Raw genomic sequence first — 57,671 nt, forward strand, 5'->3', positions numbered from 1 at the left:
CCCTTAAAGACGATAAGGTTGATAGGGCAGAGGTGGAAGTGCCGTAAGGCATGGAGCTGACTGTTACTAATCGGTCGAGGGTTTGACCTAAGGCATAAGTTGAATTTGGATTTAAAAAAGAAAAATTTGTGTGTTCAGTTTTGAAGGTATGTGTTGATTTTCTGAAAAGTCTGCTTCGGCAGGCTTTTTTTGTTGTGGGCTTTAGCCCGAACCGAACCACCCGTTTCGCAGGTGGCGGCGATTTTATCAGGAAGCAGCTGCATCGGCAGACTTTTTTGTTTATCAGGATGGAGTTGCTACAGCAGACTGTCCCAGTATTCCAAGAGGCCCGAGTTCATCGATAAAGGCACCGTGAAAAAAACCGCCGTAAGATCGATAAAGACACCACGAAAAAGCACCGCCGTAAGCCGGATTCATCCGGTGTACAGCAGCGCTTAACTTATTCAATATTCACTTCACAAATTTTTTTTGAATTTTTCCTTTAGGTCACTGATTGCCCGGAGTTCATCCTGATCAGTGACTTCTTCTATTTTTTCTTCTTCACGGACAAGCATCAGAACAAAGCTCACGGCGAGCAGTGCACAGGAGATCCAGATGATCTGTCTTCCTGTCGGTGCAGTCCCGGCTCCGACACGGGCGGCAAGAAAGCCTCCGACACCAGCTCCCAGAACAAAGACAAGGATAACCAGAAAATACTGCCTGCATCTTCTGAGATGTTTTCTATCCTTTGTACGAAGATAGGCACTCAGTGCGTCCATCCCGCTTCGAAGATTTCCAATGCACATTGTACTCGCGTATGCGTAACCGTTAACCTTTCGAAATGCCTGAACCTGCATTGCACAGGCCATCGAAGTCAGGGCATTGGCAAAGACGTTGACGATATCATTGATCGGCAGAAAACCAACCACCAGGAGCATCAGGATCTGCAGAAGAACGATAACCTGTCTCCAGTGAATCATCCCATCTGATCGGATTCTTGCGCGGATCTGCTCGGCAAGGAGAACGCCGAGCGCAAATGCAGTCAGCGGGATCAGATAGTGCAGAGCTCCGGTCACGTCTCCGGTGAAAAAATGCTGTGCCATCAGAACCAGATTTCCGGTCTGCGCATTCGCGAAAACCCTGCCGCGCACGAAATAGGAGTAAGCGTCCTGAAGTCCTCCCGATGCAGTGAGCACGATCATTACCGCATTTGATTCAGACATCTGAATGTGCTTTCTTTTCTTGTGATAAGTTACAGGCTGTTCCAAATCAAATCCTTTCTTTTCTTAGCGTACGAAATGATTATTGAGCGATCAATAAACGCCTGATCTGATGCAGCTGAATACGAAAAAGCCGCATACAGATATGTATTATAGTTCATCAAAAGAAAAAAACAACCTTGAAAAACAAATGGATGTATAACTAAAGAGCTGAACTTAAATGACTGAAATGAAAAGACAAAAGACACGAGATCAAAAGGCCAAAGATCAAATGACTGAAATCAAAAGATCTGAAATGAAAAGACTGAAATCAGATGTCCGAACATCGAAGACAGAACATCAAAGACAGAAAAAAAAGCAGAAAAAAGAAAGTAATAAAAAGAGGATGTTGATTTTCTCGTCATCAACATCCTCTTTTAATGAACTGCCCTTATCGTCTCTACTTTCTTTATCATTATGATTAACCTCCTTTTCTTTTATTTATCGGATGGTTACTTAGGTCTTGATCAGATGTGCAATGGACTTCTCCTCCGTTTCGTTTCTTTCTTTTTCTTGTTAACTATATAATACAGACGTAACGTCTGTTTGTCAAGTATTAATCTGAAAATAAAATGAAATATAGAATGTATATAGATTAATTGAACGCTCACACATGAATATACAAAAAAAGAGCCGCTGCCTGTTGATATCAGACAGAGGCTCCTTAAATGGGGGAGATGATCAAGATGAGGTAATCATCCTGAACCAAGGTTAAAAAACTTTGCCTTGATTTGGTGTGATTATAACAACAGCCGGGCTTCATTGCAAGCAATTTTATTGAAATAATTCCGAAAACTTTTACGAAAACAGTCTGATATCTAAATATATGCGTTTGAATTAGCTTGAAATCGCGATGGACCCGATCAGACATGCCACCTGAAATATCGATGAGAACAGGTGTCGATATACCATTGAAATAATTTCAGAGGACATCGCAGGAGAATATGGTTTATGCTGCGCGGTTTTTGAACAAGGCTGTTTTCAGTATTAATGATTAAAATATCTGTCGAATCTTCAGATTTTTATTTATCTTTCCGAATGAAGTGTGCTAAAATTATAAATATGTGAAATGTGTAAGGGCTACTTGAGCTATGTCTTTAAATGAGAGGAAGTTCAAATGAACATTGACAAAACAAATGAAATCATCAATTTCTATATTGACAAGTTTGACAAATCAGCCGGTAAAGAACATGACGAACTCTTCAAGTGGCGCTCTGCGTGGAAGTGCAGAAAATACTGGGATCTGGAGAACGCGGATTTTGCCGGGATGTTCCAGTCCTGTTTCAAGGACAGTGGCAGCCTCATCTCCAGCAGCTTCTGGTGGCCGAACAACGGCATCATGATGCTCTGTGATGAACGCAGCAATCATCAGGAGGCAGTCCGTGAGGCCTTCCGGATCCTCACGGAGGAAACGGAAGAGGATGACAAAGCACGAGGAGAACACACCTTTACATTTATACACAAGATCAACAGTCTCCTGGAAAGCCGGTCAAACGGTAAAGGTTATCTTCAGAATTCACGTTCCGCGCTTTCTTACCTCGGACTGATCTTCCCGCAGAAGGACTTCATCTACAAACCGACGACAGCATCGAATTTTGCCGATTCTGTCGAATTTTCCGAGAACTTCAGCAGTGGAAAGGCTTTTCGTCTGGATGCCTACTACCGGATGTGCCGTGAACTTGCCGAAGTGATCCGCACTCGCCCGGAGCTTCTCGAAATCGTTCAGAAAGAACTGATCAGTCAGGCTGAGGAATACAACATGCCGGGGCTTGAAAGCATTGATCCTGAATGTCACATCCTTGCATTTGATATCATGTACACAGCCGACACCTATGATTACTACATGGATCACCCCTTCGTTCATCGGACCAAGGCGTCCCGCACAAAGCAGGAGAAAGAAGAGAAGAAGCAGGAAATCGAAAATGAGATCTCCTACATTGAGGATCATATCCGGATGCTGCAGGAGCAAATCGGAGATGCAGGCAGCGCGGATATTATTGGATCATCTGTCTCTCACAGAAAGTTCGGGGAAGGAAAGATAACCAGTCAGAACGACGACAAGGTGACCGTTGCGTTCCCGGGAGGAAGCAAGATTATGAGTCTTGCCTTTCTGACTTCGAATCACATGCTGGATGATACCGGAATCATGGAAAGCTACAACAACCGGCTGCATCTGAAAAATGAGCTGGACACCTACCGGGCTAATCTTGCCATCAAGAATTCCGAGCTTGCTTACTTTATTCAGAAGAATAAGACCCGGAAGCAGCTGCAGGAGGAGGAAGAGGAGAGGGAGCGGCTCTCTCTCGCAAAGAAAAAGGCGAAGGCACAGCAGTAAGTCTGGAAAGCAGACTATCCAACAAAGAATCAGAAACAGATGTTCACACAAAGTAAAAGAACGAGATAAAACACGCTGCGCGAGTTTTATCTCGCTATCGCGACGCTCGCCGCACACGAATACTTCGCATTCGTCTGCGGCTCACTGTTCGCGTAAATAAGAAAAAACGGGTGTTCAGTCATCCGTTTTTTCTGTATAATAGGAAGAAGACATCAGAAAGGTAACCGGAAACCGTGCAGAACAGAGCAAAACGAGGAATTGAAAATACCGCATTCTCAGAACAAAAGACCGAAGAATACGGATATTCAGCGAATGCGCTCCGGTTCATAGCACGAATCACTCTTTTCTTTTTTCTCTCCGCACTTATCGGAACCTCATTTCTATGTATGTTTCATAAATCCTATGCGATCGGAACCTACAGCGGGCAGGTCAGATGGAAGGAAACAGAAACCGATGATCTCTGGAAATTCTATCAGAGCTCGCTTTCGCTGGTCAATCCTGACGACCCGGAATCCGATCCGAACGTCATGACGTACACGGGAAGTACCTTCGACGACAATTATTACAATCTGATCAACAGCACGAACAGCTGGGCTCAGTTCCGCTCCTTCAGCAGATCCCTGTATCAGAACGATTCCTATGTGATTCCCGGCCTCAGACAGACGAACGTCTCCGGAATGGCAACGCCCTATATGGTGCCGCAGGGAATCTGCATGGCCGGAAACTATATTCTGATTTCCGCATACAGTTCTTCAGATAAGGTATGGACAAGCTCCGTAATCTATGTGCTTGACCGTGACACCGGAAAATACCTCACGACCCTTGCGCTGAGCACCCGCTGTCACGTCGGCGCGCTCGCCTACAGTACCAGAACAAACCGTGTCTATATCGCGGACTCCAGTCTCAAGGATGAGCGGGTCCCCAGGACGAACAAATCGGATCAGCCGGAAAACCCGACCGGCGCCTACCGCATATGGCAGATCTCCATGCGTGATCTTCGGAAGTATGTCAATCAGAACAGAGATTCTGTCTATGTACCTCTGGTCAAGTATTTGTCCTGCGATACCATTCCGTCTTTCATCTTCATATATAAGAACACACTATTTGTCGGGAGTTTCAATGCCAACAGCTTCTATCCGAGAAGCTACGCGACAGCCTACAGCCTGAAGACTGGGAAGGTCGTGACATACAAACTCTATCTCAGCAATTTTACCCAGGGAGCGCAGATTGTGAAACATAAAGGCCGTCTGTATGTGATCACGTCATCCTCCTACGGACGCAACAATACTTCCTATCTCAGGATCTACCGGATTCATTATAACAAGTATCTTGGCTGGTTCCGCAATCCGGTCCTTGTCCGAAGCCTGCGTATCCCGAATATGAGCGAGGATCTCGACTCCGGCGGAGATCATCTGCTGATCAATTTTGAATCCGGGGCGACGAAATACCAGGCGCAGAACGTCACACAGAATCAGATCGACCGTGTTCTGAATGCCTCGATTGGCAGTCTGATTGACGGTTATCAGATGCAGGTTCCTTACGCGAACGAGACGCAGATGATGGACAACGCACTTCCCGGCGACAAGAGCACGAAGAAGGACAGCCCAGCCGCTGCGGATGCAGCCGGCGATCATATTGTCGAGAGGGCATTACTCCCTTCAGAGAGGAAAAATTCCGCGTTAAGCAGAAATCCTTCTGGGATCGGGAAAGAAAATGAAATGGAAGATAACGAGAAAAGAGAAAAACGAATAAGAAGAAAGTCGAAGCAATAAAAAGAAAGTCGAAGCGATAAAAAGAAAGTAGAAAATATAAGAAAAAGTCGAAGATGTATAAAGAAAGAGAACAATGAGTGCTCGGAGACAAAGATGATAAAAATGAACGAAAAGCACCCCGTCAAAAAAATCTCAATTCAGGAAAGAAGCAAAATTACATGATCAGGAATCGAACAAAGTATCTCTCAATCATTTTCAGTCTGGCCGTATCCGCCGCCATGCTGGCGGCATGCGGTAATCGCGCTGCCGTGGGCGGGAAAATCTCATCGGGATCCTTAGAGACGCAGGAGGCCGCATCAACTGTTACGCAGTCTGAATCCGCAGCATCATCCGCTGCGCAGTCTGGATCCGGTTCATCATCCGCCATAGAAGATGTCGTCACGGACAGCGGCGCAGTGAGCAGTATGTCCGTTGCCAGTTCCTCTGTGGAACAGGCCGCGGAAGAAAATGGATCTGACAACCAGACAGACCTGGCGGACGGTGATTATACGCCGGACACATTCAGCTGGAGCGGCGGCTCAGGACGTGTAGAGATCAGCTGCACCGGCATCACGGTGAAAAATGGCCGAAGCTACGCGGACATCAAGTTCAGCAGCACCCATTACATCTATGTCCGGGCAGAAGGACTGAAGATCAATGGCAGCAGCGGAAGCGGTGAATTCCGCATACCGGTTTCGCTGAATCAGAACAATACCGTGATTGGCTGCACGACCGCAATGTCCACACCGCATGAGATCACTTATACCATGTATTTCGGAGTGAAGGACGCCGGAAGCGCTGATTCCGGCAGTGAGAGCAGCGGACTATCTGCACAGTACAATTCCCTGGATGATACGGCACCGCAGATTCCGGGACTTGAATATCAGTCCGAGATTTCGCCGCAGCATGCCTCCCTGTTCCGTATTTTCCGGTATAATCAAGGCGTCGATCTTGTGGAAGTCATTCTGCGGGATTCGTCCTCCGGGTCGAACCTGTATGAGAATCCGGTTGTCAAGTATCTTATAGCTCCCGAGGATGCGGAGCTTATGGCAGGAATCGAGAAGGAAGCGGTAGTCATCCGTAAACCTGTGACAAACGTTTTTCTCGCGTCAGAAGGCGCAGAAAAGCTGCTGCAGAAGGAAAACCTGACATCCGCATTTGACAAAACAGACGCAGGCTCGTATGATGACTGGGATCTCAAGGCGCTTCTGAAAGGCGGCACAGACCTGATCATCGAGGACGGAAAGATCCTCTCCGAAGACCAGAAGGAAGCGTTTGACAAGAATGTCAACAGCTCTCTGCAGATGAATGTCCCGATGTTCATCGACAGATCGGAAGACGAGGGCAGCGAAGAAGCAGCCGACGAATGGGGACAGATCTATTCGCTGATTTTCTCATAAATGGAAGTTTACCGATTATGGTAAAAATCGAATTGTCCGGTTGTAGAACCGGAACGAATAGTATTATAATGGAAGCTTAAAGGAGATTATACAAAATGCACTATAAGAAAATTATACTGGCTCTGACAGCCGCGGGCATGATCGCATCTCAGACAGTGCCTGCCTATGCTGAAGAAAATTCAAACGTCACCTCAGTATCGTCTGCTTCCGGAGTGGTTTCTGCATCCTCAGGTGCAGATTCTGCTTCCGCGTCCACTTCCGGATCGGTTTCCTCCTCACAGGACAGCAGCGCAGCCATTTCCTCATCTTCCGCGGGAAACACCTCATCCGGCTCCGTTGAAACACCGGAAAACGCTGCGTCCGGGGATAACGCGACTTCTTCTTCGTCTGCCGGATCCGGCGCAACCGCTTCGGGTAGTTCAGCTGCAGGTACCTCCGGGGAAAATGCTTCCGGTACCAATCCGTCCGGCGGCACGGACAGCACAAAGGAGGCTGCATCTGGAAACGCGGACGCCGCAGGTAAAGATCAGAGTGACGCTTCCGACAAGAAGTCTACGGAAGTCAGTGATGCCACGAGATCTCAGGCTGAGCAGGAGGCGGAGCGGGCCGCACAGAATGAACAGTCCATACAGCCGGTCGTTCCCGCAGGAGTTGCGGGTACGGTAGATCAGACTGCTGCCGAGAAGGAGACTTTCGCATATCTGACAGAGGTTATCGGACTCAACAATGCCGCAGCGTCCGGACTTCTCGCGAATTTTTACCAGGAGACCATGTTCCAGTATAAGGCAGTTGGCGGAAACGGCATTGCTTACGGACTCGCCCAGTGGACCGGCGGGAATTTTACAAGCCTTGCGAACTGGTGCGGCGCCAACGGAAGAGATTACACAACCATTGACGGCCAGATGCATTATCTCAAATATGATCTGGAAACCAATTATCCCGCTGTTTATGCGTACCTGAAGGGACTTCCGAACACAGCTGAGGGCGCGGGCGCTGCCGCCGCGTTTTTCTGTACATACTATGAGCGTCCGGCATACACGGAGACACGTGCCGCGGAGCGGACCGCATATGCGCTGCAGGTCTTCTGGCCGAGATACCAGAGCTACATTCTGGAGCAGAACAAGGATGTCAAGGCATACATGGACTGGCTCGCAGCCTATACAGCAGATCAATCTCACGGATACAGCACCGTAAACCGCCGCAACAATCCAGACGTGGATGCGTATTCCCTGATTTTCTATGCGCTGTATGACAACGGTTATCTCCTGGCAGAGAATGAGCGGAATCCTTTTGATCAGAGCAGCATCGTCTCCGAGCTGACGGAACATGGCTTTGCGGAGGCATCCGACGCAGAGACAGATCCGGAAAAGCTGGAAGCGGGCGACATCATCCTGTATACCGATAATTCCGGGGCTGCGGTTTACCGGACCGCTGATCTCGTATGGCAGGCGAAGGAGACGGACGCGGACAAGGCTTCGGGCAATAAAGCAGGAGACCAGACAGATGAGGTGGGAAGCGGCGAGCTGGATACCTCAAAACAGCGTAAGGTATATCGGCTGAAGACAAAGGACGCCAGCCTTCCGGCGCTTGCGCAGAAGATGGTGGATCAACTTTCCAATAAGCAGTACATGTACAGCGACAACATCCGTCAGCTCAAGAAGACGGATGAAGACAGCTACACCTTCCTGTTCCAGACGCTTAAGGGCATCGGAGAGCTGAAGGATGTGGATACCGCCTTCACAAAGGACACCATGGATCATGTTCTGTGTACGCACAGCTATCAGAACATTGAGGCTCAGATCGCAGCCAAGAAGGCGTCACTGTCCGTTGGAGATATCGTCTGGAATCCGGAATCCGGAGCAGCTGTATATCTGGGAAGCGACCGCTATATCTTCATGGACAATGAAGTGGATCAGAAGATGGCAGACATCACCGGTATCAGCAGCTGCAGATACCTTGAGACAAAGAAAATGACAGGTGCTGCATGGACCGCTGTTTATCACAAAATGTAATGGAGCGGAGTACTTTGCGTCTCTGCGGGAAAAAGCGCAGGAAGATCATCCATAATTTTATGACCGCGGTTCTGTTCATCGGAATGATTGCAGGTGGTCCCCTTCCAGTAAGCGCAGCAGGAAATACATCCGTGAATGCATCTGGGACTGCATCAGGGACTGCATCCCAGCTTGCATCTGGGACTACATCAGGGACTGAATCTCAGAGTACATCCGGAGCTGCATCTCAGGCTTCATCGGGAAATAATTCTGGAACTGCACTTGGGACTACACTGGTCGGACAGTGCACTGCCTCCCGCACCAGTCCGGCTGCTGCGGACGCATCACAGGCGAATGCAGCCGGGTCTGAAAATGAGGCGGGAACAGCGCACGGCGGCAGCGTAAACGGTGAGAAGGAAGCTGACACAAATGCTTCCCGTCTTCCGCTCGATCTTTCCGGAGTGACCCGTTCGGTTTCTTCAGATTCTTCGTCTTCATCCGTTTCCTCGGATTCCTCGAACGCATCCGGTTCTGCTCATTCCCGGGATTCATCCGATTCCGTCTCAACCGGTTCCGCTCATTCCCAGGATTCGTCCGCTTCGGTTTCATCCAATTCCTCCGCATCCGCGGACCCGGATACCACCGGCGAGGAGCTGTATTATTTTCAGGACGTTTACGGACATACGTATTCCATGTACCGCAATCTCACTTGTGTACAATCCCCATATCAGATGTCCGGCTTTTCCTGTCAGGATCAGCGGATGACCTATTCGGATGATACTTACACCTCACGTCTTGGCATCGATATCTCACAGTATCAGGGCGGCATCGACTGGGCGCAGGTAAAGGCAGCCGGATTCGATTTTGTCTTTATCAGAGTTGGAACCAGAGGATATGAGAGCGGATCAATTTACGAAGATGAATGCTGGGCAGAAAACCTGAAGGAAGCAAAAGAAGCCGGTCTGGACGCCGGTGTGTATTTTTTCTCGGGAGCGGTCAGCGAACAGGAAGCCGAAGAAGAGGCGGACTATATCATAGAAAAATTGAACGGTGAGCCGCTGGAACTCGGAATTGTCCTTGATGTCGAGACAATCGGAAGTGAAACCTCCCGGCATGACGATCTGTCTACCGAACAGTATACGGCAGATACCTCTGCGTTCTGTGAGAGAGTAAAGGCAGCGGGTTACAACCCGATCGTGTATTCCAATATCTTCTGGGAGGCAACGCACTACGATATGACGAAGATCGGCAATTATGATGTCTGGTACGCCGACTACATGACAACACCGCAGACACCGTATATGTACCGCTTCTGGCAGTATACCGACTCCGGTACGGTTCCCGGAATCAACGGGGCAGTGGATCTGGATGTCGAACTGATTCCGAAAAGTGATCTGGTAGAGCGTCACGGAGTCTTTCTTCTGGATGCTCTGCAGCAGGCCGTACTGGAGAATTCTTCCGGCGGAACGGAAATTGGGAAGGGTAATGAGAGCAGCTGCGCAGGCAACCGCGGAGTTGACCTGATCCAGAAGCAGAGCCAATAATGATCATATATCAAAAGCAGAACCGGTAACGATCATATGCAGAAGCACAGCCGTAAATGATCATATACTACAAGAATTAGAACCGGTAACGATCATATTCCAGTAGCAGAACCGGTAACAATCAGATAAAAGAAAGAGCAGAGAAAACGACCGCGGCACCGGAAATATACATCCGGTACCACGGTCGTTCTTTGTGCGCCCGGCAGCGCATATTTATAACCAGTGAAAGAGTTCACGTTCGGGCGCAGATAAAAGATTATTGTCATAGATCAGACAATCGGATAGTAGGCGACGATCGTGTAATCCGCCGGCACGTGCAGGCTCTCGGCGCCGTCGGGCGTTCCGATGACCCATTTGTTCCTTCCGGTATTCCGATGTGCGTAGATCGTATCAAAATTGTACATGGTCGCGCCAATGTCAAGGGCGGTGTCTGCAGCGGTTGTGATTTCCTCCTGCTTTACGCAGAGAACAACACAGCTTCCATGCACGATATAGCGGTACGGCTGCCGGTTCAGAAAGCTCGGAGCGAGACTCGCCGCATAAAGAGCCTCATCCAGAAGAGGATCTACCGCATTCTCACTCCAGTCCATCGGCGTTCCCCATGAACCGGAATATACCATATCATCCTGTGCGATCTTTGGCGCGACGTGCTCCGCACGCTTGTTGTACTTAAGATTCGAAGGGGTCTCAATATCCAGACGCGGCTTCGCGGAAACAGCCTTTCCATATCCGGCAGCAAGAATCACGGCAGGGTTCATTTCGGTTTCTGCCAGAAGCGCCCGCTTTGTGGCTTTGATATCATGTACGGTAAGCCAGCAATGATCAATCTCCATATCGGTGAGCTTCAGGCAGAGCTGCTCGCCGATATATCCTGCATTCAGGAGATCATTGTCCTTCTCTTCGGAAAATACGACGAGGTAGACCGGAGCGCCGAATGCAAGCCCGCGATATCCAGCCACACCCTCCAGACGGTTCTTCATATCACTGTCATTGTAAATCTTCAGTTCTGTCCGGATATCCGGAACCAGTTTTTTGGTCTCTGTGAAGAAATTCCGGATCTCATTCAGGTCCTCATCCGGAATGCTTCTTTTCTTAAACTCACGCACGGACTGCCGGTCTTCAATTAATTGTTTGTCATCCATTAGTGCCTCCATATCCTTATCCTGGTGATACGCAGTCTTATACCGAAATGCGCTGCTGTTTACAGTGTACGCTGCCATTTGAAGAACGCGTACCTATTTACGCGAACAGTGAGCCGCAGCCGAATGCGAAGTATTCGTGTGCGGCGAGCGTCGCGATAGCGAGATAAAACTCGCGCAGCGTGTTTTATCTCGTTGCAGCACGCGCTATGGTTTGATGTGTGCGTGCCAATATGCAGCATATGCCTCCGGTTACAGAATGGTATTTTCCGTATAGACTTCGTATCGACGATTCAACGTATGTTTTTATTATAAATTGGCAGATTCGTGAATGCAAGAGCAGAAAATAGTTTGCGAATCGTATGAATGAAGCATAATTGACGGCAATTGTCAGATATAACAAATTGAAGTTATACTACAAAAACAAAATCATACGAAAGCAATACAATACTATAACGATGCAATTCTAAAACCATACAATACTAAGACCATACAAAACTAAGCCTGTACAATAAGAAAAAAATACAATGTCAAAGCATATAATACAAAGACAGAATCATACGGAAGCCAAACATCATGGCTGATTCCGAAACGACGCGTCTTTTACGGCAAAGGAATCCTTCCCGGTCTGCTTGACCGTGTAGAGCATGTGGTCCGCCGTCCGGAACAGCGCAGAGTAGTCGATGTAGGTTCCGTCATTGATGGCACAGCCGATGCTGGCAGTTACATGATCTCCGTTCTGTGCGTCAATCACAATGGTGTGCAGATTATTTTCCACATCCGCGAGCTTGCTCTCCACAAACTTCCGGTCAACCATCCGGATCGCATACACCAGAAATTCATCGCCGCCCATACGGGTCACAATGTCTTCCTTCCGGAAGGAAGACGAAAGGCAGGAGGCAACAGCCTTCAGGATTTCATCGCCCCTCTGATGACCATACGTATCGTTGATGTGCTTGAAATTGTCGATATCAAAGATGATAAACGCGCCCGGCACGCCGTTTGTGATACAGTTCGTGATCAGCGTGTCACCGCCGCGCCGGTTCAGGATTCCGGTAAGGCCGTCATGCGAAGCGTACGTCTCTGTAATGCCGTTTGTCTGAAGCGAAACTGTTCTCGAGTAGATCATGATGCCGCTCCAGGTCAGCGAAATAACGTCATCCATCAGGACATAGATCAGAATCGGGCCATATGCCTCGGAGGAGAGTATCAGGCGCGCAGGAATCAGGTATACTGCGGATACGAAGAGAATCATCAGATATACCCGCCAGATCTTATCAAAGATCAGCATCGGGAGGATGATCAGCAGAATCAAGAAGATGATCGGCATATCACCCGGATTTAATGCGGTATGAAGGAATGCAGTAAATAACAGAATCAGTATTTCAAAGATATATAGTATGATCGTCGGCAGATGCGTCTGACGAATGGCACTGTTTCCGGCAGCTGATTCACCCTCAATTGCTGGTTTCCTGGGAAACGCATTCCCGGTTTCACGGATAAACGCGTAATAGATCAGTGCCATAAATCCAATGCCCATCAGCATATAGATACAGTATCCGAATTCGATAAAACGAAAGAACACAATCTGACAGATCAGATCCATCAGAAACAGAAGCATCAGAAATACAAGCAGGAATCTCGTCGATACACAGTTTTTATAATTGAGAATTGCCGTGTAATCCTCCAGTACAGGAGAAAACAGGGTCTTACGGACTTTGCAGGTCCACTTCTTGCAGTTCAGAGAAATATGTTCTTGCACAGGGATAGATTTCTTCAATGGAATTCTCCGTTCGTCATATTATTTGCAAAATGCCATTTCAAGAGTAGTGAAACGGATTTGATTACTGATGATTTAATTATATCAACATTTTCAACAGCTTCAATGGTATTTAACAAAATGATTCTGTGCAAATTACATATACGTGGAATACGATGGTGCAGATTTTTATATGTGAGAAGTAAAAAAATGACGCGGCGCTGCTGCCTGCGTTTTCGAAGAACTGTTCAGCCATGATCCAGTTCAAGGCAGGTTGACATAAACAGTAACATATTTGTAAAGATTTATTTACTTTCTTCCCTGTGGATACAGTTAAAATAATCAGACGGGAGTAATAACGAAAGGGCCGGATGTTCGCATCCGGCTGTATAAGGGGAGAGAAGTAAATAATGACACAGAAAATTCTGGCTGCTGATGACAACAGTCTGTTGATCAACCGTCTGAAAAGTTCGCTGGAACAGGACGGCTACGAGGTGACCGTAGCCGCAAGCGGCGCTGAGGCGCTGGAACTCGCACAGAAAAACTGGTACGATCTTGTAATTACCGATGCGGTTCTGAAGGGCATGGCCGACTTCGAGCTGTGTGAACGCATTCGTGAATTTTCCGATGTACCCGTGATCATACTTTCCGAGCGCAATAAACCCATGGATAAGATCATGGGCTTCGATTACGGCGCGGATGATTATGTATCGAAGCCGTACAATACAAGAGAACTAAAGATTCGCATCCGCAAGGTGCTGAAGCGTTACCGGAAGGATTACGGGAACCGTCCCGAGTCCGACCGCATCATCGTGGCTGGCAGACTGACTTTGGATAAGGACAGCCGGACGGCGATGGTAGACCACAGGAAGATCGACCTTACCGTAAAGGAATATCAGCTTTTGAAGGAGCTCGCCTCCCGGCCCGGTAAGATCTTCACGCGAAATACCCTGATCTTCAAGATATGGGGAACAGAATTCAGTGGTGACGAGAAAACGCTGGACGTTCATATCCGCAGGCTCAGGAACAAGATCGAAACCGATCCCTCGCATCCGCAGATGATTCGCACCAAGTGGGGAGTCGGGTATTACTTCAGTACGAAATGACTTGAAAACCACATGTATCATAGCCAGTGTCTCCTAGAAAGACACTGGCTATTTGACGTTTAGAAAATAAAACGAAACATTTCTTCATATTTATGTAAAACAAGCTTTAAAAATAAACTGTTTTATTGTAAAATACAGAGCGGCAGTAAATGCCAGAGGAAACTGTTCCGGAGAGGGGAAAAGGATCAAATGAAAAAGAAAATACTTCGAATTATTTCAGCAGGGATTCTCAGTATGTCTCTGTGCTTTGCAAATGTTTCTGCTGTATCTGCTGATGAAGCGGCGCCTCAGACTATCACAGGGGAAGCGCAGATTCAGCAGGTGGAGTCTTCAACGTCAGAAGATACGCAGAAGACAGACAGCGAAAATATTTCAGAAGATAGTGAACAGGGGATGGAGAAGCCATCCGAAACAGAGAGTGTTTCTTCCACATCATCCGTTTCAGAAGATGAGGATACAGAGAATTCTGAACCGCAGTCCAAAGCAGAGGACACCGAAACGGTGACAGAAGCTGTACAGGTCAGCTCGGACGTAGAAAACCTTGTCAGCGCCGCCGCACACATCACAGACTGCTCCTCTGATCAGGTGGCTGAGATTAGTCAAAAGATTGAGAATGTACAGAACACCATGGATTCTCTGTCCGAAGAAGAACAGGATATTCTATCAGACAGCAGGGAGGCTCTGGATAATGCCGCAATTGCAGTAGAGTCTTTTCAGAATCCGGTATCGGATCAGCATTTTCTGGCGGGAGACGGCGAGCATATGAACAGTTTCCGTTATATAAACGGTCAGTCTGTCACAGAAGCGTTAGAGGATGTTTCACAGGAAGGGGCAGCTATTGAAGCCTATGCAAACGGCGAATCGGATACGGTTGTGCAGGGATTAAAAGATGGAACCATTTCCGTTAACACGGCAGACAAGACCGATCTTCAGACGGAAGCTGACGCAGCGGATTCACAAGCAATTCTTCTCGGAACCAAAGATACAAAGGAGGGGATCGATGTCAGTCAGTTTCAGGGAAAGATTGACTGGGCTGCAGTAAAGAAAGCCGGTGTAAAATTTGCTATTATCCGCTGCGGATATGGAGATAATGATTCCAGCCAGGATGATACAAAATGGGAGTTTAATGTGGCGGAATGCGAAAAATACGGGATTCCGTACGGGGTATACCTGTATTCCTATGCAATTGATACCCAGGGAGCGAAACGCGAGGCCGCTCATGTGCTCCGTCTGATTAAGGGGCATTCCCTTGCGCTGCCTGTTTATCTGGATATGGAAGATAACACTCAATATGAAGCAGGAAAATCTATGATAGTTTCCATAGCCAATACTTTCTGCTCGACTATCCGGGAGGCAGGGTATGATGCGGGCGTATACTCGAGTACCAGCTGGTGGAACAGCGTTCTTTCGCCAATTGCATATGACACTACGATTTATCAATGGGTAGCCGAGTGGGAAAGCAGCAGCGTTCATGCATCCGCCAGATATCAGCTGTGGCAGTATGATTCTACAGGCAAGGTAAGCGGAATAACACAAAATGTGGTAGATAAGGACCGCTGGTATGGAGACTTTCCGGCAGCAATCGGGGAGAGTCCTTCAAGAACATCAGATGGAACAGGCATATCGTATCAGGCCCATGTGCAGAAAATCGGCTGGGAATCCAAGACCCGGTGCAATGGGGAAACTTCCGGAACCGTCGGGCAGTCACTTCGTCTGGAGGCCATCCGGATCGGTATTTCGGGGAACAGTAATGTCGGCGTGGCTTATCAGACTTATGTGGAGAACATCGGCTGGCAGAATCAGGTCAGCAGTTGGGAAACGGCAGGGACAACAGGACAGGGCCTGCGGATGGAGGCAATTAAAATTTGTCTTACCGGTGCGGATGCCGCCAGGTATGATGTATACTATCGAGTCCAGGCCGAGAACATCGGCTGGATGGGATGGGCGAAAAACGGGAATGCGGCTGGTACACAGGGGTATGGCTGCCGGATGGAAGCTATCCAGATTATCCTTGTAGATAAAGGAGCGGAAGCACCTTCCAGTGACGGCGCAGCGGTTTCGGCTGCTTTTCGTGAAAGGACAAACAATGTCTCATACAGCGTCCACGTGCAGCATTTCGGCTGGCAGGAAGATATGACAGATGGAGATACCGCGGGAACAACGGGACGTTCCCTTCGTCTTGAGGCCATTCAGATCAGTTCTCCTCTGGCGGATATCCAGTACCGGACGCATATCCAGCAAATCGGCTGGCAGAACGGCTGGACCGATGAAGGAAATGTCAGCGGTACAACAGGAAAAAGCCTGCGTATGGAAGCTATTCAGATTCGATTGACAGGAGCATCCGCCTCGCAATATGATATTTATTACAGAGTTCACCTCCAGCATATCGGGTGGACAGACTGGGCATCTAACGGAGCACCCTGCGGAAGTACCGGATATTCCTACCGGATGGAAGCTATTCAGATTGTACTGGTAAATAAAGGAGGCTCTGCGCCGGGCAGTACTTCAAGAGCTTTCTATTCCAGATAAGAGAGAAGGGTTCTGACTGTCGAGATGTTGAAAAATGGAACAAGAAGATCAGACTAACAGCGGAGAATAAGGGTTAAAGAGAATGACTGACAAGAAGAAATATGACCTGATTTATACAGTTCTGTTTACTCTGCTGTTTCTGGCATGCTTCGGTATATACATGATTCTTCATCGCAAAAGCTTTCTGCGGATCCCCGACGGCCTGAATCAGTACTATATGAGTTTTCTCTATCTCGGACGGTGGGCCCGTTCGATTCTGCGCGGCCTGATCGAAAACGGAAGCCTGAAGATTCCGCTCTGGGATCCTTCGATCGGATACGGGGCAGATATTCCCACGACCTTCGCGTTCTGCTTCTGGGACCCGTTCTGCTGGATCTCCGTGTTCTTTCCCTCGCGGTACGCGGAATACGGCTATGAGATCATGATCGTTCTGAAGCTGTATACCGCAGGCACGGCATTCAGCCGGTATGCGTTTCACCGCTTCCGGGAGGGAGGAGTCTCTTCGGCGGCAGTTCTCGGCGGAGCACTTGTCTATGTTTTTTCCGCCGTATCCTATGCCGCATTCGGACAATCCACGCTGATCAATCCGCTGATTCTGTTTCCGCTTCTGATGATCGGAGCGGATCACCTCTACGAAAGAAGAAAATCCAGGCTCTATGTGATCATCCTTGCGTTCAGCTTTGCGCAGCGTTTCTCCACCGCATGCATCATGCTGTTTCTGATTCTCCTGTCCTATACGCTCCGGCTGACCGGAGAAATAATCGGATTGCGAAACCGGAAGAAGAAGAAGGATATCGAGCAGAACCGGATCATCTCAAGACTCGATCCGGTCAAGAAGGGCTCGGACACCCGCGCGCAGCACTACGCTATGTACGTGGCCCGGAGATCGGCAGCCAGAGACAGCGCCGACAGGCCGGCCCAGACATCAGTCAGTTCGGAATTCCGGATCATCATGCCGGAGAAGGGTAAAGGACGCTTCATCGCCGGGCTATATCTCCGCTTCATCCTGGAGACACTTCTCGCACTTGCCCTTTCCGCGATCAGCCTGATTCCATATATGCGGAACAGCTTCAGCGAAGGCCTTTCTACGATCAATCTGCAGGGAGGACTCCTGACCTCAACGGCGGCGCGCGACTTCTTCCGGAACTGCTTCCTCGGCTTCACCGTGAGTGCCGGGCTTCCGGACCACAGCAGCTGCTTCGGATTCGGCATCTTCACGATGATCTGTGTGTTCGTGCTTTTTACCTGCCGGAAGAAGTATCTGCTCATCAAAGCCGAGTTTCTTCTGATGACCATTTTTCTCTGCGTGCCGTTCATCGGACACTCCACCGGAGATTTTCAATACACGACCGCGAGATGGATCTGGGCATACACGCTGGTGACTGCCCTGATCACGACGGCAGCGGTTCCGGAAATTCCGCGGATAAACCGGCGGCAATGCATCGGACTCGCCAGCATGTCCGCCGTTTACATCGCTATTGGCTTTCTGCTGTTCACACAGGATTATCTCTCCATGCTGTGGGTCTCCGTGATTCTCGTGGGCATGACCGCTGTATGCGTCAATCACAGCCTTAGGGTACAGCGGGAACAGAAGAAGAAATCCGCGCCGCAGTCTCAGCTTACGGAATATTCTCCGACAGACCGCCTCAAGACAGCGGCCGCGGTTGCGAAGGCCGCCAGAAGTGCGGCCATGAACAGACAGCCGGCCTATCATCCCTCAGGGCAGCGGACAACCGCTGTTCTTTCGATTGTCATGGTCTGCCTGTCCTCCATTATCATGAGCAACATGTCGATCCGGCGGGAAAACATCTTCGCAAACCAGGTGACAAACGGTGAGGCGTACAGCCGGGTGACGCAGGAGAGCGGTCTCTCCGTGCTCGACAGCCTCGATTTCTCGGACGGCACCAGATTCAACACCGACGGGACGAGCCGCCTGGGGAATACCCAGTGGCTCTACGGGGTGAGCGGCACTGATTTCTCCGGAACCGTCTATAACCAGAACATCGACGATTTCCACGACAGCATCGCTCTCGCCAGCAGTCCGTCGGCCTTCTCCTACTCCGGACTCAATCAGAGAAGCGAGCTTCTGGCACTGTTCGGCGTAAACCACTACCTCGCCAGCTCCGGCACACGAAAGCTCCCGGTCGGATTTACCGATACGCCGGAGAAAAACGGCGCCAGCACGCGGGACGCAAAATCAAATACGCCGGAGAAAACCGGCGCCGGATTCAATTCCTACGCGCCAGCGGAGAAGAACTTCCTGTTCTACGTATTCCAGAACGGCATCACTGAGAAGGCTTATCTGTCTCTCCCGCCTCTGGAGCGTCAGCAGGCACTGATGCAGGCAATCGTGACTGACCCGTCCGTCTCGCAGAACACCGTCTCCACCGACCAGCTGACGCTGGACACAGGCGTCATGAATTACAGCATCGAGACCGGGGACAGCGTGGAACTGACAAAGGTATTGCAGAAGAGCACCGGACAGGCCAGCTATATGTTTTCGGTAAACAGACCGGACGCCTATGTCGACCTGATTCTGGACAATCCCGTATCTGCGGAAGACGACAGCAGAGAGATTTACCTCTATCTCAAAAACCTGAATTTCGTGAACGGCGGCATGGAGAGCTACCGGATTACCGTGCAGGAGATGTACCATCAGGATCCTGTCGAGGGCGGGGGCGCGGAGCTGAACGGCTACACAACCTACAACTCCAAATACACCGGCAAGAAAGACGATCTCCTGAACATCGGAAGACTCACGGGAGCCTTCAGCAAAATCCGGATCTGCTTCCATACGGCCGGCACCTATACAATCGACGACATGGATCTCCTGCAGCGAAGCGACGAAAGCATCGGCCGGAACATTCATGCCCTCAATGATTCCGTGACAAACACCAGAACAGGGGTGAACTCCTGTTCCTGCTATGTATCCATGAAAGAGGACGGCTACCTGTTCGCGTCTGTTCCGTATTCGACGGGATGGACGATCTATGACAACGGGAAGGAGATCAGCGCACAGAAGGCGGATCTTGCGTTCATGGCTGTCAGCCTGAACTCGGGGAGCCATCACATCACCATGCATTATCTGACCCCGGGACTTTTGCCGGGCCTGTACATCACGATTATTTCCTTATTAATTCTGGCTGTGGTGTTCCGAAAGAAGAGAACGTCAATTTGATATTATTGGCCCTTTGTGAAGACAAGAAGGAATGTCATGGAAAACTCGGCTAATTCGATACTCACTGACATTCTATAAATATGGGAAAAGAGGAAAATGATGAAATCTACACAGCGAAAAGAATATTTGGATCTCCTTCGCGGGATCGCAATGATCAGTATTGTACTCGGTCATCTGGGTGTCAGTTCGATCATCCATGTTGTATTCACCTATCATCTACCTGTGTTTTTTCTGATTACAGGATATTTTACCAGGGAAGGACAACCGCTTTCTGCGCTGGTACGGAAACGTGCCCGAACCTTGCTGGTGCCTTACGCGATCTGCTGCATGATCATCATCGTTCTTCGTGTTCTCTGGTATGGGATCAGGGGCGGCAGCGGCGCATCCTCAGAGGCGGTCCAATGGATCCTCGCGTCGCTGTACGCATCGGGAACCGTAGGACTGATTCCCACTGGGATTATAAGTATCGGAGCCATCTGGTTTCTCTGGGCGACCTTCTGGGCTTGCATCTTTTTGAATCTTATTCTCCGGATGCCGGATAAATTCCGAATCGCCGCGGTGCTGGGGATTTTTCTCGCCGGCTATTATTCCGCGAGAAAGTTCCTGCTGCCTCTTGACATTCAGCCTGCCGCCTGTGCGCTTCTGTATCTGTACGTCGGATACCTCGTACGCAGATATGAGGCATCCCTTCTTCAAATGGGCATGGAGTGGAGGATATCCGTGCTTGCGCTTGCAGCTGTGGTGTGGATCAGCTTCATCCTTCATTTCCAGGGATTCTGGATCGTCGGGTGCAATTTCGGAAATGGAGCAGAGGATATTGTTGCAAGCCTTTGCGCATGCCTTGTACTAACCGTGATCTGCTTCTGGCTGGACCGGATCTCTGACCGTGCACAGAAGGACGCGCCCACTCCGGATCGGGTTCATGAGAGGAGTGCTTTTCCTGGTCAGCTAATAAAATGGATTGCCTTTCTCGGGCGGTACAGCATTGTGATACTGTTCATGCACATCATCGAGCTGGATGTCTTCCCATACAATGGAATTCTGAAAAGGCTTAACGGACATGGAATGCCGGTTTCCCTGAATCTTGCTGTCATGATCCTGCTTAAGTTCCTGATCATCATTTCGGGAAGCATAATACTGGTTCGAACGAAGGCGGGAAGACGGATCTTCGGGTTCCGGGATCCGGAAGAGAAAGCCTGAAGAGATTGGATTTTAAGCATTCATATTATGGATGTACTATGATTTCCATTTTTTCAGCAAAGTATTCGATCCTTGCCTCTTTTATGCGTGATCCGGATCGCAATCGATCTGGCAATCTTTATTCTGTACCGGCTATATCGAAAACATATTACATCCAGACATAATTTGGGAGCAAAATTACAGATGCGAAAAAATACACAAGACAATGCGGCGCAGATCCTTGTCTGCATCCTTCTGTGCGCGATCATTCTGACCGCCTTCGGCCTTACCCTGTATCATACCCGCCACGCGGGAAACAGGTGGACCGTGACCTCCTACGCGCCGGCAAACGGAAACCAGGGGACCTTCTACACCATTACCGATCAGAACAACCATCTCGTCATCGTAGACGGCGGCTATGACTCCGACGCACAGCAGGTGCTGAACATCCTGAAACAGCATAACTATCATGCGGACGCGTGGATCATCACCCACGCTCATCCGGATCACGCGGGAGCCTTCAACGCTATCCTGGCCACCTATCCGGACACAAACGTCACGATCGGCCAGATCTACACGACAAAGATCAACCAGAAGCGGTACGAAGAAACCGCACACGATTACGACGTCATTGACACCTGGTACACCTTCAACCGACTAACGCAGAAGATGAACAACGTCACCTATCTGAAGGCGGGAGATGAACTGGACCTCATCGGTCTGCACATGAAGGTGCTGCACGCCTGGGACAAGGCGACCGAACAGCAGAAGGCCAACCTGCTGAACGACGGCTCCCTGATGTTCCGGCTGTCCGGCAGAAAAGCCTCCATGCTGTTCTGCGCCGACGTGCAGAAGGAGATGGAGGATGCAATCATTTCCTCCTATTCCGGCGATCTGAAATCCGATTACGTCGAATGCGGACACCACGGAAACTGGGGACTGGACACCAGATTCTACGACCTCGTCGACCCGAAGGCAGCATTCATGGACTGCCCCGATCAGATCCTCAATGACACGACCGGCACCTACGACGCCCCACAGCTCAAATCCTGGTTTGAGGGAAAGGGCGTGACCGTCTACTCCTTCCACACCGCGCCGAATCATGTCGTGCTTGAGTAACAGAGACGCGTGAGGGCAGAACATTGACCCGCAACGGCAGGTAAGATCTTATACATTATGGATAAAAACAACCAGACAATAATTGGTATATTTGTAATAAATTTTCGGTTGCATGATAAAAGAATATAGGAGTAAAATTAAAGCATTGTGATATTTTGGCTTTTCATGGGCATTCTTATCTGTTCTGTCCGGATGAGTCATGATTAGGGGGAAAATATTCTTATGTTACCAAAAAAGAAATGGCTTCCAATTGCATGCAGCGTTCTGGCAGTACAGATCATTCTGGAAGCATTTGCGGCCTACCGGCTGCTATGGCTGAATATGCTGCCGGATAAATACGTAACTGCAGCTGTCGCTGTACTTGCAGTGATGGTTCTATTGACATGTCTGCTTTTATTTGCCGGCATGGGACATGGCCCTCACAGAGCCAGAAGAGTGAGAAGGGTCATTGCCTGTGTGCTGGCAGCACTGATGTCAATTGGCTCTGTAGCTGCATCGCTAATGCTGTACAAGGTTGATGAGACCGTTCAGACCGTCACGACGACCAAAACGACACTTCAGGCGATGGTCGGTGTATACGTTCTTAAGGATGATACAGCGCAGAGCATTCAGGAGGCAAAGAACTACAGCTTCGGCGTTATGTCCGATTATGATCAGGACAATACGGCACAGGCAGTACAAACAATTGAATCCGAGCTCGGATCAAAGATCGAAACGGTTTCCCGTCCTTCCATGACCGAAAACGCACAGGCACTGTACGATAAATCCGTAAACGCAATTATTATGAACGAGGCATATGTCAGTGCTATTACAGATACTGATGAATTCACCGATTTTTCGGATAAAACAAAGGTCCTTTGTGAGATTCCAATCGAGAAGACAGAGACCATTGACGCGAATGATACCGGATTAACTGCGGTCTCCTCCGGTTCTGATGAAACAACCGGACTCGATCAGAAAGCTGCCAATTCGGACATCACATCCCAGCCGTTTGTCTTCTACATTAGTGGATCAGACACCCGGAGTCAGATGCTTGACACCAGCAGAAGCGATGTAAACATTCTGATGGTGGTAAACCCCAAGACCCGCCAGATACTGCTTGTGAATACACCACGTGACTACTATATTCCGAACCCGGCAGGAGGCGGCCAGCTGGACAAGCTGACACACCTCGGGATTTACGGCATCAATGTGTCTATGAAGGGACTCTCTGACCTGTATCAGGAAAATGTGGACTACTACGGACAGATCAATTTTACAGGATTTGAGACGCTGATCGACGCCATCGGCGGTATAACTGTGGATTCACCGCAGGCATTTGAGTCACGGGGATATTCCTTTAAGGAGGGCCCCAATACCATGGATGGCAAGCAGGCTCTTGTCTTTGCGAGAGAAAGATATTCGTTCAACGCAGGAGATAACGAGCGCGGCAGAAACCAGATGCGTGTCATTACCGCAGTGATTCAGAAGCTTTCCGGAGAAGGCGCAAAGCTTCTCCTTAACTACAATGAAGTACTGGACAGCCTGCAGGGCATGTTTGTCACAAATCTGAGTTCAGACGATATTTCCGCACTCGTAAAGATGCAGCTTGATGACAGCAGCTCCTGGAACGTGAAGTCCTATGCTGTAATGGGAACAGGCGGATCGGAATATACCTATTCCATGCCCAATATGAAAGCATATGTCATGTACGAGAACAAGGATATGGTCAAAAAAGCCGCAGATCTGATTGACAAGGTTGAAAGCGGTGAGACACTGACCGATTCAGATGTACAGGGATAAAGAAAATTACTGTATAAGCTCTTCGAAAACGCAGATTAATGGAGGATATTTAGATGGACGACAATAGCAGACACGCGGAATCCACCGGCATGGCGCCGATTAACAGAGGAAATCCGGATGATGACGTGATACAGATCAATCTTTCGGATGTGCTCCGCACAATTGGAGTCAACTTCGGACAGATCCTTTTGGTAGCATTATTATTTGCTATTGTCACTCTTGCAGTAACGATATTTGTGATCAAGCCTACATATCGATCCTACTTCACCGCATTTGTCAATAACCGTACAACAGCGAGTGAAGATACTCAGACCCTCCAGAGCGGAGATGTCAGTGCCGCACAGAGCCTTACCTACACCTACGCATCAATAATGAAGAGCCGTCCGGTCGTTGAAGACGCACTCAAGAAGGCAAACCTGAGTTCCAAATATGAATATAAGGACGTCTCAGGTGAGATCAGTACTGAGATTGAGGAGAATACGCAGCTTGTAACCGTTTATGTAACGATGGGTTCAGCAGAAGAGGCATATCAGCTTTCCAAGGCCATCGCTGAAATCGCTCCGGATTATATTGCCAGCATCGTGGAGGGATCCTCGATGAAGGTCGTGACAAAGCCTGTCATGGCAACTCAACCGTATAGTCCCAGCGTGAAGAAAAATACAGCGGTTGGATTTGCCCTCGGCATGGTTCTGATGATGATCATCGTTGTGATCCGCGGTCTGATGGATACCCGCATCAAGGATGCGCAGGAGCTGGAAGCCCGCTTCAGTATTCCGATCATTGGAACCATTCCGAATTATGAACAGGCAGAGCACGGGCATTCCGGCAAAGAACGATATTATTACAAGGCACAGAGCCGGAAAGGAGAACGCAGGTAATGGGAGTATTCGATAACAGAAGATCGTCCGGACGTTCCAATTCCATTGAAAAATCAGAGACAAAGCTGATTTTATCTGACAAATCCCCCTGGCCGATACAGGAGGCGTATAAGGCTCTACGTACCAATATTATATTCTCTCTTCCGGGAAATGGGTGCAAGGTCATAGCGGTGAGCAGCGCGCAGCAGCATGATGGTAAGTCAATCATATGCATTAATACAGCAATCGCGTTCTCCCAGATCAACAAAAAAGTTCTGCTGATTGAATCAGATCTTCGCCTTCCGACAGTTGGAACAAAGCTTGGAATCCGTTCTGTACCGGGGCTTTCCGATACCCTGATCGGGGCCTGTCAGGTAGCGGAGGCACTTCGCAGAAACGTGAGAAAAGGTCTGGATATCCTTCCTGCCGGGAATATTCCGCCGGATCCAACATGGCTTCTGCAGTCCAATCAGATGGGCGTATTAATACAGCAGTTCCGTAAGCTTTACGACTATATTCTGATTGACCTTCCGCCGGTCACGACGGTAGCAGATGCATCGATTATGTCACGCTATACCGATGGTTTTCTTCTTGCGGTAAGGCATCAGACAACCGAGATGCCTGCCCTGGAGGATACACTTGCGCAGCTGCAGCTTGCCGATGCGAAGGTTCTTGGTTTTGTATACAATGATGTGACCACTGAGGGAGGCCACTACAGAAGTTATTACAAGGGGTATTATAAGAATTAACATGCTGTTTCGACACGAGAAACCGTCTTTTTATGATCTTCATCTGCATATTCTGCCGGGAATGGATGACGGCGCTCAGGACCTGAAGATGTCTGTCAGCATGCTCAGGGAGGAAATTCGACAGGGCTGTGTCGGTCTGATTGCAACACCTCATTACTATCCGACAGAATCTATTCCGGCCTTTCTGAAGAGAAGACAGCAGGCATTCGATGATCTGCGCGGCTATCTCCAGAAAGAGATACCTGACTGGACGGATCGCATCGGACTTGGCGCAGAAGCCGCCTACCATAATGGTCTTGTCTGTGATCCGGATATTGAGAAGCTATGCTTCGGACATTCCCGCTATCTGCTTCTGGAAATGCCATTTGAGAAATGGACTTCCGGTACGCTGCGGGATGTACGAACCCTCATAGCGAATGGAATACGTCCGATCATCGCACATCTGGAGCGTTTTCCGGAATATGCCGGCGAGGGTGCAATCGAAGAACTTCTTGAGATGGATGTTCTGATCCAGATGAATTCCGGAGCGTTGCTGCATCGAAGCTCTCATCGCCGTGCTCTGACGATGGTAAAAAATGGAATCACACAGGTTATGGGAACGGATTCCCATAACATGGATACCCGATGTCCGAACATGGAAGAGGGATTGAAGGCTCTTCGAAAAGCACATCTGGGTCATCAGGCAGATGAAATCGTAGATAATAATGCGGCTATTTATCAGGCCGCTATGTGGGACTAAATCATATCGAGAACGATCACGTTTCCGATTCAGGAGAGGGAAAGGCAGAAAATCGATGAATAACAATGGATCGAACAGGTTTCTGGTCATTTTTTGCTGTGTGATTCTGGCTGTTTTACTCGGAGTACTTCTGGCTTTCAGCCACATCCGTCAGAACAGAATGACAAAGGAACTTGAGACAAAGGCAAATCAGGCAATCATGCAGGACGGGAACAATACCTATGAGACAAGCGTAGCATCCGATTCTGCTTCGTCAGACAGTTCAACATCAGAAGCTGTTTCCGCAGCTTCTGATGCGTCATCTGATGTTTCCGCCACTGTAACTTCTGTATCTGCAGCTTCCTCTGACGATAAACAGAATAAAACTGTAACCTATACTGCGATCAGCTTTCGCGGAGACAGCTATATGGAAGACGATGCGGATAAAGCCAATGGCTATCCTGCAAAGGTACAGGCTCTTCTTCAGGCGGCAGGATCCGGCATGACTGTGGAGGATGATACCTGGGATATGGCCGGTACTCTTTCTCAGATGTCTCTCGCCGGTATTGACAGTCAGACAGTCCAGAACTATATTAATAAGCATAAACAAAATGGTCTCACAAATAATTATGAAACCATTGTGCGCGCTGATCTCAGTCAGTATATGAAGACACGGGACGATCAGTCTTATCTTCCTGTTCTGACAATGGGATATCACGGCGGCTGGGGAAATGATCTCAACGAGCTGATCGAGCAGGAAAAGGCGGTTCTTGCCACCTATCAGAATGGAAGTAAGGATTATCTGATCCTCGGTTCCTATCCTGCAAGTGTAACGGATCACGCAGCCTACGATCAGGCGATGACGCAGGCATTTGGTGATCACTACATTAGCCTCAACAGCAAGGTAAGTGCAGCACTGATGACAAATGATGGAAGACAACAGATCGCTCAGGCAGTATTTGATAAATTAAATGAGCTCCATTATATATCGTAACAGGAAAGATATGTTGAGGCTTACGCACTACTGGAACTGAGGCGTTTCGAGTTTCGATTTTATGCTATTGGGTGTAGGAGAAGAGGATGTACACAAAAAAGCGGCAATTAGAATTTCAAGTTGTATTCATATCCTATCTTTTAATTACCCTATGCAGCGGTCTTGTCGCATTCCTGATTCTGAAGGCATCCGGTAAATTGACGGCTGATTTCTTCCATGGCAGCTTTCTGATAAATGTTGCTCTTCCTCTCGCAGTATCTATTCTTATGGCACTTTATGTGATCCTCCGGAAATTGAATTACCATTTTCAACGACTGAGTTTTTTTCAGTGCGTCATACGGGCTTTTCGTGAAACTGCACTCCTTGCAAGCTTCTGGGCCATTCTGCTGATCTTTGCCAAGAACGGAGTATCTGCCTCGAGATATTTTTATGCAACGACATTACTAATATTCTTTATTCTTGTGACGATCGAATGGAAATATATCTCATCAGTTGTCATCAACAACTTCTATAAAACATCATCCGCAACATATGTCGGAGTTATCTCCAACAGTAAAAGAGCCGATCGGGTGATACGCACATTAAAGAGAGACTGGGCTAGAAAACTTGTTGGTATCTGCCTCGTAGATGTAGAGGATAGATATTTACCGGAAAATGTCTGCAATGTACCGGTAAGTTCCACTGTGAGCAACCTGATTGAACATGTGAGAAGGAACGCCATTGATGAAGTCTTCGTTGAGGTTGAGGAAGCGGAACGGATTCAGATTCAGGATGCAATTGAAGAAATGATTTGCATGGGAATCCGTGTACATGTGAATGTCCCTGAGATCAGCCGTCTTGAAAGAAATTTTACAGAAAAAGCGTTGTATGAAATTTCTGAGCAAAGCCAAGAATCGATGCCTGAAGAAACCGGAATCATTGAACCCCAGACTGTATATACCAGAGAACTGAAGTATGGCTACGGTGGTCGTCCGGTGCTGATTCTCGATCGTCCTCGCAGACACATCCGGCAGCAGATTATGAAGCGGACGATTGATATCATTGGTTCCATTATCGGGCTGGCGTTCACAGGAATTCTGTTTCTCATTCTCGGACCGATGATCAAGAAGGATTCACCGGGTCCGGTTCTGTTCGGTCAGATACGGATCGGCAAAAACGGAAGAAAGTTCAAGATGTATAAATTCCGAAGTATGTATCAGGATGCTGAAGCCCGAAAGAAAGAGCTGATGGATAAAAATGAAATGAACGGATTGATGTTTAAGATGGAAAATGATCCGCGCATCACAAAGGTCGGCCGCTTCATTCGCAAGACCAGTCTGGATGAATTTCCACAGTTCTGGAATGTCCTCAAAGGCGACATGTCTCTTGTAGGAACTCGACCGCCGACCGTAAGCGAATTCAACCAGTACAACAGTTTTCATAAGCGAAGGCTAAGTATGAAACCCGGAATTACCGGCCTGTGGCAGGTATCCGGAAGATCCGATATCAAAGACTTTGAAGAGGTGGTTCGTCTAGACTGCCAGTATATCGACAACTGGTCGGTCAGCGGAGATATTAAAATTCTGTTTAAAACAATATCTCTAGTATTTAAAAAAGATAACGGCGCTGCCTAAGAAAAACAGGTGTCTTTTCTTCACTGAGCTTAACAATCGCTTGCTTATGAACGTTTGTATTCCATGCTCCGGCATTCATTCACGGGTTGGTCAGCGATTGATAGGCGAGTGAATGATTAGACCCGCGGGCGAATGGAAGAGTAGGAACTGGGATTCTTATGGCATCCATTCATAGAGAAGCCAGAGATAATGGTTGACAATGTGAGTAGAGGGTAGGACAGCCAAATTCTTGTTCCATAGGGTATTGACTATTTCATTACAAAGGTTATAAACTCGCTGGTTTTGGTAGTTGAAGCGGTAGAAGAAGACGCCCAGATGATGTGAATTGGTTTCGGGGGGTAGATAGATGTGCAAGTGGTAAGGAAGAAGAAATTAAAAATTGCAGTATTTGGCCAGAAACGCATCCCTTCCAGAGAGGGTGGATTGGAAATCGTAGTGGAGGAATTAGCTACACATGCAGCATCCCTTGGAAATCAAGTCACCGTATATAATCGTTCGGGCCATCATGTAAGTGGCTCCGAATTTGATGAAAAGCAATTAAAAAGTTATAAGGGCGTTCGTATTAAGACTGTACCGACTATTCAGAAAAAGGAGACTAGAGATATAATAGGGTCATCCAAGATAAACTACGATAACTAAAGGGTTTTGACGGCTTGAGTTGTCCTTCAAGTGTTTTTTTGTTGAAAAACTGCAAGATGCGGAAAATCCGGGGTTTATATGTAGGAGGCTTTTTGGAAAGCTCTGTTTTGGACCCACAAAAGGAGCAGCAAATAAAGATTGAAGGAGAGTTCAAGCCTACGGTGGATTGCCTTTGTGCGACCGGCCGTAGGTTTGTTTTTATCCATAAGGGAATAGATGCAACATTAGCGATAAAAATGTGAGGATGGAATAGAGTAATGGATTCAAAGCAAGAAATACAGCATATATATCTTGTGGGCGCGAAGTCATTGGGGGCTTACGGAGGGTATGAGACCTTTGTCTACAAGCTCACGGAGTATCACCAGAATAAAGAAAACATTAAATATCATGTTGCCTGCAAAGCCAACGGTGACGGTTGCATGGATGAAACTAAATTTGATGGCGTGACAAAAATCAATGACCACGAATTTGAATTCCACAATGCCCACTGTTTCAAAATTGATGTTCCTCAGATTGGGCCTGCGCAGGCAATTTATTATGATGTTGCTGCACTAAAGGCTTGTTGCGAACATATCAAGAAAAACCATATCCCTCATCCGATAGTTTACATCATGGCTTGCCGCATTGGGCCTTTTGCTGGTCATTTTTACAGAGAAATCCATAAACTGGGTGGTACTGTGTTCTTGAATCCAGATGGACATGAGTGGATGCGAGCTAAATGGTCTGCACCAATTCGGAAGTATTGGAAGATTTCTGAGCAGATGATGGTCAAGTATTGCGACCTTGCAATCTGTGATTCTGTGCATATCGAAAAGTACATCCATGAATGCTATGACGGTAAGGGCATCAAAGGAAGTAGTCCGAAAACAACCTTCATTGCGTACGGTGCGGATCTTACCCTTAGTAAACTGGCTGACGATGATGAAAAACTGGTGAGCTGGTATAAGGAAAAAGGATTGACTAAAAAGGGCTATTATCTTGTTGTAGGTCGCTTTGTGCCAGAAAACTCTTTTGAAGTTATGATTCGAGAATTCATGAAAAGCAAGAGCAAAAAGGATTTTGCCATTATTACAAATGTGAATGAGAAATTCCTGAATGAGCTTGAGGAAAAACTTCATTTCAAGAGCGATAAGAGAATTAAATTTGTGGGCACTGTTTACGATCAGGAACTGCTGAAGAAGATTCGTGAGAATGCCTATGCTTATTTCCACGGCCATACGGTTGGTGGTACGAATCCATCACTGATTGAAGCTCTTGGCAGTACAGATTTAAACCTGCTGGTTGATGTTGGTTTTAATAAAGAAGTCGCAGAGGATTGTGCTCTTTATTGGAGCCGCAAGCCGGGGAGTCTTGCAAAACTCATTGATAAAGCTGATCAGTTGAGTGCAGATCAAATCACTGAGATGGGCCGGAGAGCTAAGAAGCGTGTGGCGGAAGAGTACACGTGGGATAAAATTTGTGGGCAGTATTACGATGTGTTTGTGAAAGCAAACATTTAATAAAAACAGTGAATTAAGGAAAATGGAGGAAATTTAATATGAAAAACTATAAAATTGCTGTGGCTGGAACAGGATATGTTGGCCTCTCGCTGAGTGTCCTTCTCGCACAACATCACCAGGTTACTGCTGTTGATATTTTACAGGCTAAAGTTGATATGATTAACAAATGTAAATCTCCGATTCAAGATGACTATATCGAAAAGTACCTCGCAGAGAAAAAACTAAATCTGACGGCAACGTTGGATGCAAAGGCTGCATACGCTGATGCTGACTTTGTTGTAATAGCTACCCCCACCAACTACGATAGCCACACCCAACATTTTGACACATCTGCGGTCGAAGCTGTGATCAAACTAGTCATGGAATACAACCCCAATGCGATTATGGTTATCAAGTCCACGATTCCTGTGGGTTACACTGCATCCGTGCGTAAGAAGTTTGGTAGTAAGAACATCATCTTCAGTCCGGAATTTCTGCGCGAGTCCAAGGCTTTGTATGACAACCTGTATCCTTCTCGAATCATTGTCGGCACTGACTTAGATGATGAGCGTCTGGTTAAAGCAGCACACGAGTTCGCTGGCCTGCTGCAGGAAGGTGCTATTAAGGAGAACATAGACACTCTGTTTATGGGATTTACCGAAGCAGAGGCTGTTAAGCTGTTTGCTAACACCTATCTGGCACTGCGTGTCAGCTATTTCAATGAGTTGGATACTTATGCAGAGATGAAAGGACTGAACACCCGGCAGATCATCAATGGTGTTTGCCTTGATCCTCGTATCGGAAGCCATTATAACAATCCTAGCTTCGGCTACGGCGGATACTGTCTGCCTAAAGACACCAAGCAGCTGTTGGCAAACTATGCGGATGTGCCGGAAAATCTGATTGAAGCAATCGTGGAGTCTAACCGTACTCGTAAAGACTTTATCGCAGATCGTGTTTTGAAGTTGGCTGGGTACTATAGCTATGATACAGAAAACGAGTTCGATGAGAATAAGGAAAAGTCTGTGACTATTGGTGTGTATCGTCTGACAATGAAGAGCAATAGCGATAACTTTCGGCATAGTTCTATTCAAGGAGTCATGAAGCGAATCAAAGCCAAGGGAGCGACTGTGATTATTTACGAGCCGACTTTGAAAGATGGCGAAACTTTCTTCGGCAGTGTTGTGGTCAACGATCTGGCAAAATTCAAGAAAATGAGCCACGCCATTATCGCAAACCGCTACGATAAGTGTCTGGACGATGTGAAAGAAAAAGTGTACACAAGAGATATTTTCCAGAGGGATTAATATAATAGGATGAAAAAAATGAAAAATGTATTGTTTGTACATTCGAGTTCGGAATTATATGGATCTGATAGATCACTGCTTAATATTGTAAAGAACCTTGATAAAAATGAGTTTAATATTTTCGTTCTTCTTCCATGCCAGGGTCCACTAGTTGAAGAAATGAAAAAAATAGAAGACATTACTGTAGAAATATATGAAGTTGCTGTTCTCAGACGAAAGAATTTGTCCATAAGAGGTGGAGTAGAGTACCTAAAGGAACTAATTCAATCTACGGCTTTTATAAAGAAATATATTAAATGTAATAATATTGATATTGTGGATACAAATACTGCAGTTGTTTTGCCAGGAGCTATAGCTGCAAAGCATTGCGGAATAAAAAGTGTTTGGCATATTAGAGAGATTATAAAAAATAATTTCGAAAACAATGTTATATCGTTAATGATGAATAGATATGCGGATATTATAGTGGCGAACAGTAAGTCTACAGGAGAGGCGCTTAAAGTCAAGAAAGAGAAAATTCGAGTTGTATATAATGCAGTTGAAGACTGCGTCGCTAGCGGTATAAAGCATGAAGGATTAGTTGTTGGTATGGCAGGAAGAATCAATCGATGGAAAGGACAAAAACTTTTTGTCGATATGGCAGAAATCGTTCATCATAGGTATCCCAATGTAATTTTTGAGATAGCTGGTGAAGCGTATGCTGGTGAGGAATATTTAAAGGTGGAGCTACAGCAATATATTCATGAAAAACAGTTGGATAATCATGTTAAGCTTCTTGGCCAAGTTAATAATATGAAAGAATTTTATGAGGGACTAGATGTGTTTGTTCTTCCTTCAATTCAACCAGAACCATTTGGGCTAGTAATTATAGAGGCGATGGAATATGAAGTTCCGGTTGTGGCAACAAACCATGGAGGTCCGGTAGAAATAGTTACAGATGGAGAAGACGGATATTTGGTCGATTATACTTCTGCAAATCAAATGGCAGAAAAAGTTGAAACCTTACTTTCGGATGAATCATTGCGTAGAAAAATGGGATTATCTGGAGCTAATAAGCAGAGAAACAAGTTTTCCGTATCTGCAATGGTTGCGGGGATGGAAAGGGTATTTAGTGAAGTTACGAATGAATAAGAAGGTGAGATGTGTTTGATTTTCACACTGTAAAAACAACTGAAGAGTTGAAAGTTCTCCAACTCTCTCACTAAAAAATATTGTCTGTATCGGCGAGACATGCATGCTCACCGGATGGTAAAATTTACTCGTACCACTATAACTTATGCGTCAAATATACCTAGCGCATTCCGCTTATTATAGGTATATTAAGTATAAGGAGGAACACGTGGCAAGAGTAAAACTTTACAACAAAAAATATAACGTAACCTACGTCTATGACAGCGTATCCTATTGGGATCCTGAACTTAAGCAGCCTCGGTCAAAGCGGAAGCTGATAGGTAAAATCGATCCCGATACCGGAGAGATTATACCCACCTCCCCCAGGGGCAAACGGGCTCGTGATAAGAATCAGAGCAGGTCAGCTGCCTCTGGTCCGGTGAAGAATGCTGTCCCAACAGAATCTGAAACAATGTCCAATGACGCCATCTCGGTCGAGCTTGAGGACTACAAACGCAGGCTCCTTGAAGTTGAGGCAAAGCTTGCACGATCCGAGAGCCAGATCGCTGTGCTCAACGCTGAGCGGAAAGAGATCAGGGAAGAGCTGGCGGCACTGGTCAAGAAACTGCGCTGAGAACGGAGAATTCCTCATCACCTCGCCACGCGGCATAACCCATGGCAGAATTTCTGGAACAATCACTCTCAAGTTTTCGCAAGTGCTTTACTCGCGAAGCTGCATTCCGATGGTTTGTCCTCATCGTCACGGCGCTCATTCTGCGCTTCGATAAACTTGGTGTGACTTCGGTGATCCGGGCACTGTCTCTGAATCATGGATGCTACGATACCTTGCTTCATTTCTTCCGTTCAGAGGCATACAGCACACAGGGGATTCGATTTGCTTGGTATGAGCTCGTCAAAGAGAAGGCACCCTTCTTCAGGGAGGGAAACCGCGTGATTCTTGTTGGCGATGGTGTCAAACAGTGCAAGGAAGGTCTGTACATGCCCGGTGTCAAGAAACTTCACCAGGAGTCAGAGGATTCTTCGAAGGCAGAGTACATCTTCGGGCACCTCTTTGGTGCAGTTGGCGTTCTGATCGGCAGCCCTGATTACTTTTTGTGCCTGCCGCTTCACATGAGCATACAGGATGGCATCAGTGCTGCGGCTTCCTGGGAGGGCAGCACTGTCTCCGGAGAGAATCATGTCCTGCAGATGATCGGCAGCGGGTATGAAACTGCCATGTTTCTGGGCAGATCCATCATGCTCCTTGACAGGTACTTCCTCACAGCGACCGCGTTGAAGAAGCTGAAGAAACTCAACACATCGGAATACGGGCATCTGATTGACATCGTCACCATGGCCAAGCGAAACTGCCGTGCATACGAGAAGCCCGTACCACGATCTCCTGGACAGCGCGGGCGGCCCAGAAAGAAGGGCGCCCCGGTTGTTCTGAACGATCTCTTCAAGTCGCGTGCGGATGACTTCACCGAAAAGACCATGAAACTGTATGACGGCAACCGCGTGATCCGATATCTGTCCATTGATCTGCTCTGGGGGCAGGGCATCTATCAGGAGATGCGCTTCGTTCTCGTTGTCTATGAAGATGGAAGACAGAGCATCCTCGCATCGACGGATACAAGTCTTAGCCCGGAGGCAATCATCAGGCTGTACTCCTACCGCTTCAAGATCGAAAGAAGTTTCCGGGAGTTCAAGCAGCAGTTCGGAGGCTTTGGGTATCACTTCTGGACACACGCAGCCGGAAAACTGAACCATTTCAAGCGAAAGGAAGAGCCGAACAGGATGGACCTGATCCATAGTCCCGAGGACCAAAAGAAGGTGTTGAAGGCAATCGATGCAACCGAGCGGTTTGTCCAGCTCTCATGCCTTGCAATGGGGCTCACACAGATGATGATCTTCCGCGTCACCGATTCAAAGAAGCTTCAGTCATGTCGATACCTTCGCACCCGCAGATCGGACAGGATCTCAGAAGCTACTCTTCTTGTTTACCTGCGCCAGACGCTTTTATTGAGTTTGCTCTCCAAGCAAGATTCCAAGCTGGCAAGCTTTATTCGGGAGCTCCGACAGGGCAAAGACGATGTTGGCGAGGCCGCATAAAGGAGCAAACCGCTAAAAGTGGTGCGGATGCTGTAATTTGGCTATATATCTTTTATCAATTAATAAGTACAAGGGGCTTTTGTCGCCCTGTGAAAATTTGAGGTTGAACATCGAAGTTTCAACTCTTCAGAAAACAACATGGGACTAAAATATGAAAAGCGAATATTTGTCTCTTGAAAAAATATATTGGCAGTAATATGGATTTTTAATAGGAGGCGAAGCAGTGCGAATTGCATATTTGATTTTGCATTATATGGCGGGCGAGGCCACTATCGAATGTGTACATTCAATACTCGATGTGTCCAAACAATCCGAACACGAAATATTGGTTATTGTCGTTGATAATGGAAGCACAAATAATTCCTTTTTTCAGATATGTAAAGAATTTGGCAATAATACTAATGTAAAGCTTATTCATAGTGATATTAATTTGGGTTTTGCAAAAGGTAATAATTTGGGATTTCATTATGCAAAATACGAATGGAATGCGGACTTTATTGTTCAACTAAATAACGACACGATTGTTTCACAAAAGAATTTCAATGAAATGATTGTGAAAAAATATGATGAAAAAAAATATGGAGTTTTAGGCCCAGACATTTTGACGGCAGATGGATTCCATCAAAACCCAGGAAGAACAGTCAACTGGAATCGAAAGCGACTTCTGCTTTTCAGAAATAAAAAGAAAATTCAATACTTTCTATCGTATTTCAAGATTTTTGATAGTTTTTTAAGCCTCAATAAGGGATCGTATCAAGAGGAATGCATAAAAAATGATGTGTATAATACAGTACTTCATGGCTCTTGTCTTATATTTTCACGGATTTTTATTGATAAATTCGATGGAATGTATGAGGGAACCTTTTTATATATGGAAGAAGACATTCTGAAATTGCAAGCAGATCATTATGGCTTTCTGATGATGTATTCCCCAGATTTGAGATTGTACCACAAAGAAGATGCAGCCACAAATATGGTTGCAAGTGATTCACTAACTAAGAAGAGAAGGGTATATAAGTATTTGATTGATTCTTCTAAAGCATATTTAGATCTAATGAATGAATATGATAAGGAAAAGTAAATGATACGGAGCATTATAGAAAAAGCATGTAAAAAAATAAAGGGAAAAGACTACACATTAGATAGTGCAATTCCACTTTCATATCTAGTCGGAATAGCAATACAAAGGGAAATTATGCTGTGTAGAGGTTTTCTCGCTTCTTTTGGTATGGGAAAATCTGGGAAATATTTATTTATCGGTAGGCATGTTTCTCTGAAATGTAAAAGTAAAATATTTGTTGGTACAAATATTACATTCCAAGAACGAGTATATATAGACGCACTTTCAAAGGATGGGGTTGTATTAGGAAATGGATGCAGTATAGGAAGTGGAACGATAATAAGATGTTCTGGGAATTATAAAGAAATAGGAAAAGGCTTTTCCATGGGTAATAATTCTTCATTAGCCGATAATTGTTTTGTCGGTGCTTCAGGTGGTGTTATTATTGGTGACGATGTTATAGGTGGACAAAATATTAGATTTCACTCGTCTAATCATAACTTTAATGACAAAAACTTGTTGATTAGAAAACAGGGCGTAACATGTGAAGGGATAGTTGTTGGCAATAATTGCTGGATTGGTGCTGGCGTAGTATTTTGCGATGGAGTTGCCATAGGGAACGGCTGTGTGATTGGAGCGAATTCTGTTATAACTAAGTCGTTTCCTGATAATTGTGTGATTGCAGGCTCTCCAGCAAAAATTATAAAAAAAAGAGAAGAATGACCACGAATTACTTGGTTGCTACATAGTTGGGAGGATATAGTTTGGCTTTAGATGCTACTAAATTAATAACTGTTATTATTTGTTTTATCTTATGTATTGCAACCAAGAAATATACAAAGACTTGGTTGAACCCGCTCTCCATGTTTTCTGGAATTTGGTCAATTATATTATTTTTATCCACATTAGGGCTACATGGATTAAAAACAGCAAGTTGTAATACTTATTATGTCATATGTGCAGGTGTGACATGTTTTGCAGTGGGATACTTGTTGACATATAAGAGTAGGTATTCTTTTACATTTAATAAAAGCTACAAGCATGCAGGCAATGAGTATGTTCTGCGTTATCAGGTTATATATATCCTTGGAATAATATGTATAATATATTTTGCGATTAAGTTTTTAAGTGTTGCATCTATATTTTTTAGTGGCAATGGACTAGCTGCAATCAGAGTTATGGCACAATCTGAGGAAGCGGCAACAACTGGCGGAGGAAAGTTTCTAAACGCAGTTAGAATTTTACTTGTTATGCCATATGCATATGCTATTATTCCAATCACAGCAATGGAAATTTGGTTTGGGAGAAAAGATAAAAAAGTATTGCTTATATGTCTTTCGATCATAGCTTTAAGAGTTCTTTCTGAGGGGGGCAGAATCAGTGTTGTTTATTTCGGGTTACATTTACTAATCGGATTTTCTCTTTTGGACTCATATGCTATGAGAATACATGATTTATCTAAGAGAATAAGAAAAAATAGAAAAAAACTAAGAATTGGAGTTTTGGTATTAGTAGTTATTGTTCTTCTTGCCTCAATGTCACGAACCATGAGTTCATTGAGTACAGTAACCTATTACTATTTTTCTATGCAGCCATATATGCAGGAAATTTGGAGCAAAGCTGTCGATGAAGCTCATATAATTGGATATGGCGTTGGATCGTTTAATGGATTGATTTTTCCGATTTTATACTTATTAAAGAATATACTAGGCATTCCGTTCACAACGCACTTTAGCCAAGTATATGATATGATACTGGAAACAGATAGTCAGTGGCAAATAATATCAACATATTATACTAGAGCTAACGCCTACGTTGGTACATTCTGGTATTTCTATTTAGATGGCAAGGTCTTCGGAATTATTCTGTTATCGCTTATTTATGGTATTATGGGAGGAAGATTATATTCAAAGGCTAAACGTCATACGAATATCAAAAATGCTTGCCTGTATTCATTTTACATGCAAAGCATTGCATTAAGTTTTTCTGGATTTGCTTTTTCAAGCATGTATTACGGCTTGGCTTATTTGTTTATTGTTTTTATTGCGTATAAAATAAGAGGAAAAGAATAGATGGAAAGAAAGAAAAAGATATTATTTGTATCTCACAGCGGTCGGATGAGTGGGGCAAATCTGTCATTTTACAGTATTATTGAACAGTTAAAGTGCAAGATTGATATTTATGTTTTAGTCAATGAAAGAGATAGTGAATTAACTCGTGCTTTAGAAAAAATATCGGTTAAATATATTTATTTAAAGTATTCATGGTGGGTCGCACATAAAAGAGATCGTATAATTAAGCAAACATATCGTTATTGTGCTGATTTTCTTAAGTATATCAACTCCCCTACAAATAATAAGATAAGAGAGGCTTTTGCTAATTATGGATTTGATGCGGTGTATTCCAATACTAGTACGGTTGATATTGGATACAGAATCGCAAATGCTATGGGAATACCTCATGTATGGCATATAAGAGAATTCGGAAGAGAAGATTTTGGCTTCATTCCATTGGTTCCACGAGAATCTATGAGGAGGGCCTTTGAGGAAGCGAGTGCTATAATTGTAATATCTACCGCACTTGAGAAAAAAATATTACAGCAAAATCCAAAATCAACTGTTTTTGTGATCCCAAATGGATTCAATGTTGATAAACTAAAGTATCAACGAGAACATATGATTGACTGTAATAATGTAAAAATTCTTGTAACAGGGCAAGTATCTGAAGCGAAAGGCCAAATTCAAGCAGTAGAGGCAATAAGTAAATTAAATTCCCAAAATGTAAGGTATCATCTATATTTGGCAGGTGAAGTAGGTAGCGAATATCGTAAGCAAATATTAGGAACTAAACCATGTCCAGAATGGCTCCATTTTATGGGGAAAGTAAATAATCTATTTGAAATTAGGAAAAATATAGATATTGAATTGGTCTGCTCACGTAGTGAAGCATTTGGCAGGGTTACAATAGAGGCTATGCTACATTCGATTCCAGTTATAGGGGCAAATACTGGAGCAACAAAGGATCTGTTGGCTAATGGTATGGGAATTACTTATACTTATGGAGACATTGAAGATTTGATTGCAAAAATAGAGTGTTTAGTACATGACCGCCGACTGTATAATGATATTGCCTTGAAGGCGTTTAATTATGCACAAAATTTTACGATAGATAAATGCGCGGGCTCTGTTTACAATATATTAGTTGATGCTTGTAAAAAAAGTTGTGACATTATTTGAAATAAGAGCAGACGTCGTCAAATAGAAATTAGACACAATTTTGTTCAACTTTATTTTGATGATACTTGTATTTCAACAAACAGCTTAGAACGGGCTATAAGAAATTTTTAAACGAATTTATCAATTACACTGATTCGTTTTCAATATGCTTTATTAGTATATTGTTTGATGAATTATCAAAATGTATTATACATGAACGAAAACGTGTAACTGATGATCATGGAGATAAATAACATGAAAAAAAATAATTCTTTGCAAGTCCTTAGAGCTGTTGCATTTCTAGGAATTTTCACATCACATTTGGATTTGACATATTTGGGAGGGTTTGGAGTAGAAATATTTCTAATTATGTCTGGATTTCTTATGTATTTACGATATTCAGATCCTGCGCGTGAAAGATTACTCCCAAATACAATTGCAGGCAGTTTTCAATTTGCGAAAAAGAAGATATGTAAATTGTATCCGTTGCATGTTATTACTTTAATTGCAGCATTGCCAATTCTGCTGATGAATAACATTCATAAAGATCACGCTTTATTAAGAATGTTATCAAAAATACTTTTGAATGTATTTCTTGTACAAGCATGGATTCCAGTAGAAGAATTTAGATATTCGCTAAATAATTTGTCATGGTATTTATGTGTATGTTGTTTGACTTATTTTTCCTTTCCATTTATCCTTATTCGAATAAACAAGATTAAGAAACCTAGCAAAATGTTTTTTGCTTCAATGGCGTTAGTGTTGTGTCAGATATTAATTGGAGTAGGTGTTGAATCATGCACATCTGATACTAGATTGATTCAAGGACTAACATATAATTTTCCTTTATATAGATGCTTTGATTTTACTCTTGGCTGTAACTTGGGATGGCTCTATACTTGTTACAAAAAGAAAATAAATGAGAAGAAGACTTGTTTGTTAGTTTTGACTAGTTTTGCTACAATCGCTACTATTGTATTAGTCCCCAAAATTTGGAATATATCTTTTTTAACATGGTGTAAAAATACTGTTGTTCTAATTCCTGCATCTTGCTTGCTTGTGTTATCTTTTTTTATACTTGACTTGAATGAGAGTAATAAGTGTATATCACTCTTGATAAAATTGGGAAACATAAGTGCATACACATATTTAATCCATGAGCTAGTAATACGGTACATAAATATATTTATGATAAGGGTGCTATCAATAATTAATACTTTAGCTGTCAAATTATTCGTGGGAATAATAGCACTTTTTATTACAGTGCTACTGGCTTTGCGTTATGAAAAGAAAAATTGGAGATTTTATGAAACTAGAAAGAGCTAAAAATACAAAGAGAAACATGGTCTTTGGATTAATTAATAGAATTATCTGTATGTTGTTTCCTTTTATAATTAGGACAATAATTATTAGGAAAATTGGAAAAGAATATTTAGGCCTAGATAGCTTGTTTACGTCTATTTTGCAGGTTTTGAATTTGGCGGAAATGGGATTCTCCAGCGCGGTTGTGTATAATATGTACAAACCTATAGCGGAAGAAAATGATGATCTCCTCTGTCAAATATTAAAATATTACAAAAAAGTATATTTTGCAATAGGCATGGTGATCCTTTTTGCGGGCATTGCTATTTTGCCGTTTTTAACACGATTTATTAATGGAGAATACCCACAAAATGTAAATATTTATGTGCTGTATATTTTGTATTTGTTAAACACGGTTATAAGCTATATAATGTTTGCCTATCGCGGCGCACTTTTAAATGCCTATCAGAGGTTTGATGTTGAGAGTAATATTAGTACGGCCTCTAAGATTTTGTGCTATGTGCTACAAATTGTATTGCTACTTAAAACAAAGAACTATTATTTGTATGTCACAGCATTGGTTATTTCTACGATCTTTAATAATATACTAACTCAGTACTACACTAAAAAGCTTTTCCCAAACATTGAAGGAAGAGGCGTATTGGACCAAGAGGTCAGAAAAGATATTTCTGTTAAAATAAAAGGCTTAATGATAAGTAAATTGTGTGATACTTCGAGAAATGCCTTTGATAGCATTTTTGTGTCATCTTTTATTGGATTGGTACAAACTGCAATTTATAATAATTATTTCATGATTATGAATGCAGTAATAACGCTTTTATCAATAATTAGTCGTTCAATTATTGGTGGAGTTGGAAATAGTATAGCTGTAGAGAGTAGTGAAAAAAATTACTCTGATTTAAGAAAGCTAAATTTCGGATATATGTGGATTTCTGGATGGTGTACAATCTGTATGGTTTGTTTATATCAACCATTTACGGAATTAGTTTTTGGGAAAGATATGCTCTTTCCGATGTCTATTGTTGTAATGTTTTGCGTTTACTTTTACGTTTTAAAAATGGGGGATATGAGATCTGTGTATTTTGAGGCTGCTGGTCTTTGGTGGGAAAATAGATTCAAATCTCTTGTTGAGGCTGGGCTGAATTTGATTTTAAACTATGTTCTTGGAAAATATTATGGCGTTAAAGGGATTATTTTAGCAACTCTAATATCCTTGTTCTTCATTAATTTCGTTTGGGGTTCTAATTTGATCTTTAAGTATTATTTCAAAAGCATTTCCTCAAAAGAATATTACACACAACATCTCCTTTATGCTTGCGTGACATCGATTAACGCTTTCTTGACTTTCAAAATTTGTTCTGCTGTTACAGTTCCTAGCATTGTTGGATTGTTTTTTAAGGGAGTAATATGTTTGGTATTTCCTAATATTTTATTTCTGTTGGTTTATTGCAAAACATCGATTTTCAAGAATGCCATGCCGTGGCTATTGAAAAAACTTAACGCATAAGCTGGTTATAGGAGAACGAAATATGAATAAAGCACAAAAAGTCAATTATCTTGTAAAGAGACTGGGAATCAAGAAAACAATTATGCATTATCTTGGGAAAAAAGACAATGAATATATATGTATGTATGACCATTATTACTCTAAATTGAAGAAAGATCAGTATCTAAATGAGCTGTGTGAATGGTATGATTATGCGCTGGGGAGAAAAAGCGATTGCGTAATCAACCCAAAGACGTTTAATGATAAAATTCAATGGATGAAATTGAATTGTGATGATGAGATCAGGACTGTATGTTCGGATAAATTTGCTGTGAGAGAGTATATAAAGAATACGATTGGAGAGGACTATTTAATTCCATTATTAGGTAAGTGGGATTCATTTTCAGATATTGATTTTGATAGACTTCCCCAAAAGTTTGTCTTAAAGTCGAATACTGGATCGGGGAGAATTATAATCGTTTCTGATAATCAAGCAAGTAATCCACACTTTCTAAAAAGAGAATTAGATATGTGGCAGAGAATTCCTTTTGGATATAATGGAATGGAAATACAATATTTACCAATCGTTAGAAGCATTATTGCTGAACAATATATTGAGGAAATGGACGGAAGTTTACATGACTATAAGTTTCACTGTTTTAATGGGGCACCTGCTCTTGTCGAGTTTATGGGAGAACGAGATTTAGTTAATCATACGTCTACTGAAACATGGTGTGATATTAATTTCAATCCCTTAAATATAGTCGAAAAGCTGGATGGCAATTTTACAAATTACACAGGAGAATGCAAAAAACCGAAAAACTACGATAAAATGCTTGAAATTGTAAGAATTTTATGTGAGCCATTTATGTATGTTAGGGTCGATTTGTATAATTTGGAAGGAAAAATTCTGTTTGGTGAACTCACTTTTACACCAGATAATGGTCTTGACCAATGGGAAACAGAAGATACAGATGAAAAAATTGGAAGACTCTTAATTCTGGACCCTCAAGCAAAACAGACTGAGGAAAACTTATTAAAACAAGTTCATGAATTATTTGAAAATTGAATTTGGTGAATTGCAAAATTCAACGCAAGTTTGACTAAGTTATTGCAATGCTTCGGGAAACTCTGATATTTCAGAATTGAATTATTTTAGAATCTGAGAGAAATTGCCGGAAATTATGGCTGCGTCTTCACGATTCCCGGCAGTTTTTGTGTCATAATTGAATATTCCGGTGCTCCGGAGGCACCTGTCCGGTAACCAGGGAAGCAAGAGTTCGGCAGAATGGAAATCACGTGAATATTCCAGACTCAGGGTACCACCATTCTGAAGAATGATACCGTTCGTCCGCAACAGCGTACTTCTCTGCGGCGCAGTACCGTTTTTTTGCGTATGCGTACTGCGGTAATTCCGGCGTAGAATCCTAGATGGGAAATAGTCCCGATTCTACGAATTTCTTTATTATGACCAAACGGAATCAATTATTGCATGGACGTTGGTGGCAGGCACCGTTAAGAAAGTTTTATTAATATTACAAAAGAATTGCGGACGTTGTCATGAAGAATCTGGAATCTATTGAGTACCCTGTCTGGTATGACTGAGCCTCGGTTCAGGTATATTGGAGACGATATAGGATGAATCATTATGCTGCAAGTTATCTCTAATATTTCATCTATTATTACAGCTGTAACTTTTATTGTTTATCTCGTAGGACGATTAATTCGTATCAGCTTCTCAAAATATAACACTCATGAAAGATTTACTGTTTATGAACGACAAAAGACCGGAAGAGATATAGAGGAAGAAACGAATTATCTTGAGATTTCTGCAATAGGAGACGAGTTTATTCTCGAAGCTGAGAATGATGTCAGGAGAATAACCTTCTTCCGCTGCGAGCTTGAGGATAACTTCAGTAAGATCAAATCGATGGTTAAGATAGGTGAGTGGGGTCACCTCAGTGCTCATGAAAAGCTGTATATCAGATGCGACTTTGGTGAATTTCTGCCATTCATTCGCATAGAGATTGAAAGACTGGATTTCACAAGGGTATCATTCAATATAAATGAGAGCGGAAAAAATGGGGACTTGGTCGCTTATAATTATAAATACACTACCGGAATAAAGGGATTTCTGTATTACTTTTTTCAGTAGTGGATATGGCGGACATAATGGTCTCCGGATTCCGCAATACTGAGGAGATAACGCGGTAAGGAGTAACTCAACCCCTCAGCCTCTCAATCGCCTGATCAATTGAAAGCCCTTGTTCTTGAATGACGCTCAAGACTTCATCAATTCTCTGCGCGTTCAGTTCTTCCTGAAGTTCCTCGATCTGCTTGGTTATACTATCCAGCTTCTGTGTGTATTTTTCTTTGTCAGCGTTCAGCTTCGCGAGCTTGTCCTGAAGCACCTCTGAGCGTGAACGGCGAGTGCGTTTTTCCATGATGGCATACTTCCTTTATGTGTGGTGGATGATGGATACGTTTGTGATAATTATAGCACAGTATAAGCAGAAACTAATAGCAGAAAAGCCCCGGCCTAGGAAATTTTCGCTCCTAAGTCGGGGCTTTTTGCTTTATTCAAACCAAGGCTTCATGACTTCTCTCAGCTTGGATTCGATTTTGGCTCTTTTATACTGTACTGCCTGCTTGCTCTTATATCCGAGGATATCGGCAATTTCAGAATCGGACTTCTTCTTCAGAACGAGCTGGATGATTTTGTAGTCTTCACCTTTCAGCTCCTCGATTGCCTGATCAATCGTCAAATTCTGCTCCTGAATGACGCTCAAGACTTCGTCAATTCTTCCTCAGGTCTTCGATCTGCTTGGTTATACTATCCAGCTTCTTTGCGTATTTTTCGTTGTCTTCGTTCAACTTTGTTAGCTTGTCAGAAAGCACCTCTGAGCGTGAACGGCGGGGCAGTAATTGTGTACTTTATTTGTCAACATAGAGCTATAGCCCTGGTGTTGGTAGATCAATTGATCTGCTACGCCGGGGCTTTTTTTGTGGCTTCGATTATTTGATTTCGTCCTGATACATATCCGGCACAAATCCATAGATGCCGTGCTCTCTGTTATGTGTATATTCTATTACATTTACCCTTGTATTACCGCTGATTTTTAGGCGATCAGTATGATCCGCGAGGATCACCTGACCGTTGATCTTGCCGTTCAACAGATACTCGGTAAAGTTATGCTGGATCGTTTCTTTTTCTGCTTCATACTGTGATTCCGACAGCGATGTGAGAGGAGAATCTATAAAAACACATCCCGGCACATATTTACCGGAGTCTATCAACCACTGTTCATAAGCTATGAGCACACAGGCATTGACGATAGAGCAGAATCCACCACCCAGGATGCCCGTCTTACTTTTTTTGCCAAAGGCTACGTCAAAAGAAGACATATCCCAGAAAGCCGAGGATGCATTTGGGAAATGTACTTGCTCTAGAATGTCACGCAGATATTTTCCAAACGCGCCGATAATATTCTTGTTAAAATCGTTTTCAATTTGATAGATCTCATCTTTTGGCTTCTCCATCGCCTGATTCTTATCAAGGTCTTCATGAAGAAGATCCACCTGACCTGAGACCACATTAAGCTCAGTAACTATCTGATCATATTTGCGTCTCAGTTCAATCTTGGATTTCAAATTCTGAATCTTCGGGATGAGTTCCTGATTCAGTCGTATTTCTATGATGTGGTGCTTACTTTCAAGATCTGAAATCTCTTCTTTTATCTTATCACGTCTTTGCATAAGGTCGGCTTGCGCAGTCTGCAGGTCGGCCATTTTTTCTTTTTTCAGCTTCGATTCCGCAACGATGGCAGGGGCATACTCAGGATGATGCTGCCCTTGCTGCAAAGGCTGACCACAGACAGGGCAGATGTTCTTTCCGGGATAATTCTTTATCTTTGTTTCGCTCTCAAGGATCAGGCTCATCCGTCGGATGTCCGATTCATATTGCGTCTGCAGTGATCTAAACTGCTCTTCGATCGTATTAGCCTCTGAGAGCTTGCTGTTCTTTTCATAGATTTGAGCCATGATACTATGGCTTTCCTTTATGGCTGTATCGATCTGCTTCTGTATTTCTTCTACCTGAGCATCCAGATTCTCATCAAATGAAACAGAGAGAGCCATCTTGTTACGTAATGAAGTTAATTGGTCCATTCTGGGACCGAGAGAAGACAGCCGCCTCTCAATATACAGCTTTTCGCCTTCGTTTCTGGCTTTTGAAATCTTTGGATCCTCTGTCTTCTTAAAGCCGTCACAGTTGTTCCCGTTCAATAGAAATAGGAAGAGAGCTGGGCCAGTGATGGTGGCACTGGGATCATCTGGATTATAGAATATCGAACGCTCGGTTGCGATATGGCCCTGCCTGACATAGAAATTTGTTAGAAGCCCACGAAAAGAGACACTGTTTGGAGGTGCACTGGCTTTCTTTTTTGCACGGATTAAATGAGGCTCACGAATTCCAAGGAGACCAAGAAGAAAGTCGTTCAGCTTAGGCTGACTTTTACTTTTAGTGCTTATGTAATAAGTAGCCCCATTAATCAGTACATGATTATCGTTATCTATGGCACGTACAATCTCGAAGCTTCCTTCCGAGGTCTTAACCGTTACGTGGACAGCATTGTAACCATCCAAGGCTTTGATTTTCTCTGCATAATCCGTCTGCTTCGCATTGTGATGCACATATCCAAAGCAATAATCGATACATTCGAGTATGAGAGACTTTCCGGAATTTGAAGGTCCAAGTATCACATTAACGCCATCTGTAAACTCTACGACAGCATCCTTTTTTCCTTCTCCCGTTATTTTCACTTGAGATATATAAAAACCCTTACGCATCATAACTTAATATCTTTCACTGAATCCTGAATTCTACGTGTTATCATTCTGTGCAAATTTCTGGTCGGCTTATCCTTGAAACGATAATCAACTCTGTCAGCAACTTCTGCATATAGGCTCACATAGGAAGAGTCCAGACTATTGATAAAATCATTTCCATTATCTGTGATGGCATAGAAGCATCCCTGACTGGTTGGCTTAATGTGAATCAGTCCACGCTGAGCCAATTCCAATAGTGCCTTATTAGCAGTTAATGCTCTGGATGTAAATTCACCGAATCGGTACCCACCGTTTCCGTGCAGGTTACTGGACCCTATTCCAAAGTCAGCTGCATACGTTGTTATGAAATCAAGACAGTTTATTCGGTCTTCCGATAGTGGTTCATCCACAGTATACATTAATAAAAGGTACCGTATGGCTTGTTCAAATACGGACCCGATTCCAACACTTATTGCTTCCATACCATCTTTTTGTCATTTACAAGAAAATGACACACTCCTTGTTTCACTTTGTTACTGATCCAGTACTTGGAACTGCTCAGGATGTAAGCATCTACGGGAACAGCAGCTGCCTTATCCATTACTTCCAGCATCCGGTCGTAGCCGTTTATATCTTTGTTGCGTGCTACTTTCCGATAGGTGTTTTTCACTCCGTTCCATGTCTCAGACTTCAATACATCAAACTGGCCGCCCAACTGTGCCGAACATAATTCATCAATGCTGCATCGGATGGATTCTGCTGCAAAGAAATCAATCCGTCGTTCACTCAGATCTTCAGCATATTCTCCACTACAATTGTCTGCATTAATCTCATACCCGGCATCATCACCATAGGCGTCATAGAGAGCATTGATATAGGTGCGCTCACGCTCTTCGTCAATATCATCTGGTACTGGTATTGGAGTGGGCTTTGGAATAGCAGCGATATAGGCATCAAGTTCTTTTACCGCGTCAGAGGGCTCGTGGACATCTTTTGGAACAGCGCTTTCTGAAGGAAGCAATGTCTTCATCGTGGCAATAAAGCCCTCTATCACCTTGTCCACGATAACATCTTCATCCGGAAAATTCTTCTCCGTATCAAAACTCAGCTCTTTAGCCAGTTGATCCTGCGCATCTCCGGAGTCAGGTAGTCTGCTTATAAAGAATTTATCCAATGTATTCACAGATAGGTTCCTCTTGAAGTATCGCAGGTGCTCCTTATTAAAAGTCTTCCCATCAGAGCTGAGAATATTGTCGTAGAACTTTGCCTTGTGGTCAGTAAAGAAGCTGCAGTCACTTTTATCTTCGTTCACCATGGAAGAGAAAAGTGCAACCATAAAATCAGCTTTACTCTCATGTCCATTAGCAAAGTTGTCATACAAAAAGTTAAATTCACCTTTAAACCCCATCTGATCGTCCTCCCTCATAGTACGTTAGGAAACCCTAGGAATTCAAAGGAACGCTAAGGAATCAGCAACTAAGTCGGTTTGTTATGCTTATCTCAGAAAGCGAGGATTAATAAATTCACATGTGTATATTTTAACAATTTTCCGTCATGAATTCAATTTGATTTGGTAAATATGCTTAAGAAAGCGCGAAAAAATCAGCTGATTCATGCGAATAATTTCTATCACAGTCATATATAAGTAAACCTTTCTGAAAGGAGAAGGAAATGATGAGGAAGAAAAGAATAATGATCCGGCCACCGTAGAAAAAGGCCGTATTGCAGATGCAATTTCCTATTTCCCGGGAGGAACGTTCAGGAAAGAACGGCCTCCTACATTACCAATAAATCTATCTCAAAGTCTGAGTGCGCATAAGACGGCGGGAAGCACATAGAAGCAACAAGAATCCGATACCGGAATCTTGCCTATAAGTGCTTTTCACCGTTCTTGTCGTACACATTTTCAGGTGCCAGGAGTCGGTGAACTATCAGCCGGCTCCTTTTTTTGTGCTTTCCCGCCGCAGCAACAGCTCAGCGGAAAGGAACAAAAGATGCCAAGAGGCAAGAGTAAGGATTATTCCGACCAGTTCGGAGGACTGGATATCGCAAAGGACCGCTACGACGAGAACCGGGAAGGTTTCGTCGATGAGCAGGGCAACTACCACTACGTGACGGGCATTGGTATGGGTGCGGCAGTGCCGCCTGTTGTTCCGCTCCATGGCAAGAACGGAGAGGACAATTCTGAGTGGATCAAGATACTGGCAGAAGAAGATCACAAGGTGAATATCCAGAAGCGCAATGACAAAGATCATGCGGATGGCCTTTATATCTGTTACAAGAGGCGGCAAGACACAGATGACAGAGGGCTTAACGCTGGATGCAGTCCAATAGATAAGGAGACATATCTTCGGTGGGAAGCAAAGCAGAACGGAGAGGAAGACGATGATGAGGACTCTATCTTAGTGTTTGTCCATGAATTTCTCTGCAGCCTGAATGATGCGGACCAGACCATCATGTTCGGAGTTTTTGGAAGTGAACGGAAGCAGAATGAGGTTGCGGATGAGCTGCATCGGGATCCGAAGTCGATCAGCCGCAGCATCCAGCGAATTGAGAGGCGTCTTACGAAGGCTCTGGCCGATAAGCTTGGTTACCACGGAGAAGATCGTCACAAGGAATAAGACCGGTTGATTTTTATGGCTCCTTTACGGGGGAAGAGGGACGATTCCTTCTTCCCTTGTATTTCATTCATTTCTCAGAAAGGAGAGAAACACACGATGAACACATGGAAAGTTGTTGTTGCAAAGCCAGGCAAGAAGGCGGAGATCAGAGTGATTCCAGCAGTCTATGAGTCACTGAAGGAATTGGTCGGAGGCCCTGTCGAGGTGACGGAACCGCTGTCGGAGGATACCGCTGTTCTCTGCAATGAAGAGGGAAAACTCATGGGACTGCCGATGAACCGGATCATCAGGGGCGATAATGGAAATCCCGTGGATGTCTACTGCGGAACAATCGTTTGTATCGGCAGCCGCCCGGAGAATGAGGAGTTTGATTCCCTGACAGATATAGAGGCTGCCATCTACAGGATGATGTATGACGATCCGGATTTTATGTACCGCAAAGAAAGTGAGGACAGCGATGATTGATCGGTCGATGTCACTTCCAATGCCGGTCAAGGTTCGTCCTTATGCTCATCAGCAGGCGGGGTATGACTTCGCCTGCCGCATCTTCGGCTTATATGACGGCAGGATAAGGTCGCACGGGGTGGCATTTCTCATGGAAATGGGAACCGGAAAGACGCTGACGAGCATTGGAGTTACCGGTGCCCTCTATCAGTTTGGACTGGTGAACCGGGTCCTTGTGGCCTGCCCGCTGTCAATCACAGGGGTATGGGAAGAGGAGTTTCAAGCGTTTGCCGACTATCCGGTCAATATCACGGTATTGAAAGGCACTAGTGAAAAGAAGAAACAGCAGATCTCTAAGATCCCGTTGGATGGTATGCAGGTTCTCATTGTAAATTACGAGTCCGCATGGAGGCTGGAAGCGGAGCTTTTGAAGTTTGATGCTGATCTCATCATTGCCGATGAAGGCCATAAGCTGAAGGACAACAGGTCCCGCCAGTCAAAGGGGATGCAGCATCTTGGGGATAAGGCAAGATACAAGCTGCTTCTTACCGGAACGGTCATTACCAACCGGGAGATGGATGTGTTCTCACAGTATCGCTTCTTAGACAGCCGGATTTTTGGCACGAGCTTTTATGCCTTCCGAAATCGCTACTTTGACATGACAGGATACGGGAACCATATCCCGGTCTTCCGGCAGTCGATGGCAGATGACTTCCTAAAACGGATGCACTGCATCGCATACCGCGTGACCAAAGAGGAATGCCTGGACCTGCCACAGATCCGGGAGGAAGTACGAAAGATTGATCTGGAGCCGAAGGCAATGAAGATGTATGAACAACTGCAGGAGGATTGCTTCACTCAACTCAAAGGCTCCGATGTGACAGCAGCCAATGTCCTGACAAAGATGCTCAGGCTCTCCCAGCTTACAGGCGGCCATCTGACGGATGATGAACACCATGTCCGCCCGGTCAGCCATGCGAAGCTCGATGCCTTGTCGGACATCATCGATGCGGCGGTAAGCGATGGCCAGAAACTCGTTGTGATGGCACGGTTTGTGGCCGAGATGGATGACATCGAGGAGCTGCTAAAAGGCAAAGGCATCGGATACGCCGTGGTTCGCGGTGGGGTAAAGGATCGGGATGATGAAGTAAAGCATTTCCAGACGGATCCTTCCTGTCAGGTTTTTGTCGGTCAGATCGCAGCAGCAGGACTTGGGATCACACTTACGGCGGCACATACCATGGTGTTCTACAGCCTCGATTATTCCATGAGTAACTTTGATCAGGCCAAGGCAAGAATCCACAGGGTAGGGCAGAAACAGAAGTGCCTGTATATCTATCTCATTGCCAGAGGAACGGTCGACAGTAAGGTGCTCCGGTCGCTCCGAAAAAAAGTAAATCTTGCCAAAGCGCTCGTGGATGACTACAGAAACGGAAGAAACCCGTTTAATGAATAAATATACATCAAATATGCATTATGGAGGAAGACATGATGGAACAGACAGAAATATTTAAGATGGCTGACGAACTGAAGGCGGCAAAGGACGAAAAGAAGGAGTTGGAGGCAAAGACCAAGGAGGTCAATGCCAGGATCGAGGAGCTGGATCGGGAGCTTTCGGATGCCATGGCAGATGCGGAATGTGACAAATTCACTAGAAACGGCAGCACGTTTTATCTGAATTCGAGGCTCTATGCGTCTCCGGCGGCAGGAGGCAGGGATGCACTGATTCATGCTTTAAAGGACAACGGCTATGGCAGCATCGTGACCGAAACAGTCAATGCCAATACCCTGGCTTCCTTCTGCAAGGAGCAGATGACCGCGAATGAGGATGAGCTGCCGGAGTGGCTTTCGGGTGTTGTGAATACATTCGAAAAGGTCACGGTTGGTATCCGGAAAAAATAAGCGGTTGATTTCTATGTCCCTATAACGGGAAAGAGAGGTTCTTTCCCGTGTAAAGGACTGTCAAAAAGGAGGACAGCAAGATGTCAGAAGAAAATGCAGTTATGAAAACAGAGAAAAAGGAACTCGCAGAGCAGAACAGCTTCGCATCCGGTGGGAATCTCGAGATTCTTCAGGAAGCATTAGGCGGTGGTGAGTGCACCGGCCTTACCTTCCGCTTCGATCGCATCAAAATCCCTTCCGGAGGGAGCCTTGCCTTTGAGGTGCCGGGAGATGAGGAAGAGACAGAAATGGCAAAGACCATCACTGCGGTCATCGCCCATCACCATCCGGCTTTCGGTTACTATGCGACAAAGTTCCAGGGCGGCTCCAACCCACCGGACTGTGGATCATTTGACGGTATTCATGGCACAGGAAATCCGGGCGGCCTCTGCAGGGCATGCCCGTATAACAAGTTTGGATCCGGCGGGAACAAGTCCAAGGCCTGCAAGAACCGCCACATGCTCTATCTTGTGCGCGAAGGCGAGATTTTCCCGGTGGTGATTTCACTTCCAACCGGGAGCCTTAAGAGCTTCACCGACTACGTGAAGCATCAGCTGACCAAGGGCAGGAAACTTTCCAACATCGTGACACAGATCTCTTTGGAGAAGGCGACGAATGACGAGGGCATTGTCTATTCCAAGGCGAAGTTTAAGTTCGTCCGTGTCTTAAATGACGATGAGAAGAAATTCATCGGGGAGATGACAGGCCTGATCAAGGAGTATTCATCCAGTCTTACGGTCAGCGACATTTCGGATGAGGACGCTTCCTCCGATGAGGCACAGTTTGTCGATACGGAAACCGGTGAGGTCATCACGCCTTTAAAGTAATCTGAAAAGAATCGGAAATCACCTAAGAAACCTGGCTCCGGGAAGATTTTTCTCCCGGAGCTTCTTTAAAGGAGAACAACATGAATAGGAAATATAAGAGCGTTACCGACATCAGGGAGCTCAAGGAATATGTCGGCGATGCCATGACAGTGTCGTTTGACTATGAGACTGCACCGGATGAGCCGTACCGGGAGGATGATAAAGCGGCTCTGGATCCGCACCGCGCACATATCGTGGAATGCAGTTATTCGGTTGCAGAAGGAACAGGCGTCTCAGTACCGCTTCGGCATAAGACCGGAAAAAACATGGACTGGGACGTGTGGCTTTCCTTCCACAAGGAACTGCTTCTTAGCCATGAAGTAATGAAGGTCTGTCACAACATCGCCTTTGAGTCTGCATTTTCTTATCACCTTGGAATCGTGATTCAGGCACCCGTTTACGATACGATGTGTGCTGCCCAGATGACGCAGAATGGAGATTTTTCTTTCCGGAGATTAAAGGACAGCGGCCTTAAGACCTTGTCATCTGACCTGCTACAGAATAAGCGAAAGACATTTGCTGAAACGACGGAAGGTAAGTTTTTTGATGAGCTTGACCCGCAGAATATGGCAACCATCGAATATGCCTGTGAAGATTCGGACCAGGCCCTTCAGCTGATGAGAATCTTTAACGACTGGTTTGACAAATTTCTGCCAAGGCACAGGTGGATCGTGGAACATCTGGAGTCACCGACGGCAGTATATCTTGGCATCATGAAACATAATGGTGCGCCACTTGATATCCCGCTCATGGAGGAGAAAAAGAAGGAAGCGGAGGAGACGATGGAGAAGCTTCGTCAGGAGATTGCTTTTCTGATCGGGGATGTGAACATCGGAAGCAACTGCAGTACGAAGGCCTTTAAGGAGTATCTCTATGGAACGCTAAAGCTTCCGGTCCTAAAGACGACACTTACGGATCGTGAAGCAGCGGATGATCAGACGATGACCATGCTAAAAGAGTGGTGCGATGAGAACCGTCCGGAGCTTTCAGAGCTTTTTACTCTGGTGCAGGAATATCGGAAGTGGGGCAAGATCAAATCGACCTATATTGATGGATATCTGAAATTCTTAAATCCGGTGACAGGCTGTGTGCATCCGGACTTTTTTGCCCTCTCGACGGATACCGGGCGATTTAACTGCCAGCACCCAAATGCTCAGAACATGCCGCGGAAGACAAATGACCCCATTGGCGTCAGAAACTTTATCAAAGCACCAGAAGGCCACATCGTCATCAGCTTGGATTTTTCCCAGATCGAACTTCGTGTCGGGGCATTTTATCTGTCACAGGCCGGAGACGATACGATGCGCGAGGTCTACCTTCACAACCTGGACCTTCATGCCAAGACTACTTCAGTCATTTTCGGGGTGCCATATGAACAGGCGCATGACAAAAATTCAGAGAACTACAAGGAGCACCGGACGATTGCAAAAAACGTGAATTTCGGTGTTTTCTATGGTCTCTTTCCACGCGGCCTGCAAAAGACGCTGAAGTTTAAGGCAGGAATTGATCGTTCCTTTGAGGAGTGCTCTCAAATGATCGACAACTTAAAAGAAGGTTATCCTGGTCTTTCCCGATGGCAGGAGAGCGTGAAGGCGGATGCAGCGCGGCGCATGTACACAGAGACCTGGCTTGGCAGAAGAAGGTATTTGCCCAATATCAGGTCGGAGGACTGGGGACAGAAATCCTTCTCAGAGCGCTGTGCCATGAACACCCCGATTCAGGGAACAGCGGCGGATATCTTAAAGATGGCGGTTTGTCGGATCCTTGCCGGGCTGCCTGAACGGCCATGGCTTCGGCCTATTCTGCAGATCCATGATGAGCTTACCTTCATTATCCCGGAAGATAGGCTCCCCGATGCGATTTCATTTGTAAAGCGGTGCATGGAGGAGAAGCCTTTTCCGGAATTTAACTTACCTCTTATCGCCGAGGCATCCGCCGGACCTACATTCGGCACCATGGACGAACTGGACGTGTAAATCTGATTGAAATCAGGGCGCATAGGACCTGGTTGATTTCTATGGCTCCTTTACGGGAGGAACAGGGAGTTCCTCTCAAAGGAGTCTTTTTTATTCAGTCAGGAGGTCTGATCCTATGGAACTTACAACATTTACCAGTAACGATTTTGGAAGAATCCGTGCGATGGAAGTAAACGGAACGCCTGCTTTTGTAGGCAAAGATGTCGCAGAATGCCTCGGGTATTCGAACGCCAGCAAGGCAGTAGTGATGCATGTTGACGAGGAAGACAGGTTCAAGATGATGCTCAGAGCAGATTCCCAAAATGGGAATGTGGTCACAGAGACAACGATGATAAGTGAGTCTGGGCTGTACAGCCTGATTCTTTCCAGCAAACTGCCGGGAGCTAAAAAGTTCAAGAGATGGGTTACGGCAGAAGTCCTTCCTACGATCAGAAAGCATGGCATGTATGCGGTCAATGAACTTCTGGATGATCCGGATGCCATGATCGCCGTGCTTGAGGCGCTGAAAGAGGAACGTAAAAAACGTAAGAATCTGGAGCTCATGGCAGCGGTCCAGAAGCAGCAGATTGCGGAGCTTCAGCCGAAGGCCAGTTATTATGACCTGATCCTGCAGAACAAGAATACGGTTCCAGTGACCCAGATCGCAAAGGACTATGGCATGAGCGGAAGGAAGTTCAATCAGCTTCTGCATGAAATGGGTGTGCAGTACAGGCTCAGAGACACATGGATTCTTTATCAGGAGTATGCAGAGCTCGGTCTGACACAGTCGAGGACCTTTGCAGTAGATTCCAACAAAAGCGTTATGCATACGTACTGGACGCAGAAGGGAAGACTGTTCCTGTATGACCTTCTGAAGGGTGAGGGAATTCTCCCTCTTATCGAAAGGGAGGGATAAACCATGTATAAGAATTACGAAGGATTTTCTGATCCGACTGCCGGTCTGGCGATGAGTCATGTCATGAAGGAATACAGGGAAGAACGCCGGAGAACCTGGCGGAGGGAAACAGAGATCAAGGAAAGGCCAAAGGTCTACATGGCATCAAAGTATGCGGGCGATATCGAGAAAAACCGTAGAGACGCCATCCGTTACTGCAGGGCAGCAATAAAAAACGGGTATATCCCCATTGCCTCACATCTTCTCTATCCTCAGATCCTTGATGACAAGGATTCCCGTGAAAGAGAGCTTGGACTTCTCTTTGGACAGGCGCTTCTTGCCTGTTGCGATGAGGTCTGGTTCATCGGTAACAAGGATAAGAACGAAAAAATTGAGATGTCTGATGGCATGAAGGCAGAGTATCGCGAGGCAAAGCGCCTTCATAAAATGATCCGGATCATGGATGGAAAGGAACTTAGATGAGCAAGGTATCAGCGGAAGATGTGGTAAGAAGCCTCTTTGATCCAGGTGAAACCGTCCATGTCCGTATCTTTGATGATAAGAAGTCTGGGACTTTCACCGGCATGAAGCTTGCCGTTGAGGCAGGAAAGTTCTCCTCTATCATGGAGCAATTAAAAAAACACAACGCCTTAAACCGCGGCATCTTTTTTGTGGTCAATGCTGGTGGAGATGATGACAAGTCGATCACCAGAGTAAACGCGCAGTTTGTGGAGTGCGATGATCTGTCCATGGAGGAGCAGATCCGGCAGGTCGAAGCATTTCCTCTGCCTCCATCTATGGAGATCAAAACGCGCCGTTCGCTTCATACCTACTGGTTCATTAAGGATGGAGACGTTACGCTTTATCGTCCGATCCAGAAGGCATTGGTAGAAAAGTTCCATGGAGATCCCATGTGCGTCAATGAATCCAGAGTGATGCGCCTCCCGGGATTTTACCACTGTAAGGCTGATCCGGTAGAGGTAGAGTGCATTTCTTTTCACCCGGAGCGCAGGTATACGCAGGAAGAACTCATGCAGCTGCTTCCGGTAAAGCAGGAAGAAAAGCTTAAGGAGACGAATCCCATCGGGACAGAAAAAGGACTGGCACTTGTTCTTGCAGGCTGTGATTTTATGAAGCACTGCAGGGAAGATGCGGCGACACTTTCCGAGCACGACTGGTATGCGATGCTTACAAACCTTGCCTCCTTTGAAGGCGGTACGGAAAAAATCCACGAGCTGTCAGCCCCTTATCCGAACTACAAGAGGGAAGATACGGACGCGAAGATTCAGCACTTTTTAAAGAGTGGTACGGGACCTATGACGTGTGCGGTGATTGCAGAGAAAGGTTTCAAGTGTCCCAGGATGGGAACCAAGGACTGTACCTGCAAGGCACCTGCAGCCATGTGCTATCA

Annotated in this window: 48 protein-coding genes and 1 rRNA gene (1 of these 49 running past the window's edge); 41 read left to right on the forward strand and 8 right to left on the reverse strand. The window is 45.3% G+C overall.

The window, feature by feature from the left end; all coding sequences use genetic code 11:
- A 23S ribosomal RNA gene (locus ACTQZS_RS10910) occupies window positions 1-90 on the forward strand; the annotation flags it as partial.
- Window positions 91-455: 365 nt separating this feature from the next.
- Here the strand turns inward: ACTQZS_RS10910 and ACTQZS_RS10915 are convergent.
- Window positions 456-1,202 carry a YoaK family protein gene (locus ACTQZS_RS10915; protein ID WP_441475823.1) on the reverse strand — a complete coding sequence of 249 codons (747 nt, stop codon included), beginning with the start codon at window positions 1,200-1,202 and terminating at the stop codon, window positions 456-458.
- A 217-nt stretch (window positions 1,203-1,419) separates the two neighbouring features.
- Here ACTQZS_RS10915 and ACTQZS_RS10920 point away from each other — a divergent pair, with 217 nt between their 5' ends.
- From ACTQZS_RS10920 to ACTQZS_RS10945, 6 genes are all read left to right on the forward strand, one after another.
- Window positions 1,420-1,659, forward strand: coding sequence for a hypothetical protein (locus tag ACTQZS_RS10920; protein ID WP_441475824.1), 240 nt, complete (start codon window positions 1,420-1,422; stop codon window positions 1,657-1,659).
- Window positions 1,660-2,355: 696 nt separating this feature from the next.
- The gene (locus ACTQZS_RS10925) at window positions 2,356-3,573 is read left to right on the forward strand and encodes a hypothetical protein (RefSeq protein ID WP_441475825.1); all 1,218 of its coding nucleotides are present in this window, start codon (window positions 2,356-2,358) and stop codon (window positions 3,571-3,573) included.
- Between the two features lie 386 nt (window positions 3,574-3,959).
- Window positions 3,960-5,345 carry a hypothetical protein gene (locus tag ACTQZS_RS10930; protein WP_441475826.1) on the forward strand — a complete coding sequence of 462 codons (1,386 nt, stop codon included), beginning with the start codon at window positions 3,960-3,962 and terminating at the stop codon, window positions 5,343-5,345.
- Window positions 5,346-5,503: 158 nt separating this feature from the next.
- Complete coding sequence (locus ACTQZS_RS10935; protein WP_441475827.1) at window positions 5,504-6,724, forward strand: hypothetical protein; 1,221 nt, start codon at window positions 5,504-5,506, stop codon at window positions 6,722-6,724.
- 95 nt (window positions 6,725-6,819) lie between these two features.
- Window positions 6,820-8,736, forward strand: a complete 1,917-nt coding sequence (locus ACTQZS_RS10940; RefSeq protein WP_441475828.1) for a phage tail tip lysozyme — start codon at window positions 6,820-6,822, stop codon at window positions 8,734-8,736.
- 14 nt (window positions 8,737-8,750) lie between these two features.
- Complete coding sequence (locus ACTQZS_RS10945; protein ID WP_441475829.1) at window positions 8,751-10,259, forward strand: glycoside hydrolase family 25 protein; 1,509 nt, start codon at window positions 8,751-8,753, stop codon at window positions 10,257-10,259.
- Between the two features lie 269 nt (window positions 10,260-10,528).
- Here ACTQZS_RS10945 and ACTQZS_RS10950 read toward each other — a convergent pair whose 3' ends face one another.
- Both ACTQZS_RS10950 and ACTQZS_RS10955 read right to left on the reverse strand, forming a co-directional pair.
- On the reverse strand, window positions 10,529-11,401 hold the full coding sequence (locus ACTQZS_RS10950) for a nitroreductase family protein (RefSeq protein ID WP_441475830.1): 873 nt from the start codon (window positions 11,399-11,401) through the stop codon (window positions 10,529-10,531).
- 571 nt (window positions 11,402-11,972) lie between these two features.
- Window positions 11,973-13,160, reverse strand: coding sequence for a GGDEF domain-containing protein (locus ACTQZS_RS10955; RefSeq protein ID WP_441475831.1), 1,188 nt, complete (start codon window positions 13,158-13,160; stop codon window positions 11,973-11,975).
- A gap of 407 nt (window positions 13,161-13,567) precedes the next feature.
- Between ACTQZS_RS10955 and ACTQZS_RS10960 the strand changes: the two genes are divergently transcribed.
- The 25 genes from ACTQZS_RS10960 (at window position 13,568) to ACTQZS_RS11080 (ending at window position 44,866) form a co-directional block, all read left to right on the forward strand.
- On the forward strand, window positions 13,568-14,263 hold the full coding sequence (locus tag ACTQZS_RS10960) for a response regulator transcription factor (RefSeq protein ID WP_441475832.1): 696 nt from the start codon (window positions 13,568-13,570) through the stop codon (window positions 14,261-14,263).
- Window positions 14,264-14,452: 189 nt separating this feature from the next.
- Window positions 14,453-16,792: a GH25 family lysozyme gene (locus tag ACTQZS_RS10965; protein ID WP_441475833.1), complete on the forward strand. Its 2,340-nt coding sequence runs from the start codon at window positions 14,453-14,455 to the stop codon at window positions 16,790-16,792.
- Between the two features lie 82 nt (window positions 16,793-16,874).
- Window positions 16,875-19,970: a YfhO family protein gene (locus ACTQZS_RS10970; RefSeq protein WP_441475834.1), complete on the forward strand. Its 3,096-nt coding sequence runs from the start codon at window positions 16,875-16,877 to the stop codon at window positions 19,968-19,970.
- A gap of 96 nt (window positions 19,971-20,066) precedes the next feature.
- Window positions 20,067-21,170, forward strand: coding sequence for an acyltransferase family protein (locus ACTQZS_RS10975; RefSeq protein ID WP_441475835.1), 1,104 nt, complete (start codon window positions 20,067-20,069; stop codon window positions 21,168-21,170).
- 183 nt (window positions 21,171-21,353) lie between these two features.
- A complete protein-coding gene (locus ACTQZS_RS10980; RefSeq protein WP_441475836.1) occupies window positions 21,354-22,268 on the forward strand; it encodes a ComEC/Rec2 family competence protein in 915 nt (304 codons plus the stop codon).
- A 222-nt stretch (window positions 22,269-22,490) separates the two neighbouring features.
- Entirely contained in the window at window positions 22,491-24,050 is a 1,560-nt protein-coding gene (locus tag ACTQZS_RS10985) for an LCP family glycopolymer transferase (protein WP_441475837.1), read from the forward strand.
- A gap of 53 nt (window positions 24,051-24,103) precedes the next feature.
- The gene (locus ACTQZS_RS10990; protein ID WP_441475838.1) at window positions 24,104-24,928 is read left to right on the forward strand and encodes a YveK family protein; all 825 of its coding nucleotides are present in this window, start codon (window positions 24,104-24,106) and stop codon (window positions 24,926-24,928) included.
- On the forward strand, window positions 24,928-25,656 hold the full coding sequence (locus ACTQZS_RS10995) for a CpsD/CapB family tyrosine-protein kinase (protein WP_441475839.1): 729 nt from the start codon (window positions 24,928-24,930) through the stop codon (window positions 25,654-25,656). Before ACTQZS_RS10990 ends, ACTQZS_RS10995 begins: the two co-directional genes overlap by 1 nt.
- 1 nt (window position 25,657) lies before the next feature.
- Complete coding sequence (locus ACTQZS_RS11000; RefSeq protein ID WP_441475840.1) at window positions 25,658-26,395, forward strand: CpsB/CapC family capsule biosynthesis tyrosine phosphatase; 738 nt, start codon at window positions 25,658-25,660, stop codon at window positions 26,393-26,395.
- Window positions 26,396-26,450: 55 nt separating this feature from the next.
- Window positions 26,451-27,368: a hypothetical protein gene (locus ACTQZS_RS11005; protein ID WP_441475841.1), complete on the forward strand. Its 918-nt coding sequence runs from the start codon at window positions 26,451-26,453 to the stop codon at window positions 27,366-27,368.
- An 86-nt stretch (window positions 27,369-27,454) separates the two neighbouring features.
- On the forward strand, window positions 27,455-28,981 hold the full coding sequence (locus ACTQZS_RS11010) for a sugar transferase (protein WP_441475842.1): 1,527 nt from the start codon (window positions 27,455-27,457) through the stop codon (window positions 28,979-28,981).
- Window positions 28,982-29,329: 348 nt separating this feature from the next.
- Window positions 29,330-29,620, forward strand: coding sequence for a hypothetical protein (locus tag ACTQZS_RS11015; RefSeq protein ID WP_441475843.1), 291 nt, complete (start codon window positions 29,330-29,332; stop codon window positions 29,618-29,620).
- 257 nt (window positions 29,621-29,877) lie between these two features.
- The gene (gene cps2T / locus ACTQZS_RS11020) at window positions 29,878-31,119 is read left to right on the forward strand and encodes a beta 1-4 rhamnosyltransferase Cps2T (RefSeq protein ID WP_441475844.1); all 1,242 of its coding nucleotides are present in this window, start codon (window positions 29,878-29,880) and stop codon (window positions 31,117-31,119) included.
- 38 nt (window positions 31,120-31,157) lie between these two features.
- Complete coding sequence (locus tag ACTQZS_RS11025; protein ID WP_441475845.1) at window positions 31,158-32,405, forward strand: nucleotide sugar dehydrogenase; 1,248 nt, start codon at window positions 31,158-31,160, stop codon at window positions 32,403-32,405.
- Between the two features lie 18 nt (window positions 32,406-32,423).
- Entirely contained in the window at window positions 32,424-33,536 is a 1,113-nt protein-coding gene (locus ACTQZS_RS11030; protein WP_441475846.1) for a glycosyltransferase family 4 protein, read from the forward strand.
- Window positions 33,537-33,744: 208 nt separating this feature from the next.
- Window positions 33,745-34,149 (forward strand): hypothetical protein, encoded by a 405-nt coding sequence (locus ACTQZS_RS11035; protein ID WP_441475847.1) that lies wholly within the window; start codon window positions 33,745-33,747, stop codon window positions 34,147-34,149.
- A 41-nt stretch (window positions 34,150-34,190) separates the two neighbouring features.
- On the forward strand, window positions 34,191-35,627 hold the full coding sequence (locus ACTQZS_RS11040; protein ID WP_441475848.1) for a transposase: 1,437 nt from the start codon (window positions 34,191-34,193) through the stop codon (window positions 35,625-35,627).
- Window positions 35,628-35,850: 223 nt separating this feature from the next.
- Window positions 35,851-36,708, forward strand: a complete 858-nt coding sequence (locus ACTQZS_RS11045) for a glycosyltransferase (protein WP_441475849.1) — start codon at window positions 35,851-35,853, stop codon at window positions 36,706-36,708.
- Window positions 36,709-37,410, forward strand: coding sequence for an acyltransferase (locus ACTQZS_RS11050; RefSeq protein ID WP_441475850.1), 702 nt, complete (start codon window positions 36,709-36,711; stop codon window positions 37,408-37,410).
- A 41-nt stretch (window positions 37,411-37,451) separates the two neighbouring features.
- Entirely contained in the window at window positions 37,452-38,759 is a 1,308-nt protein-coding gene (locus ACTQZS_RS11055; protein WP_441475851.1) for an O-antigen polymerase, read from the forward strand.
- Window positions 38,760-39,923 (forward strand): glycosyltransferase family 4 protein, encoded by a 1,164-nt coding sequence (locus tag ACTQZS_RS11060; RefSeq protein WP_441475852.1) that lies wholly within the window; start codon window positions 38,760-38,762, stop codon window positions 39,921-39,923. It abuts the gene before it with no gap.
- A 234-nt stretch (window positions 39,924-40,157) separates the two neighbouring features.
- Window positions 40,158-41,228: an acyltransferase family protein gene (locus ACTQZS_RS11065; RefSeq protein WP_441475853.1), complete on the forward strand. Its 1,071-nt coding sequence runs from the start codon at window positions 40,158-40,160 to the stop codon at window positions 41,226-41,228.
- A complete protein-coding gene (locus ACTQZS_RS11070) occupies window positions 41,209-42,732 on the forward strand; it encodes a lipopolysaccharide biosynthesis protein (protein WP_441475854.1) in 1,524 nt (507 codons plus the stop codon). The genes ACTQZS_RS11065 and ACTQZS_RS11070 overlap by 20 nt, the downstream gene beginning before the upstream one ends.
- A 22-nt stretch (window positions 42,733-42,754) precedes the next feature.
- Window positions 42,755-43,780 (forward strand): ATP-grasp fold amidoligase family protein, encoded by a 1,026-nt coding sequence (locus ACTQZS_RS11075; RefSeq protein WP_441475855.1) that lies wholly within the window; start codon window positions 42,755-42,757, stop codon window positions 43,778-43,780.
- Window positions 43,781-44,359: 579 nt separating this feature from the next.
- Window positions 44,360-44,866 carry a hypothetical protein gene (locus ACTQZS_RS11080; protein WP_441475856.1) on the forward strand — a complete coding sequence of 169 codons (507 nt, stop codon included), beginning with the start codon at window positions 44,360-44,362 and terminating at the stop codon, window positions 44,864-44,866.
- Between the two features lie 67 nt (window positions 44,867-44,933).
- On the opposite strand, the gene ACTQZS_RS11085 is transcribed toward ACTQZS_RS11080, so the two are convergent.
- From ACTQZS_RS11085 to ACTQZS_RS11105, 5 genes are all read right to left on the reverse strand, one after another.
- Complete coding sequence (locus ACTQZS_RS11085) at window positions 44,934-45,155, reverse strand: hypothetical protein (RefSeq protein ID WP_441475857.1); 222 nt, start codon at window positions 45,153-45,155, stop codon at window positions 44,934-44,936.
- Window positions 45,156-45,287: 132 nt separating this feature from the next.
- Entirely contained in the window at window positions 45,288-45,500 is a 213-nt protein-coding gene (locus ACTQZS_RS11090) for a hypothetical protein (protein WP_441475858.1), read from the reverse strand.
- Window positions 45,501-45,726: 226 nt separating this feature from the next.
- Complete coding sequence (locus ACTQZS_RS11095; RefSeq protein ID WP_441206683.1) at window positions 45,727-47,562, reverse strand: AAA family ATPase; 1,836 nt, start codon at window positions 47,560-47,562, stop codon at window positions 45,727-45,729.
- Window positions 47,559-48,020: an ABC-three component system middle component 2 gene (locus tag ACTQZS_RS11100; protein ID WP_441206685.1), complete on the reverse strand. Its 462-nt coding sequence runs from the start codon at window positions 48,018-48,020 to the stop codon at window positions 47,559-47,561. The genes ACTQZS_RS11095 and ACTQZS_RS11100 overlap by 4 nt, the downstream gene beginning before the upstream one ends.
- Window positions 48,008-48,946, reverse strand: coding sequence for an ABC-three component system protein (locus ACTQZS_RS11105; protein ID WP_441206686.1), 939 nt, complete (start codon window positions 48,944-48,946; stop codon window positions 48,008-48,010). The genes ACTQZS_RS11100 and ACTQZS_RS11105 overlap by 13 nt, the downstream gene beginning before the upstream one ends.
- A 586-nt stretch (window positions 48,947-49,532) precedes the next feature.
- Between ACTQZS_RS11105 and ACTQZS_RS11110 the strand changes: the two genes are divergently transcribed.
- From ACTQZS_RS11110 to ACTQZS_RS11150, 9 genes are all read left to right on the forward strand, one after another.
- Window positions 49,533-50,159: a hypothetical protein gene (locus tag ACTQZS_RS11110; RefSeq protein ID WP_441206688.1), complete on the forward strand. Its 627-nt coding sequence runs from the start codon at window positions 49,533-49,535 to the stop codon at window positions 50,157-50,159.
- A 96-nt stretch (window positions 50,160-50,255) separates the two neighbouring features.
- A complete protein-coding gene (locus ACTQZS_RS11115) occupies window positions 50,256-50,624 on the forward strand; it encodes a DUF3846 domain-containing protein (RefSeq protein ID WP_441206690.1) in 369 nt (122 codons plus the stop codon).
- On the forward strand, window positions 50,617-52,059 hold the full coding sequence (locus ACTQZS_RS11120) for a DEAD/DEAH box helicase (protein ID WP_441475859.1): 1,443 nt from the start codon (window positions 50,617-50,619) through the stop codon (window positions 52,057-52,059). Before ACTQZS_RS11115 ends, ACTQZS_RS11120 begins: the two co-directional genes overlap by 8 nt.
- A gap of 32 nt (window positions 52,060-52,091) precedes the next feature.
- Window positions 52,092-52,505 (forward strand): gp33 family protein, encoded by a 414-nt coding sequence (locus tag ACTQZS_RS11125; protein WP_441475860.1) that lies wholly within the window; start codon window positions 52,092-52,094, stop codon window positions 52,503-52,505.
- Between the two features lie 80 nt (window positions 52,506-52,585).
- On the forward strand, window positions 52,586-53,371 hold the full coding sequence (locus ACTQZS_RS11130; protein WP_441475861.1) for a hypothetical protein: 786 nt from the start codon (window positions 52,586-52,588) through the stop codon (window positions 53,369-53,371).
- A gap of 80 nt (window positions 53,372-53,451) precedes the next feature.
- Entirely contained in the window at window positions 53,452-55,386 is a 1,935-nt protein-coding gene (locus tag ACTQZS_RS11135) for a bifunctional 3'-5' exonuclease/DNA polymerase (RefSeq protein WP_441475862.1), read from the forward strand.
- 115 nt (window positions 55,387-55,501) lie between these two features.
- The gene (locus ACTQZS_RS11140; protein WP_441475863.1) at window positions 55,502-56,281 is read left to right on the forward strand and encodes a phage antirepressor; all 780 of its coding nucleotides are present in this window, start codon (window positions 55,502-55,504) and stop codon (window positions 56,279-56,281) included.
- 3 nt (window positions 56,282-56,284) lie between these two features.
- Window positions 56,285-56,743: a DUF7768 domain-containing protein gene (locus ACTQZS_RS11145; RefSeq protein ID WP_441475864.1), complete on the forward strand. Its 459-nt coding sequence runs from the start codon at window positions 56,285-56,287 to the stop codon at window positions 56,741-56,743.
- Window positions 56,740-57,671 carry the start of a phage/plasmid primase, P4 family gene (locus tag ACTQZS_RS11150; RefSeq protein WP_441475865.1) on the forward strand. The gene runs 1,558 nt beyond the window's last position, so the window shows 932 of its 2,490 coding nt (coding positions 1-932); its start codon is at window positions 56,740-56,742; its stop codon lies beyond the right edge, outside the window. The genes ACTQZS_RS11145 and ACTQZS_RS11150 overlap by 4 nt, the downstream gene beginning before the upstream one ends.

Origin of the sequence: Bilifractor sp. LCP19S3_H10 (genome assembly GCF_052119185.1) — a bacterium.
In the GTDB taxonomy this organism is placed as follows: domain Bacteria; phylum Bacillota; class Clostridia; order Lachnospirales; family Lachnospiraceae; genus Bilifractor.

Bases quoted from the DNA above. Each gene is read 5' to 3' on its own strand.
- ACTQZS_RS10925 (WP_441475825.1), top strand. From the start codon at position 2,356: ATGAACATTGACAAAACAAATGAAATCATCAATTTCTATATTGACAAG.
- ACTQZS_RS11105 (WP_441206686.1), bottom strand. From the start codon at position 48,946: ATGGGGTTTAAAGGTGAATTTAACTTTTTGTATGACAACTTTGCTAAT.
- ACTQZS_RS10975 (WP_441475835.1), top strand. From the start codon at position 20,067: ATGATGAAATCTACACAGCGAAAAGAATATTTGGATCTCCTTCGCGGG.
- ACTQZS_RS11095 (WP_441206683.1), bottom strand. From the start codon at position 47,562: ATGATGCGTAAGGGTTTTTATATATCTCAAGTGAAAATAACGGGAGAA.
- ACTQZS_RS11125 (WP_441475860.1), top strand. From the start codon at position 52,092: ATGATGGAACAGACAGAAATATTTAAGATGGCTGACGAACTGAAGGCG.
- ACTQZS_RS11085 (WP_441475857.1), bottom strand. From the start codon at position 45,155: ATGGAAAAACGCACTCGCCGTTCACGCTCAGAGGTGCTTCAGGACAAG.
- ACTQZS_RS10930 (WP_441475826.1), top strand. From the start codon at position 3,960: ATGTTTCATAAATCCTATGCGATCGGAACCTACAGCGGGCAGGTCAGA.
- ACTQZS_RS11050 (WP_441475850.1), top strand. From the start codon at position 36,709: ATGATACGGAGCATTATAGAAAAAGCATGTAAAAAAATAAAGGGAAAA.
- ACTQZS_RS11100 (WP_441206685.1), bottom strand. From the start codon at position 48,020: ATGGAAGCAATAAGTGTTGGAATCGGGTCCGTATTTGAACAAGCCATA.
- ACTQZS_RS10950 (WP_441475830.1), bottom strand. From the start codon at position 11,401: ATGGATGACAAACAATTAATTGAAGACCGGCAGTCCGTGCGTGAGTTT.
- ACTQZS_RS11040 (WP_441475848.1), top strand. From the start codon at position 34,191: ATGGCAGAATTTCTGGAACAATCACTCTCAAGTTTTCGCAAGTGCTTT.
- ACTQZS_RS10935 (WP_441475827.1), top strand. From the start codon at position 5,504: ATGATCAGGAATCGAACAAAGTATCTCTCAATCATTTTCAGTCTGGCC.
- ACTQZS_RS11000 (WP_441475840.1), top strand. From the start codon at position 25,658: ATGCTGTTTCGACACGAGAAACCGTCTTTTTATGATCTTCATCTGCAT.
- ACTQZS_RS11115 (WP_441206690.1), top strand. From the start codon at position 50,256: ATGAACACATGGAAAGTTGTTGTTGCAAAGCCAGGCAAGAAGGCGGAG.
- ACTQZS_RS11065 (WP_441475853.1), top strand. From the start codon at position 40,158: ATGAAAAAAAATAATTCTTTGCAAGTCCTTAGAGCTGTTGCATTTCTA.
- ACTQZS_RS11010 (WP_441475842.1), top strand. From the start codon at position 27,455: ATGTACACAAAAAAGCGGCAATTAGAATTTCAAGTTGTATTCATATCC.
- ACTQZS_RS10990 (WP_441475838.1), top strand. From the start codon at position 24,104: ATGGACGACAATAGCAGACACGCGGAATCCACCGGCATGGCGCCGATT.
- ACTQZS_RS11140 (WP_441475863.1), top strand. From the start codon at position 55,502: ATGGAACTTACAACATTTACCAGTAACGATTTTGGAAGAATCCGTGCG.
- ACTQZS_RS10995 (WP_441475839.1), top strand. From the start codon at position 24,928: ATGGGAGTATTCGATAACAGAAGATCGTCCGGACGTTCCAATTCCATT.
- ACTQZS_RS10985 (WP_441475837.1), top strand. From the start codon at position 22,491: ATGTTACCAAAAAAGAAATGGCTTCCAATTGCATGCAGCGTTCTGGCA.
- ACTQZS_RS11110 (WP_441206688.1), top strand. From the start codon at position 49,533: ATGCCAAGAGGCAAGAGTAAGGATTATTCCGACCAGTTCGGAGGACTG.
- ACTQZS_RS10965 (WP_441475833.1), top strand. From the start codon at position 14,453: ATGAAAAAGAAAATACTTCGAATTATTTCAGCAGGGATTCTCAGTATG.
- ACTQZS_RS11030 (WP_441475846.1), top strand. From the start codon at position 32,424: ATGAAAAATGTATTGTTTGTACATTCGAGTTCGGAATTATATGGATCT.
- ACTQZS_RS11135 (WP_441475862.1), top strand. From the start codon at position 53,452: ATGAATAGGAAATATAAGAGCGTTACCGACATCAGGGAGCTCAAGGAA.
- ACTQZS_RS10940 (WP_441475828.1), top strand. From the start codon at position 6,820: ATGCACTATAAGAAAATTATACTGGCTCTGACAGCCGCGGGCATGATC.
- ACTQZS_RS11060 (WP_441475852.1), top strand. From the start codon at position 38,760: ATGGAAAGAAAGAAAAAGATATTATTTGTATCTCACAGCGGTCGGATG.
- ACTQZS_RS11005 (WP_441475841.1), top strand. From the start codon at position 26,451: ATGAATAACAATGGATCGAACAGGTTTCTGGTCATTTTTTGCTGTGTG.
- ACTQZS_RS10960 (WP_441475832.1), top strand. From the start codon at position 13,568: ATGACACAGAAAATTCTGGCTGCTGATGACAACAGTCTGTTGATCAAC.
- ACTQZS_RS11120 (WP_441475859.1), top strand. From the start codon at position 50,617: ATGATTGATCGGTCGATGTCACTTCCAATGCCGGTCAAGGTTCGTCCT.
- ACTQZS_RS10970 (WP_441475834.1), top strand. From the start codon at position 16,875: ATGACTGACAAGAAGAAATATGACCTGATTTATACAGTTCTGTTTACT.
- ACTQZS_RS10920 (WP_441475824.1), top strand. From the start codon at position 1,420: ATGACTGAAATGAAAAGACAAAAGACACGAGATCAAAAGGCCAAAGAT.
- ACTQZS_RS11075 (WP_441475855.1), top strand. From the start codon at position 42,755: ATGAATAAAGCACAAAAAGTCAATTATCTTGTAAAGAGACTGGGAATC.
- cps2T (WP_441475844.1), top strand. From the start codon at position 29,878: ATGGATTCAAAGCAAGAAATACAGCATATATATCTTGTGGGCGCGAAG.
- ACTQZS_RS10980 (WP_441475836.1), top strand. From the start codon at position 21,354: ATGCGAAAAAATACACAAGACAATGCGGCGCAGATCCTTGTCTGCATC.
- ACTQZS_RS10915 (WP_441475823.1), bottom strand. From the start codon at position 1,202: ATGTCTGAATCAAATGCGGTAATGATCGTGCTCACTGCATCGGGAGGA.
- ACTQZS_RS11025 (WP_441475845.1), top strand. From the start codon at position 31,158: ATGAAAAACTATAAAATTGCTGTGGCTGGAACAGGATATGTTGGCCTC.
- ACTQZS_RS11145 (WP_441475864.1), top strand. From the start codon at position 56,285: ATGTATAAGAATTACGAAGGATTTTCTGATCCGACTGCCGGTCTGGCG.
- ACTQZS_RS11070 (WP_441475854.1), top strand. From the start codon at position 41,209: ATGAAACTAGAAAGAGCTAAAAATACAAAGAGAAACATGGTCTTTGGA.
- ACTQZS_RS11080 (WP_441475856.1), top strand. From the start codon at position 44,360: ATGCTGCAAGTTATCTCTAATATTTCATCTATTATTACAGCTGTAACT.
- ACTQZS_RS11130 (WP_441475861.1), top strand. From the start codon at position 52,586: ATGTCAGAAGAAAATGCAGTTATGAAAACAGAGAAAAAGGAACTCGCA.